The organism is Bacillus cereus group sp. BfR-BA-01382 (assembly GCF_022663475.1).
In the GTDB taxonomy this organism is placed as follows: Bacteria; Bacillota; Bacilli; order Bacillales; family Bacillaceae_G; genus Bacillus_A; species Bacillus_A thuringiensis_S.
In genome coordinates this window covers 1-48265 of the sequence record NZ_JAKUFQ010000036.1, presented here as the reverse complement: position 1 = coordinate 48265, position 48265 = coordinate 1, and the positions used below count along the sequence as shown (strand labels likewise).

Here is a 48265-nt window from a genome sequence, read left to right as displayed (position 1 = left end):
ATGATGGCAGAGAGGTCACACCCGTTCCCATACCGAACACGGAAGTTAAGCTCTCTAGCGCCGATGGTAGTTGGGACCTTGTCCCTGTGAGAGTAGGACGTCGCCAAGCAACTAAAACACGAGTCATTTGACTCGTGTTTTTTTGTATTGTTAAAAAGAATGGGAAAGAAGTAATGGTAATACAAACACGTTGCCCAAGAGTTAATCATATTATATAAGAGATGGGTGTATATTTTTCTGGAAATTGTTAAGGATTAGAAGTATAAAATAGGTTCACTTAAATAGGGAGGGAAGGTTATGAAATTACAAAGTGAAGTTTGTATTGTTTGTGAGACAAAAAGAAAAGAAGGTATATATGTTTATAATAATTTAATATGTTATGAATGTGAAAAGGATATGGTGAACACAGAGATAGATGATCCAAAATCATATGCCTTTATATGAGGCGTTAATAGAGTTTAAAGAAAGAGGGTCGTTATCTTTTCATGTTCCAGGTCATAAGAATGGTTTAAACTTCCCTCAGAAGGCAATAAGAGAGTTTAAAGATATTCTATCTATTGATGTAACTGAGTTAGCAGGACTGGATGATTTGCATAGTCCGTTTGAATGTATAGATGAGGCACAACAATTATTGACTGAAGTGTATGATACAAAGAGAAGTTATTTTTTAATTAATGGTTCAACAGTCGGGAACTTAGCAATGATTTTGTCTTGTTGCAGGGAACATGATATTGTTCTTGTACAAAGAAATTGTCATAAATCAATTATTAATGGTTTAAAACTAGCGGGAGCAAATCCCATTTTTTTAGATCCATGGATTGATGAAGCTTATAACGTACCAGTGGGAGTTCGTAATGAAATTATTAAGAAAGCAATTGGAAAATATCCAAATGCGAAAGCACTCATTTTAACGCATCCTAATTATTATGGTATGGGGATGGATTTAGAGGTAAGCATCGCTTTTGCACATGCACATAAAATCCCTGTTTTGGTAGATGAGGCACATGGGGCACATCTTTGTTTGGGAGAACCATTCCCAAAATCAGCGTTAACATATGGTGCAGATATTGTAGTTCATTCTGCACATAAAACATTACCCGCAATGACAATGGGTTCCTATTTACATATAAATAGTCACTTAGTAGACGAAGAGAAGGTTACTACTTATTTAAGTATGCTACAATCTAGTAGTCCATCGTATCCAATTATGGCTTCCTTGGATATAGCACGCTTTACAATGGCGCGTATAAAAGAAGAAGGACATGGTGAAATTGTTGAGTTTTTACGGAGATTTAAGGAACAGTTACGTTCTATTCCACAAATCGCCATTTTAGAATATCCGTTGCAAGACGAGCTAAAGGTTACCGTACAAACTCGTTGTCAGTTATCAGGGTACGAATTACAGTCCGTATTTGAAAATGTCGGTATATATACAGAGATGGCTGATCCGTACAATGTCCTATTTATTTTACCCCTGCAAGTAAATGAGGAGTATATGAAGGTTATAGAGATGATCCGAGTAGCATTGCAACATTATGACGTGAAAGACAAGAGGGAATCTATTCGTTATACTTATAAAGGTGAATTCTCTCCTTTGCCGTATACGTATAAACAACTAGAAGGATATGGAACAAAGATAGTATCTATAGAAGAGGCTGTTGGAATGATAGCGGCGGAAATGGTAATTCCGTATCCACCTGGAATTCCATTGGTTATGTATGGAGAGAGAATTACTTCAGAGCATAAAGAGCAAATTATGTATTTAGAGAGAGCAGGAGCTCGTTTTCAAGGTAATACGAAATATATGAAAGTGTATGATATAGAAAGTAGGTTTTAGGATGAAGGGATTATTTGTAACAATTGAGGGTCCAGAAGGTTCAGGTAAAACAACGTTAATTAAAAGCTTATTACCATATTTTGAACAAAAAGCACAAAAGGTAATGGCGACAAGGGAACCAGGTGGTATTGCAATTTCTGAGGACATTAGGACGATTTTACATAAACAAGAATATACGATGATGGAAGCACGTACAGAAGCGCTTCTTTATGCTGCTGCGCGCAGACAGCATTTAGTAGAAAAAGTTATGCCAGCACTTAATGAGAACTATCTCGTGCTATGTGATCGTTTTATAGATAGTTCTTTAGCATATCAAGGCTATGCAAGAGGGTTGGGTATGGATAAGGTATTTGAAATAAATCGTTTCGCAACAGAGGACTGTATGCCTAGTTTAACAATTTATCTAGACATTGAGCCTGAGGTTGGTTTGGCTCGAATTGAAAAAGATGCAGGACGTGAAGTAAATCGACTAGATATGGAAGATATCTCTTTCCATAAACGTGTGCGCGAAGGGTATTTACAAGTTGTAGAACGTTTCTCGGATCGTATTGTATTGGTAAATGCTGATCAGCCGATGGAAAAACTTATAGAAGAAGTTGTTCAGATTATAGAAGATAAATTGTTATAATAGAAGGAAAGAATGAAATAAGTGAGGTATGCATTATGATGAAGACGTGGGAGCAGCTTTCTGCTATACAACCCATCGGTGTAAAAATGTTGATGAATAGCATTGCAAAAGAGCGTATATCCCACGCTTACTTGTTAGAGGGAGGGAAAGGTACGGGAAAGTTTGCGACAGCAATTCAAATGGCAAAGAGTTTCCTCTGTTCTCAGCGGAATGGAGTAGAGCCCTGTCATGTATGCACAAATTGTAAGCGAATTGATTCAGGTAACCACCCTAACTTACATATTGTAAAACCAGACGGATTATCTATTAAGAAGCAGCAAATTCATGATTTACAAGAAGAGTTTTCAAAAACAGGATTAGAGGCAAATAAAAAATTATATATTATTGAGCACGCAGATCGTATGACGGCAAATGCGGCCAATACACTTTTGAAATTTTTAGAAGAACCAAGTAGTGATACAACCGCTATTTTACTTACTGAACAAAGTCATCAAATTTTAAATACGATTTTATCTCGTTGCCAAGTTGTTACGTTTAGACCGTTACCTACAGAATCTTTAATTAGAAGATTACAGGAAGAAGGTATTACAGCATCTTTATCGACACTTGCTGCTCAACTCACAAATAGTTTTGATGAAGCTTTAGCTTTATGTAGTGATGAATGGTTTGCACAAGCACGAGCTTTAGTGATAAAATTATGTGAAGCGCTCGAAAAAGATAAAACCTCTATTTTTTTTGTACAAGAAAAATGGGGAAAACACTTTGGAGAGAAAGAACAATTACAGCAAGGGTTAGATATGTTACTCCTTATTTATAAGGATTTACTATATGTTCAACTTGGAGAAGAAGATCGTCTTGTTTTTCATGAGCAGAAAGAGATGTTTGAATCGTTTTCCTATGCTCAGAAGCGCATTGTATCAGCTCTCTTTAATATATTAGAGGCAAAAAATAGAATCAACGCTAATGTAAATGCGCAGCTTGTGTTCGAACAGTTAGTGTTGCGGTTGCAGGAGGGATGACCGTTTTGTATGATGTAGTAGGTGTTCGCTTTAAGAAGGCCGGAAAGGTATATTACTTTGATCCAAATCAGTTCGATATCTCTGAAAATGAGTTTGTTATTGTAGAAACGGTAAGAGGTATTGAATACGGAAAAGTAGTTATTACCAAAAAGCAAGTTGATGAAAACGACGTTGTATTACCGCTAAAAAAGGTTATTCGTATTGCAAATGAAAATGATCGTACCATTGTTGAAGAGAACAAACATGCTGCAAAAGAAGCATATCAAGTCTGTCAGCAAAAGGTAGTAGAGCATAATCTTGATATGAAACTTGTAGATGTAGAGTATACATTCGATCGTAATAAGATTATTTTCTATTTTACTGCGGATGGTCGGATTGATTTCCGCGAACTAGTGAAGGACTTAGCGGCAATTTTTAGAACAAGAATTGAACTAAGACAAATTGGTGTTCGTGATGAAGCGAAGATGCTAGGTGGTATTGGTCCATGTGGTCGTATGCTTTGTTGTTCTACTTTTTTAGGAGATTTTGAACCTGTATCCATTAAAATGGCAAAGGATCAAAATTTATCATTAAATCCTGCAAAAATCTCTGGTTTATGTGGTCGCTTAATGTGTTGCTTAAAATATGAGAATGATGAATATGAGGCAGCAAAGGAACAACTTCCTGATTTAGATCAACGTATACAAACCCCGCATGGTACTGGCCGTGTGATCGGATTAAATATTTTAGAAAGATTAATTCAAGTGGAACTAGTAGACAAGGAACGGATAGTAGAATATACGTTAGATGAGTTAGTGAATAAAGGGGTCGTTTCGAGTCAAACCACAGATTAATGAGGTGGGTGCTTGTGGAGAAAAAAGATATTTTTGAATCGGTTTCTAGTATGGAAGAGCAAATTGGACATTTATACAAACAGTTGGGAGAGTTAAAACAGCATCTTGCAGAGTTGTTGGAAGAAAACCAGCATATAAAAATGGAAAATAACAATTTGCGACACCGTTTTGAAGAAGTGCAGAATAAAGAAAAACAAAAAACTCAAAAGCGTAAAGAAGTGAAGCCGAAGACAGATATTGGTGAAGGCTATGACAATTTAGCGAGACTGTATCAAGAAGGTTTTCATATTTGCAATCTACATTATGGAAGTGTACGTAAAGAGGGAGATTGTTTGTTCTGTCTGTCATTCTTAAATAAAAAGTGAAATTACCTTTCCAATTATAATTGGAAAGGTAATTTTTTATACATGAAATAGGGTAGGTTAAGGGTAAGAAAAGGAGCAGTATATGAATTTATATGAAGATGAACGTTTAGATTACTTATTAGCGCAAGACATGAAGATTATACAAAGCCCATCAGTATTTAATTTTTCTTTAGATGCTGTTTTACTGGCAGATTTTGCATGGGTACCAATTCAAAAGGGGAATTTACTTGATTTGTGTACAGGTAACGCAGTTGTCCCCCTTCTATTAAGTACAAGAACAAAAGGAAAGATTACTGGTGTGGAAATTCAAGAACGCTTATATGATATGGGAGTAAGAAGTGTTCAATATAATGGGCTGGAAGAAAGAATTCACCTCATACATGGAGATTTGAAAGATATGCCAGAGAAACTCGGACGTCATCAATATGATGTTGTTACATGTAATCCACCATATTTTCAAACACCTCAAACTTCAGAGAAAAATATGAATGAACATTTAGCGATAGCTCGTCATGAAATTATGTGTACATTAGAAGATGTTGTATCTGCAAGTAGTCAGTTAGTAAAACAAGGTGGGAAAGTGGCGTTTGTACATCGTCCAGGGCGATTACTCGACATTGTCACATTAATGCGTAAATATAAAATTGAACCAAAGCGTGTGCGATTTGTTTATCCTAAGGTTGGAAAAGAAGCAAATACATTGTTAATTGAAGGAATTAAGGATGGAAGTGCAGATTTAAAAATTTTACCACCTCTCGTTGTATATGAGAACAATAACGAATATACAAAGGAGATACGTTCAATTTTATATGGAGAAGAATAAGCATTTTTTTTATGTGGTAGAGTGCTCTGATGGAAGTTATTATGCTGGATATACAAACCATATAGAAAAACGAATTCAGACTCATAATAGCGGCAAAGGAGCTAAGTATACACGCGTCAGGCTTCCTGTCGTTTTAAAATATGTAGAGACCCATGATGATAAACGTACAGCTATGCAAGCGGAGTATTACTTTAAGCAATTAACGAGAAAACAAAAAGAGGCATATATGCAAAAAGGAGAACGCTATGTGGCAACAAAAAAGCTTTCAACAAAATGAAAAGGGAGTTTTATATTTAGTACCAACTCCTATTGGAAATTTAGAAGATATGACATTTCGTGCAATCCGAATTTTAAAAGAAGTTGATTTAATTGCTGCTGAAGATACGAGACAAACGAAAAAACTTTGTAATTATTTTGAAATTGAAACACCTGTCACGAGTTATCATGAGCACAATAAAGAAGTAAGTGGGAAGAAAATATTAGAGAAATTAGAGGATGGAAAGAATGTAGCACTTGTTAGTGACGCTGGTATGCCGTGTATTTCTGATCCAGGTTACGATATTGTTGTTGAGGCAGTAGCTGAGCAATATCATGTAATTCCGCTTCCTGGAGCAAATGCAGCCCTTACAGCATTAATTGCATCTGGTCTTGAAACAAAGCAGTTTTATTTCTATGGTTTCTTGCAGAGAAATAAAAAGGAACGAAAGATGGAGTTAGAAAAGCTTCGTTATGTACAAACTACAATGATGTTTTATGAAGCGCCTCATCGTTTAGATGATACTTTAATTTCGATGCAGGAAGTGTTGGGAAATAGAGAGATTGTATTATGTCGGGAGTTAACGAAAAAATTTGAGGAATTTATTCGAGGAACAGTCGAAGAAGCAATTGAGTGGACGAAGCAAAATGAGGTACGTGGTGAGTTTTGTATTTTAGTAGCTGGTTCGACAGAAGAACCTGCTCCAGAAGAACAATGGTGGGAATCTCTTTCAGTATATGATCATATTGAACACTATATAAATGAAAAAGGTATGAATTCAAAAGAAGCGATTAAAACAGTCGCTAAAGATCGAGATTTGTCGAAAAGAGATGTATATCAAATCTATCATGTCGATAAAAAATAAGCTTCTCATAATTGAGAAGCTTATTTTGCTGTTTCGATATAATCTTGAAGTTCGTTTAAGATTTGCTCAGCGCCTTCTTTGCTTAAGATGATTTTACCTTCAGCTAAAGAAAGGTTACCGTCAGATACTTCACCAGTTACTTGGCAAGTCATGTTTGGTTTATATTTTTTTAAGATGATTTTCTCGTCATCAACATAGATTTCAAGAGCATCCTTTTCTGCAATACCTAAAGTACGGCGTAATTCGATTGGAATTACTACACGACCTAATTCATCAACTTTACGAACAATACCAGTAGATTTCATAATTTTTTTCCTCCTAAATAAATAGTTTATAAGTTTCGAGTCTATTTTTAGATTCGTCATTTTTCGACAAAATACCCTATGGACATATGATACCAATCATTTACATTTCCGTCAATTCTTAAATTCTATATTTTTTAAAAAGATTTATAGATTTCTTATTTCTTATATATAATAGATTGAGAGGAAATTCCACAATTATTTACATTGTTTTCTGAAAAATTAACAAATTTTAAGTGGAGATTGTATATTTTTTTGGAATATGAGCAATAGATGATAAAGATATCGAGCATTAAGAACCCAAATTCAAAATTAGGTTGGGGTAAAGAAGATAAGTGAGATTCGGGCTGCTCGTAAAAGCCCGATTGATGTGGGCTAATAATCAGTGGGGATGAACAAAAACCCCGCTGATTAAAGTTTCACTTTATATATGAGTTTTTGATATACTGTTTATAAATACATATGAGGTTATTCGGGAGGTCCAAAACAATGACAGAGGAAAATAAGTCCTTTTATATTACTACCCCAATTTATTATCCAAGTGGAAAATTACACATTGGACATGCTTATACGACAGTAGCAGGAGATGCAATGGCACGATATAAGCGTATGCAAGGATACAATGTTCATTATTTAACAGGAACTGATGAGCATGGACAGAAAATCCAAAAAAAAGCAGAAGAATTAAATATTACACCACAAGCATATGTGGATAATATTGTTGCAGGAATTAAAGAACTTTGGGAGAAGATGGATATCTCTTATGATGATTTTATTCGTACAACTGAAGATCGTCATAAAGATGTTGTTGAAAAAATCTTTAAGCAACTAGTAGATCAAGGTGATATTTATCTTGATGAATATGAAGGTTGGTATTCTGTACAAGATGAGACATTCTATACGGAGCATCAATTAGTAGATCCAATTATGGAAGGTGACAAAGTAGTTGGAGGAAAAAGTCCAGATAGTGGTCATGATGTAGAACTTGTTCGTGAAGAATCATATTTCTTTAGAATGGGTAAATATGTCGACAGACTATTAAAATTCTATGAAGATAATCCACATTTCATTCAGCCAGAGTCTCGTAAGAATGAAATGATTAATAACTTCATTAAACCAGGCTTAGAAGATTTAGCAGTTTCTCGTACTTCATTTGACTGGGGAGTTCGTGTTCCAGGTAATCCGAAACACGTTATTTACGTATGGGTTGACGCATTATCTAACTACATTACAGCATTAGGTTATGGAACAGAAAATGAAGAGATGTATAAGAAATTCTGGCCGGCAGATGTGCATTTAGTTGGAAAAGAAATCGTTCGTTTCCATACAATTTATTGGCCAATCATTTTAATGGCATTAGATTTACCTCTTCCGAAAAAAGTCTTTGCTCATGGCTGGATTTTAATGAAGGATGGAAAGATGAGTAAGTCAAAAGGAAACGTAGTAGATCCAGTTACATTGATCGATCGTTACGGATTAGATGCATTACGTTATTACTTACTTCGTGAAGTTCCATTCGGATCTGACGGTGTATTCACACCAGAAGGATTTGTGGAGCGTATTAATTTCGATCTAGCAAATGACTTAGGTAACTTATTAAATCGTACAGTAGCTATGATTGATAAGTACTTTAACGGAGAAATCCCTGCATTTAAAGCGAATGTAACGGAATTTGATGAAACGTTAGTAACGTTTGCAAAAGATACATTGAAAAAAGTAGAAGAGGCAATGGAGAATATGGAGTTCTCTGTAGCGTTAGGATCTATTTGGCAATTGGTTAGTCGTACGAACAAATATATTGATGAAACACAACCATGGGTATTAGCGAAAGATGAGAATGATCGTGAAAAGTTAGCTTCTGTAATGGCTCATTTAGCAGAAGTACTTCGTCAAACAGGTATTATGCTTATGCCATTCTTAACAGTAGCACCAAGCAAGATGTTCGCTCAGCTTGGCCTTACTGATGAGGCTCATAAATCTTGGGAAAGTCTATCTACAATTGGCTGTATTCCAGCTGGAACAAAAGTAGAAAAAGGAAACCCAATTTTCCCTCGCTTAGAAATGGAAGTGGAAGTAGAGTACATTAAGGAACAAATGAAAAGCTCTGCTCCTAAAGTAGAAGAGAAAAAAGAAGAAGAACCGAAGGCGGAAGAAATTACAATTGATGATTTCTTTAAAGTAGAATTACGCGTAGCTGAAGTACTATCTGCTGAACCTGTGAAAAAAGCAGACAAGTTGTTAAAAATTCAACTAGACTTAGGCACAGAAAAGCGTCAAGTTGTTTCTGGAATTGCGAAATTCTATTCGCCAGAGGACCTAAAAGGTAAAAAGGTTATTTGTGTAACAAACTTAAAACCTGTAAAATTACGCGGTGAATTATCGCAAGGTATGATTTTAGCGGGTGAAGAGAATGGCGTATTGTCATTAGCATCAATTGATCAAAATCTACCAAATGGTACAAAAATCAAGTAATTAAGACAAGAAAAGAGATGTTTCACGTGTAACATGTGTGAAGCGTCTTTTTTCTTTTTACACTCTCTATTTTTGCATTAAGATTGTAGTATTGTTATCGTTAAGTTATTAAAGAACTTATTTTTGTAGAATAAACTTGATTTCAATATAAAAGGAGTTATGTATTATGTTGTTTGATACACATTCACATTTGAATGCAGAGCAATTCGAAGAAGATTTGCAAGAAGTTATTGCCCGAATGAAAGAAGCGGGAGTTACTTATACAGTTGTTGTTGGTTTTGATGAAGTAACGATAAAAAAGGCGATGGAATTAGCTGAAGCCTATGATTTTATTTACGCTGCGGTTGGATGGCATCCAGTTGATGCAATTGACATGACAGAAGAACATTTAGCTTGGTTAGAAGAACTTGCTTCTCATCCTAAAGTCGTTGCACTTGGAGAAATGGGTTTAGATTATCACTGGGATAAGTCTCCAAAAGAAATACAGAAAGAAGTATTCCGTAAACAAATTACATTAGCTAAAAAAGTGAAATTGCCGATTATTATACATAACCGCGATGCAACTCAAGATATTGTTGATATTCTAGAAGAAGAGAATGCAGCTGAAGTAGGAGGCATTATGCATTGCTTTAGCGGCAGCGTAGAAGTAGCAGAGCGATGTGTTGATATGAACTTTTTAATTTCGTTAGGCGGACCAGTTACATTTAAAAATGCTAAGAAGCCGAAAGAGGTTGCTACGGAGATTCCATTAGAGAAATTGTTAATAGAGACGGATTGTCCGTATCTAACGCCGCATCCATTTCGAGGGAAACGAAATGAACCGAGTTATGTAAAACTCGTAGCAGAAGAAATTGCGAATTTAAAAGGAATTTCTTATGAGGAAGTAGCAGAAATGACAACCAAAAATGCAAAATTTTTATTTGATGTTGAATAAAAAAGAATGGGGAAACCTGTTCTTTTTTATTTTGAAAAAACACTAGTAGAAGTGATGAAGAAAATAAATGTGAATGATGAAGTGTTACAATAAGGACAGAGAACAAAGATTTTTCTATTCTATTTTTTAAAATATAAGAATGGGGAAAATAATAATGGAAAAGTCGTCATTTTTTTGTTTTACTAAGTAGAGACGAAACGAGTGTGGAGGCAAGCATGAAAATAAAAGAGATTATCGTTGTAGAAGGTAAAGATGATACAGTTGCGATTAAGCGTGCTGTTGATGCGGATACAATTGAAACGAACGGTTCAGCAATCGGTGATCATGTTATTGAGCAAGTTAAATTAGCGCAACAAAAAAGGGGCGTTATTATTTTCACAGATCCGGATTATCCTGGAGAGCGTATTCGAAAAATTATTTCTGACAAGGTTCCCGGCTGTAAGCATGCCTTTTTACCGAAGGAAGAAGCGCTTGCTAAAAGGAAAAAGGGAGTTGGGATCGAACATGCTTCTAATGAGTCGATCCGCCGTGCTCTAGAGAATATACATGAAGAAATGGAAGTTTATACAAGTGAAATTAGTTGGAGTGATTTAGTCGATGCAGGCTTAGTGGGCGGAGAAATGGCAAAGAGCCGCAGAGAAAGAATGGGTAAGCTATTAAAGATTGGTTATACAAATGCAAAACAGTTACATAAACGATTACAGATGTTTCAAGTTTCAAAGGAATCATTTGGAGAAGCTTATAAGCAAGTAATACAGGAGGAAAAAAAATGAAGGATATCGCAACGCCAAATCGTACAAAAGACATTGTTGAAAAGTATGGATTTTCATTCAAAAAAAGTTTAGGACAAAACTTTTTAATTGATACAAATGTATTAAATCGTATTGTCGATCATGCTGAAATTGGTTCAGAAAGTGGTGCAATTGAAATTGGACCAGGTATCGGTGCATTAACAGAGCAATTAGCGAAGCGTGCTAAAAAAGTAGTGGCTTTTGAAATTGATCAAAGACTATTACCAATTTTAGATGAGACGTTAGCACCATATGGTAACGTTACAGTTATTAATAAAGACGTACTAAAAGCGGATGTACATGAAGTATTTAATGAGCAATTTGAAGAAGGGCAAGATGTAATGGTAGTAGCTAACTTGCCATACTATATTACAACGCCAATTTTATTTAAATTGCTTGAAGAAAAGTTACCAGTTCGTGGATTTGTTGTTATGATGCAAAAAGAAGTTGGAGATCGTTTAGCTGCTAAACCTGGAACGAAAGAGTATGGTTCTTTATCGATTGCCATTCAGTATTATACAGAAGTTGAAACAGTTATGACTGTACCGCGTACAGTGTTTGTACCACAGCCAAATGTTGATTCTGCAATTATTCGCCTTCTAAAGCGTCCGAAACCGGTTGTAGAGGTGACAGATGAAACATTCTTCTTTGAAGTAGTACGAGCAAGTTTCGCACAGCGCCGTAAAACTTTAATGAATAATTTATCAAATAATTTAAATGGTTTCCCGAAAGATAAGGAATTATTGGATCGAATTTTAACAGAAGTAGGAATTGATCCAAAGCGAAGAGGCGAAACGCTATCTATTGAAGAGTTTGCAACATTAAGTAATGCATTGGTTCTTCATAAATTATCATAAGAATATGAAAGGGACAGTTCAACTTGAACTGTCCCTTTTGTCACCTTTCTCCCTCTAAATTCATATTTTAAAAACAGGTAAGATGGCCTAATGAGTTTGGAGGTAGGAGAATGGCTTTACATGTTGGAGAATTAGTGGAACGATATTCTCATAAGAGGGATATTCTTTTTCGTATTATAGAAATAAAAGGCGAGATAGCTATATTGTTTGGAGAGGAAATTAGACTGGTGGCGGATGCGCCACTTGAAGATTTAATTAGTATAGATCAACGAGAACATAAAAAAAGGGTGAAGCGTGAGAAAGAAACAATGGAGCGCACGTATCGTTTGTTTCAACAAGATTATGTGTTAATGAAACAAAGGCATGAACATACTTCAACTGGTGGATACACAAGTGAGGTGAATTATTTTCAAATGCCGGGACGTGTATTGCATATAGATGGAGACCCTTTATATTTGCGCAAGTGCTTAGACTTATATAACAAAATTGGCGTTCCTGTACAAGGTATTCATTGTAAAGAAACGGAGATGCATGAAAAAGTAGTAGACTTAATAGATCACTTTCGCCCAGACATTCTCGTTATTACGGGGCATGATGCATATACAAAATCGAAAGGAGTGAAGGGAGATTTAGCGGCATATAGGCATTCAAGGCATTTTGTACAGGCTGTTCGAGAAGTGCGAAAAAAATATCCATCATTGGATCAACTTGTTATTTTTGCTGGGGCATGTCAATCGCACTTTGAGGCACTAATTCGTGCAGGGGCCAATTTCGCTAGTTCACCATCTAGAATTAATATTCATGCACTAGATCCCGTATATGTAGTTGGTAAAATTAGTTTTACTTCATTTATGGAGAGAGTCAATGTATGGGATGTCGTACGTAATACAATTACTGGTGAAAAGGGACTAGGTGGAATTGAAACGAGAGGGATTTTACGAACGGGATTACCTTTTCAACATTACGAAGAGTAAGCAGGGTACATATGTATCTTGCTTTTTTGTATGGAAGGATTTAAATGAATTTGGATAAAAAGAGGCAAGAACGTACAGACTACGTAATGATACTTTTACAATATAGTATTTCTTCTATCTATTCAAACGCAAGATGATATTAGCTGTGAATCGCGGTTAATAATTAGGATAGATATATAGTGCTTTAAGTGTTCAATCTAAATTACAGCGAGGTGTAGCGAAGTATATGTCAAAACGTTTAGATGAAATTAAAAGCGAATTAGATCACCATCTTGGACAGCGACTTATGTTAAAAGCAAATAGTGGAAGAAGAAAAACTGTGGAGCAATCAGGTGTACTAGCAGAAACATACCGTTCTGTTTTTGTTGTACAATTGGATCAACAAGAAGATGCGTTGCAACGTGTATCTTATAGTTATGCAGATGTTTTAACAGAGACAGTAGAGTTAACATTTTATGGAGACCCTCATAATGAGGTCATTTTATAATCCATATATCATTACATATATTCCCATAAATGAAAAGCTATATTATTTTGCATACTAACTATACCGTAGCAAAATAAGGAGGGACTCTGCATTGAGTAGACGAAGAGGTGTCATGTCAAACCAATTTAAAGAAGAGCTAGCAAAAGAGCTTGGCTTTTATGATGTTGTTCAGAAAGAAGGATGGGGCGGAATTCGTGCGAAAGATGCTGGTAACATGGTGAAACGTGCTATAGAAATTGCAGAACAGCAATTAATGAAACGAAACCAGTAGTTGTAAGATACTTTCTATGCTACGGTAGCCGAGGAGACATTCCTCGGCTTTTTGTACTCTAAAAGGTGCCATCATTTTACATAAGTAGTTTCATTCTGAATGCTTTTCGTTATAATTAGGGAAGTGTCATCGTCTTACTATAAATTTATGGTAAAATAAACGATAAAAGATTGAGTACATAGAGTGGGTGAATAGATTGAAGCTACTAGTGAAAGCACCAGCAAAGATTAATCTGTCGTTAGATGTACTGGGAAAAAGACAAGACGGATATCATGAAGTGAAAATGATTATGACAACCATTGATTTAGCAGATCGTCTAGAACTAACGGAATTAGCAGAAGACCGTATTGAAATTTTATCCCATAATCGGTATGTCCCAGACGACCAACGAAATTTAGCTTATCAGGCAGCGAAATTATTAAAAGAGAAGTTTAATGTAAAAAAAGGTGTATCTATTACTATTGAAAAAACGATTCCAGTAGCAGCTGGATTAGCAGGTGGAAGTAGTGATGCAGCAGCGACATTACGTGGTCTTAATAAATTATGGAATTTAGGGCTTACAATTGATGAGTTAGCAGAGCTTGGCGCAGAAATTGGATCAGATGTATCGTTCTGTGTATACGGCGGCACAGCAATTGCCACTGGAAGAGGAGAGAAAATTGAGCATATAAAGACTCCGCCTTCTTGTTGGGTTATTTTAGCGAAACCACATATAGGTGTATCTACTGCTGATGTGTATGGAAATTTAAAGTTAAATCGAGTTACACATCCAAATGTAGATAAAATGGTTGATGTCATAAATTCTGGAGATTATAAAGGGATTTGTGATACTGTTGGTAACGTTTTAGAAGATGTAACATTTGGAATGCATCCTGAAGTTGCACGTATTAAATCACAGATGAAGCGATTCGGAGCGGATGCTGTATTGATGAGTGGAAGTGGTCCAACTGTATTTGGACTTGTACACCATGATTCTCGAATGCATCGCATTTATAACGGGTTAAAAGGATTTTGTGAACAGGTCTATGCGGTACGTTTATTAGGAGAGCGAGAAACGCTTGAATAAAGACGTATAATACGTTATGATTTGTTTAGAATATTCGTGATTTGAGGTGAGAGTATGAAAATTAGAAGAAGTACAAGATTAGTCGATATGACTTATTACTTGCTACAAAACCCTCGTCAGCTAGTATCTCTCACTTTTTTTGCTGAAAGGTATCAATCGGCTAAGTCTTCCATTAGTGAAGATTTAGTTATTATTAAGCAAACGTTTGAACAACAAGGGGTCGGCACATTGCAAACGATACCAGGAGCAGCAGGAGGAGTGAAATATATACCGTATATAAGTGAAGAAGAGGCAGATCTAATTATTGATGAGCTTTGTGGCTTATTTGAAAATCCAGATCGTATTTTGCCTGGCGGTTACTTATACATGACAGATTTATTGAGTAATCCTCGCCATATTAATGGCGCAGGTCGTTTGTTTGCTTCTGTTTTTGCTAGGCAATCAATTGATGCGGTTATGACGGTGGCAACGAAAGGGATTCCACTTGCTTATGCAGTGGCAAATTACTTAGATGTACCAGTTGTAATTGCAAGGAAAGATAATAAGGTAACAGAAGGTCCGACTGTTAGTATTAACTATGTGTCGGGTTCTTCTAAACGAATTCAAACAATGACATTAGCAAAACGCAGCCTTCCAGAAGGATCGAATGTTTTAATTATTGATGACTTCATGAAAGCTGGTGGAACGATTCAAGGTATGATGAGTATGTTAGAAGAGTTCAAGGCTAATGTTGTTGGTATTGGTGTATTAGTAGAATCCACAGATATTGAAGAACGACTAATTAATAATTTTGTATCATTAATTCGTCTATCGGAAGTTGATGTGAAAGAAAAAACGATTCAAGTGGAAAAAGGGAATTATTCTCTTGCACCATTTGATGAAGGGCTTGTAGAGGCTGAATAAAAGGTAGAGCAGATAGCTCTATCTTTTTTTATTTTATTTATAGATTATAAAATAGATGGACAAACTGCCTTTCGTACACTATTTTTAAAGAGTAAAATAAATAATAAAAGGGTGAAAAGTATGAAAGTTGTTCAAACAAGCAAGGCACCACAAGCGATTGGACCTTACTCACAAGGGATTATTGTAAATAATATGTTTTATAGCTCAGGACAAATTCCATTAACGGAAAATGGGGAGCTTGTAACAGGAGATGTAACAGTACAAACAGAACAAGTATTTCAAAATTTACAAGCGGTATTAGAGGAAGCAGGTGCTTCATTTGATACAGTCGTAAAAACAACAGTATTTTTAAAGGACATGGATGATTTTAATGCAGTGAATGAAGTATATAGCTCTTATTTCTCTACTCATAAACCAGCTCGATCTTGTGTGCAAGTAGCAAAATTACCGAAAGATGTTTCCGTTGAAATTGAAGTAATCGCCCTAGTTAAGTAACCTTTTGTAAGCGATAACCTCCACTAATCTCTATATTCAACTACATTAAAAATTTTTATCTTAAAAATTTTTAAAAAATTAAAGGGAAAATAGAAAATTTGTGGAATTTATACAAATATATCGCTTATTTAGAAAAGGGTGGTGAACACAAGATGGAAGTGACTGACGTAAGATTACGCCGCGTAAACACAGAAGGCCGCATGAGAGCAATTGCCTCTATTACTTTGGACCATGAATTTGTTGTTCATGATATTCGTGTAATTGATGGTAATAATGGATTATTTGTAGCAATGCCAAGTAAACGTACTCCAGATGGAGAGTTCCGTGACATTGCACATCCGATTAATTCTGGTACACGCTCTAAAATTCAAGATGCGGTTTTAACAGAGTATCATCGTTTAGGCGAGTTAGAAGAGGTTGAGTTTGAAGAAGCAGGTGCTTCGTAAAATTCGAATGAAAAGGGCTTTGACGAAAAGCCTTATAATTTTGTAGCAAACTCCTGTAAGCATTTACAGGAGTTTGTTTTTTTTACTTTATATTTGTAAATTTCATAATTCATTAATATAAAAAGAAGAAACTACTAATTTTTTCAAAATCATTTTAAATAGTATAGCTTATTTCTTAAAAAAGATACTAAAGAGTAAAACATCTTATAAGAATTATGGTAAAATTTAATAGTTAAAATGTGTTTCTTGAAATATATGATGATTTAGGATAATATCTTTAATGGATAAATAGGTTGCGATGGAGGGTCTATATGTCAAACAGATTTGCAGTGATTCTAGCTGCAGGTAAAGGCACACGTATGAAGTCTAAGCTATACAAAGTGCTGCATCCTGTATGTGGAAAACCCATGGTACAACACGTAGTCGATCAAGTATCTCAATTAGGATTGCAGAAACTTGTAACGGTTGTTGGACATGGTGCTGAAATGGTACAAGAACAGCTAGGAAACGTAAGTGAGTTTGCATTACAAGCAGAACAACTTGGTACAGCACATGCTGTAGATCAAGCTGCAAGTGTACTTGCAAATGAAGAAGGAACAACTTTAGTTATTTGTGGTGATACGCCGCTAATAACTGCTGAAACGATGGAAGCATTACTTCAGCAACATAAAGAAGCAGGAGCAATGGCGACGGTGCTAACAGCGTACATAGAAGAACCTGCTGGATATGGCCGTATTGTTCGTAATGAGAATGGTCATGTTGAAAAGATTGTTGAGCATAAAGATGCAAATGAGAAAGAATTAGCTATTAAAGAAATCAATACAGGTACGTATTGTTTTGATAATAAGGCTTTATTTGCTTCACTTTCTAAAGTTTCAAATGATAACGTACAAGGTGAATATTACCTTCCAGATGTTATTGAGATTTTAAAAAATGAAGGTCATATCGTATCAGCTTATCAAACAGAGCAGTTCGATGAAACGTTAGGTGTTAACGACAGAGTCGCTCTATCGCAAGCGGAAATTATTATGAAAAACCGTATCAACCGAAAGAACATGGTAAATGGTGTTACAATTATTGATCCAAGTAACACTTATATTTCTGCTGATGCAATTATCGGTAGTGATACAGTTCTTCATCCAGGAACAATTATTGAGGGGAACACTGTAATTGGTTCTGATTGTGAAATTGGACCGCATACAGTAATTCGTGATAGTGAAATTGGAGATCGTACGACAATTCGTCAATCTACTGTACATGATAGTAAACTTGGTACAGAAGTATCGGTTGGTCCATTTGCACATATTCGCCCAGATTCAGTTATTGGAGACGAAGTACGCGTTGGAAACTTCGTGGAAATCAAAAAAACTGTCTTTGGTAATAGAAGTAAAGCTTCACACTTGAGTTATATCGGGGATGCACAAGTTGGAGAAGACGTGAATCTTGGTTGTGGTTCAATTACGGTGAACTATGACGGTAAGAATAAATTCAAAACTGTGATTGGTAATGGGGTATTTATTGGATGTAATTCAAACCTTGTTGCTCCAGTAACAGTTGAAGATGGTGCTTATGTGGCAGCAGGCTCTACAATTACAGAGAATGTTCCATCAAAAGCATTATCGGTAGCACGTGCACGTCAAGTTAACAAAGAAGACTATGTTGATCAATTGCTGAATAAGAAAAAATCATAATGTGGAGGGTTAATCTAGATGTCGACTCAATATCTAAATTCTAATTTGAAAGTATTCTCTTTAAACTCTAATAAGGAACTTGCTGAGCAGATTGCAAAGCATATTGGAGTAGGACTAGGAAAATGTTCTGTTGATCGTTTTAGTGATGGAGAAGTTCAAATTAACATTGAAGAAAGTATCCGTGGTTGCGATGTATTCATTATTCAATCTACAAGCTTCCCAGTAAACGAACATATCATGGAATTACTTATTATGATCGATGCATTAAAACGTGCATCTGCGAAAACAATTAATATTGTTATTCCTTATTATGGTTATGCGCGTCAAGACCGTAAAGCGCGTTCTCGTGAACCAATTACATCGAAACTTGTAGCAAACTTGCTTGAAACAGCAGGTGCAACTCGTGTAATCACTCTAGATTTACATGCTCCACAAATTCAAGGGTTCTTTGATATCCCAATCGACCACTTAATGGGTGTACCGATTCTTTCTGATTACTTTGAAACAAAAGGTCTTAAAGATATCGTAATCGTGTCTCCTGATCATGGTGGTGTAACTCGTGCAAGAAAAATGGCAGATCGTCTAAAAGCGCCAATCGCTATTATTGATAAGCGTCGCCCTCGCCCGAACGTATCAGAGGTAATGAACATTATCGGTAATATTGAAGGCAAAACAGCGATTTTAATTGATGACATCATTGATACAGCTGGTACAATTACATTAGCAGCAAACGCTCTTGTTGAGAACGGTGCTTCTGAAGTATATGCTTGCTGTACACACCCAGTATTATCTGGTCCAGCAATTGAACGTATTCAAAATTCAAATATTAAAGAGTTAGTTGTAACGAACTCTATCGTATTACCGGAAGAGAAGAAAATCGACAAAGTACATGAACTTTCAGTTGCTCCATTAATCGGAGAAGCAATCATTCGTGTATACGAAGAAGAATCTGTGAGTGTATTATTCAATTAATTGGATAGAATGAGACGTAACCAAAATTGGTTACGTCTTTTCGTATCGAAAAAAGAAAGTAGTGGTACAAGAATGAAATTGATAGTAGGACTTGGGAACCCAGGTAGAGAATATGAATTAACAAGGCATAATATTGGATTTATGGCCATTGATGAACTTGCGAAGCGTTGGAACATTTCTTTGAATGAACAAAAATTTAAAGGTGTATTTGGTGCAGGTTTTGTTAATGGAGAAAAGGTAATCTTATTAAAGCCGCTAACATATATGAATTTATCTGGAGAAAGTATTCGTCCACTCATGGATTATTATAAAATTGATGTTGAGGACTTCGTTGTTATGTACGACGATTTAGACATTCCTGTAGGTAAATTGCGTCTTCGCATGAAAGGTAGTGCTGGTGGACATAATGGTGTAAAGTCAATGATTTCACACCTAGGAACACAAGAATTTCAACGTATCCGTATGGGAATTGATCGCCCGAAAAATGGAATGAAGGTAGTCGATTATGTATTAGGACGCTTTACATCTGAAGAGATTCCGGATGTTAACCATTCTATTGAAAAAGCAGCGGATGCATGTGAAGAGTGGCTAAATAAGCCTTTTCTCCAAATCATGAATACTTTCAATAGTTAAAAATGAGATTAGGAATATTTCTTTTTTGTTTTACCCATACTAGTAGTAATTTAATTTTTAGGAGGCTAGTATGGAAGGGTATTATTATTGCAGACACTGCGGAGGTAATGTAGGCTCCATTAACGCAGAAAAAGTATATAGCGACGTTTTATTTCAACTAACAGAGCAAGAAGTAGTAGAGATGATTCATTTTCATGAGAATGGAAATATATATATAAAAACGATTTGTGAATCGTGTCAAGAAACGCTCGCATCTTATCCTGAGTATTATGAATATGAAAAATTTCTGCAATAAAATGTTGTCGCTTTGGCATGTCCAAAGCATTTTTCTGTTTTCCTTTTCCGAAATATTTGCATAAAATAGAATGGCTTGCTCTTTATGTTGAGAGGAGTTTTAAAAATGATAGGTTTATTAGAGCAATTTTATAAAAATAAAGAGATACAATCAGTTATTAATGGATTAGAAGATGGGTTAAAGGAACAACTTATATCAGGGATGGCAACGTCTTCTCGTTCATTATTAATGGCGGCTTTATATAAAAAAACAAAAAAATCACAATTAATCGTGACACATAACTTATACCAAGCGCAAAAAGTACATGAAGATTTAGTGGCGTTACTTGGTGAAAAAGATGTGTGGCTATATCCAGTGAATGAACTTATAGCATCGGAAATTGGGGTTGCAAGTCCAGAATTGAAGGCGCAACGTATAGAAGTGTTAAATCGCTTGGCTGCTGGAGAGAATGGAATCATTGTAGCTCCAGTGGCAGGATTGCGTAGATTTTTACCAATAAAAGAATTGTGGAAGCAAAAGCAAGTTGAAATCAATCTAGGGCAAGAGATTGATTTAGATGCGCTCTTGCATACTTTACATCATATTGGCTATGAACGTAAGTCGATGGTAGAAGCTCCAGGGGAGTTCAGTTTGCGCGGGGGAATATTAGATATTTATCCTTTAACTGAAGAACTACCATTTCGTATTGAATTCTTCGATACAGAAGTCGATTCTATTCGATTATTTGATGTGGATGAACAGCGTTCTCAAGGAAAAAAAGAAAGCGTTAAGTTTGGTCCGGCAACAGAGTTTTTATTTTCACAGGAAGAATTAAAATCAGGAATTCAGCATCTTGAAGAAGGTTTGACTAAGACGATGCAAAAACTTTCTGATGATAAACTAAAGACTACAGTACTTGAGACGGTAAGTCATGAAATTGAGATGTTGAAAAACGGGCAAAGTATAGAACAGATGTTTAAATACTTATCTATTTTCTATAAAGAACCTGCTAGTCTGATAGATTATTTACCAGAAGACGGTGTTGTAATTTTAGATGAGATTTCCCGTATTCAAGAAACAGCATCACATCTGGAAACAGAAGAGGCGGAATGGTATATATCACTTCTTGGTGAAGGAACAATTATTCAAGATTTATCTTTCTCTCACGCATTCGAGGGATTTCTTCATCATAAAAAAAGAAATTTTGTATATTTAACGTTATTCTTGCGTCATATTGCACACACACATCCGCAAAATATTGTGAATGTAACATGTAAAACAATGCAAGATTTCCATGGACAGATGAATTTGTTAAAAACAGAAATTGATAGATGGAATGAAGGGCATTTTACGACTGTTGTACTTGGAACAGATGATGAACGTGTGAAAAAATTACAACATATTTTAAGTGATTATGATATTGAGGCAGATATTGTGGAAGGTACAGATATCTTATTGTCTGGAAGGTTACAAATTGCTGTAGGTGATTTACATGCAGGATTTGAAATGCCGATGCAAAAGCTTGTTGTCATTACTGAAAAGGAGCTTTTTCATAAGAAAGTTAAAAAATCACAACGTAAACAAAAGTTATCGAATGCTGAACGTATTAAAAGTTATTCGGAATTAAAAGTTGGAGATTATGTAGTTCATGTAAATCATGGTATAGGTAAATTTTTAGGTATTGAGACATTAGAGATTAATGGTGTTCATAAAGATTATTTAAATATTAAATATCAAGGTAATGATAAGTTATACGTTCCAATTGAACAAATTGATCAAGTCCAAAAATATGTAGGGTCTGAAGGTAAGGATCCAAAAGTTTACAAATTAGGTGGTAATGATTGGAAGAAGGTTAAAACGAAAGTTGAAAAATCTGTACAAGACATTGCGGATGACCTAATTAAACTATATGCTGAACGCGAAGCTTCAAAAGGCTATGCATATACGCCAGATACAGCAGAACAACAAGAGTTCGAATCATCTTTCCCATATCAAGAGACAGAGGATCAGTTACGTTCTATTGACGAGATTAAAAAAGATATGGAACGCGGACGCCCGATGGATAGGCTCCTTTGTGGTGATGTAGGGTATGGAAAGACTGAAGTGGCTATTCGTGCGGCATTTAAAGCAATTATGGATGAAAAACAAGTTGCAATTTTAGTACCGACAACGATTCTTGCGCAGCAACACTATGAAACAATTCGAGAGCGTTTTCAAGATTATCCAATTAATATAGGATTATTAAGTAGATTCCGTACGAGAAAACAACAAAATGAAACGATTAAGGGTTTAAAGGATGGCACAATAGATATTGTAATCGGAACACATCGTATTTTATCTAAAGATGTTACTTATAAAGATTTAGGGCTTCTTATTATTGATGAAGAACAAAGATTTGGTGTGACGCATAAAGAGAAAATTAAACAATTGAAGGCGAATGTTGACGTATTAACATTAACGGCAACTCCGATTCCACGGACGCTTCATATGTCTATGCTTGGTGTGCGCGACTTATCTGTTATTGAGACACCGCCAGAAAATCGTTTCCCAGTCCAAACGTATGTAGTAGAGTATAATCCAGCATTAATGCGAGAGGCGATAGAGCGAGAGCTTGCAAGAGGCGGTCAAATTTACTTCCTATATAACCGTGTAGAGGATATTGAAAGAAAAGCAGATGAAATTTCGATGTTAGTTCCAGATGCCCGTGTAACATACGCACATGGGAAAATGAACGAAAGTGAATTAGAGTCTGTTATGCTATCATTTTTAGAAGGACAGCATGATGTTCTTGTAAGTACAACAATTATTGAGACGGGTGTAGATATTCCGAATGTAAATACGTTAATTGTATTTGATGCAGATCGTATGGGATTATCACAGTTGTATCAGCTTCGTGGGCGTGTTGGACGTTCTAATCGTGTTGCATATGCATACTTTGCCTATAAACGTGACAAAGTGCTGTCAGAGGTTGCAGAGAAGCGTCTGCAAGCAATTAAAGAGTTCACGGAACTTGGATCTGGTTTCAAAATTGCGATGAGAGATTTATCTATTCGTGGAGCAGGTAATTTGTTAGGGGCAGAGCAGCATGGATTTATTGATTCTGTCGGATTTGATCTATATTCTCAAATGTTAAAAGATGCAATTGAACAGCGTAGAGGAACAGATGGGGCTGAAAATACAGTTAATGTTGAAATTGACTTAGAGGTAGATGCATACTTACCAGATGCTTATATTTCAGATAGTAAGCAAAAAATTATGATGTATAAACAATTTAGAGGTGTTTCTGCAATTGAGGATATTGAAGAATTGCAGGAAGAAATGATCGATAGATTCGGTGATTATCCACAAGAAGTCGGTTATTTATTACAAATTGCAAATATTAAAGTGTTGGCAATGAAAGAACAAATTGAGTTAATTAAACAGAATAAATTTGAAGTAACATTCCTGTTTTCTGAAAAAGCAAGTCAAAATATTGATGGTGGAAAATTATTCATGCTTGGAAATAGTTTTGGACGTATGATCGGTTTAGGAATGGAAGGATCACAATTGAAAATTGTTATGAAAACAAATGGTTTAGAGACATCGAAGTGGTTAACAATTGCTGAAAATTTATTAAAAGGCTTACCAGATGTAAAAAAAGAAGTAATAAATGCCTAAAATAAGATAAAAAAATACAATTCGACGTGCATAGAAGAACTAATGTGTAAAATACTATGTCTAACAGTTGGTGATTTTTACATGAACAGGTAAATTCACCACTTTGATCATCAGTAGAAAGTGAGGCAGCATTAGAATGAAAGCAACTGGAATCGTACGTCGAATTGATGATTTAGGCAGGGTAGTAATCCCGAAGGAAATTCGTAGAACTTTACGTATTCGAGAAGGAGACCCACTAGAAATATTTGTTGATCGCGATGGAGAGGTAATTTTAAAGAAGTATTCTCCAATTAGTGAACTAGGTGATTTTGCAAAAGAATATGCTGAGGCTTTATATGACAGCTTAGGACATAATGTGCTTGTCTGTGATCGAGATTCTATCATCGCAGTATCAGGCGTATCGAAAAAAGAATACTTAAATAAAAGTGTTGGCGATTTAATCGAAAAAACGATGGAAGAACGAAAGTCTGTTATTATGACGGACGAAAGTGATATTTCCATTATCGATGGTGTAACAGAAAAGGTTCATTCTTATACAGTTGGACCGATTGTTGCAAACGGAGACCCGATTGGAGCTGTCATTATTTTTTCGAAAGAAGCTATTATAAGCGAAATCGAGCATAAAGCGGTTAATACTGCTGCCAGTTTCTTAGCGAAACAAATGGAACAGTAAGGGTGTATAATTTTAGAAGTAGCAATTTTTCCTAATTATGATCTTTCTTTTTGAGAAATCAATTATTTGGAGATATATGTATATTGAATGAAGGTAGCGCTTTGCTACCTTTTTTCGTTGAGTATTTTTAACGGTGCAGGAACCTATTATTACCCGTGGTGGTAAGGCAGCTTGTTCATTTCTTTATGATATAATACGAGAGGTGAGAATAGAAAAAGGAGTTTTCTTGTATGGAAGCGAAGAAGTATCAAGCCTTTTGGCGTGGGGCTATTATATTAACGATTGCAAGTTTTGTTACAAAAGTATTAAGCGCTTTTTACCGTATTCCATATCAAAATATAGCGGGTGATATTGGTTTTTATATTTATCAACAAATTTACCCGTTTTATGGATTTTGTTTAATTTTAGCTACTTATGGGTTTCCTATTATCATTTCGAAAATGGTTGCAGAACGACTAGAGCGGGGAAAACAAAAAGAAGCAGAAGAAATTATTTGTGTATCTTTTTGGTTTTTATTGGGAATTGGTTTTATAGGCTTCTTTACATTGTTTTTTGGGGCCAAAACAATTGCGATAGCTATGGGCGATATATACTTAGATAAGTTACTACGTGTTATTTCATTTTCATTCTTATTGATGCCGTTTTTGTCTGTAGCAAGAGGGTATTTTCAAGGCTTCAATAATATGATGCCAACAGCTGTTTCGCAAGTAATAGAACAAACAATTCGAGTTTCTATTATTGTATTTTTATCGCTATTCCTAATTGCTCACGGATTTGATTTATATACAGTTGGTGCAGGGGCTATGTTAGGCTCAATTGCGGGTGGACTTATTGGGATTATTGTACTTATGTTGTATATGCGTCGAGATTTTCGTTCTATATTTTTCAAAAGTGTAGCGAGAATTAAGGGCAAAAGGAGGATAATTAAAATCCTTTTTTGGCAGGGGTTAGCGATTTGTGTTAGTAATTTAGTGCTTATTTTTATACAGATGGCAGATTCAATATCCTTGTACACCTTACTTATTGGTGCGGGAGAACAGATTGAAAGTGCAAAGGTATTAAAGGGTGTTTATGATAGAAGTATTCCGCTAATGCAATTAGGTACTGTTGTGACGACTTCTTTCTCGTTGTCACTTATTCCAATTATTACAGCGGCGAAGGAAAGAGGAGATCTTTCCTTTATTCAAGAAAAGGTAAAGTTAGCAATGAAAATAACACTTGTTATTGGACTTGCAGCAGCTATTGGACTAACTTGTATTATTCAACCTACGAATATTATGTTGTTTGAAAATAGTGATGGATCAGATGTTTTATCTATTTTATCTTTATCTATTTTATTTAGCTCGTTGTCAATTACGACGGCTTCTATTTTACAAGGGTTGGGACAAACATTTAAGCCAGCATTATTTGTTGTATTTGGAGGTTGCTTAAAGTTAGCGTTAAATTATATATTTATGCCTTATTTTGGTGTGAAAGGGGCAGCCTTTGCGACTTTGTGTGCGTTAATTATAATTTCTGGGCTAAATAGTTTGTTGCTTATGAGAGCTGTATCAGGATCGCTTATCAATAAGCGAAATATGTTAGGTGTAGTGATTAGTGGTATCTGTATGGGATTTGTATTAATGATGTTCACACGTGTGTTGCAGGTGTCTGGATTAGTAATTGATACGGAACATAGAGGAATCGCGACGCTTGAAGCGTTGCTAGGTGTAGTTGTCGGCGGATTGACATATATGTTTTTAATTTTGAAATTACGTGTATTTACAAAAAAAGAATTAGGAACCGTTATGAAACAAGAGAAAAAAGAAGGTTCATTGAAGAAGAGTGGATAGAGGTGACAGATTGTGAGTGGAATCATTACTATTTTAGGTTTAGGTGCTGGTGAATTAGATCAGCTAACGATGGGTGTATATCGAAAGATAAAAGAAGCAGATCATCTGTTTGTTAGGACGAAGGAACATCCAGTTATAGAAGAATTGGAGAAAGAAGGCGTACAATATACGGCTTTTGATGATGTATATGAAGCGCATGATACGTTTGAAATTGTATATGAAACAATTGCGAATAAATTGCTAGAACAAGCTGAAGGTACAGAAATTATCTATGCTGTTCCAGGGCATCCGCTTGTAGCAGAAAGAACAGTTCAGCTACTGTTGGAAAAAGGTGAAGATTCAAATGTTGAATTGCGAATTGAGGGTGGACAAAGTTTCCTTGATCCTATGTTTGCAAGCCTAAAGATTGATCCAATTGAAGGATTTCAATTACTTGACGCTACATCATTTAAAAGAGGACAATTAGAATTACGTCAACATCTAATCTTTTGCCAAGTATATGATGCATTCGTTGCATCTGATGTGAAATTAACATTAATGGAGATGTTGCCGGATGATTATGAAGTGTATATCGTAACAGCTGCAGGAACTTCATTTGAACAAGTAAAGAAGGTACCGTTGTATATGTTAGATCATGAAACGGAATTGAATAATTTAACGAGTGTGTATGTGCCGCCAGTTCAGGAGCGTGCATCCTTGTATCAACAGTTCGATGTACTTAGAGAAATTATTGCAGAACTTCGAGGCCCAAATGGTTGTCCGTGGGATAAAAAGCAAACACATCAATCATTAAAGAAATATTTAATTGAGGAAGCTTATGAAGTATTGGAAGCAATTGATGAAGAGGATGATGATCACTTAGTAGAAGAATTAGGTGATATATTATTACAAGTTATGCTTCATGCTCAAATTGGAGAAGATGAAGGTTGGTTTTCTATAGATGATATCATTCGAACTCTATCTGAGAAAATGGTTCGTCGCCATCCACATGTATTTGGAAATACGGATGTAAACAATGCTGATGAAGTGATTGCCAATTGGGAAGAAATTAAAAAACAAGAAAAAGGATTCGTGAAAGAATCTGTTTTAAATGGCGTTCCAAAAAGTTTGCCGCAGTTACTACGCGCCTATGAAATTCAGAAGAAAGCCGGTAAGGTTGGATTTGATTGGGTTGATGTGCAGCCTATGATAGAGAAAGCTTTGGAAGAATGGCAAGAGTTCCAACAAGAAGTTACAAACATGGATGAGGAAAAGATGCTAGGTGAGTTTGGTGATTTACTATTTGCATTTGTTAATATAGCTCGTCATTATAAAATAGATCCAGAAGAGGCGTTACGTTCAACTAATGAGAAATTTACTGGTCGTTTTTTATACATGGAGGCAAAAGTAGCTGAAATGAATAAAGAGATGGAAGATTTATCATTAGAACAGTTAGATGTTTTATGGGAAGAAGCGAAACAAACAGAGCGTTAATAGGGGGATTTGAGATGCGTCTAGATAAGTTTTTAAAAGTGTCACGTTTAATTAAAAGAAGAACATTAGCGAAAGAAGTAGCTGATCAAGGAAGAATATCTATTAATGGTCAAGTGGCAAAAGCAAGTTCGGATGTGAAAGTAGCTGATGAATTAACAATTCGTTTTGGTCAAAAAATAGTGACTGTAAAAATAAATGAATTGAAAGAAACAACTAAAAAAGAAGATGCAGCAAATATGTATAGCTTAGTTCGCGAAGAAAAAGTAAAAGCGGAAGAAGGCTTGTTCTAAAATCATTTATCCCCTCATACATTACTATTAGCTAGTAAAAACCTATGGGGGGATTTACGTGAATAATGGTTACTCACCTACGTCTTCTAATCAACAAAATGTTTCTGTGGAGCATGATATTATTATGCGTGGAAGGCGTGTAATTGATATTACTGGTGTGAAGCAGGTAGAGAGTTTTGATAGCGAAGAGTTTTTACTCGAAACCGTAATGGGTTTTTTAACGATTCGTGGTCAAAATTTACAAATGAAAAATTTAGATGTAGAAAAAGGTATTGTGTCGATTAAAGGGAAAGTTCATGAGATGCTGTATATTGATGAAAATCAAGGAGAAAAAACTAAAGGTTTCTTTAGTAAGTTGTTTAAATGAGCTTAACAATTCAGTTGTATACAATGCTTTCAATGATTGGAATGGGTGCTTGGATTGGAGCATCTTTAGATACATATCAACGTTTTTTAAAGCGTCAAGAACGTAAACGTTGGCTTGTATTTATACATGATATACTATTTTGGATTGTCCAAGCATTATTTGTCTTTTATGTATTGCTTCTCGTAAATGAAGCTGAGTTACGTATATATGTGTTTTTGGCATTATTATGTGGTTTTGCGGCATATCAAAGCTTACTGAAAGCACTATACATGAAGCTGTTAAATTTTCTCATCTATATTTTTATGCAAACAACATATTTTTTTGTTCGAATTATACAGCTACTCATGATAAAACCTGTTATTATTATAGCGCAGCTATTTATTGCATTTATATTATTCTTATTTCGTATACTGCTTTCAATTGGACATGTGTTATGGAAAATGGTGATTTGGATATTACTTTTCATATGGAAAGTTTTTTTCTGGCCTGTTCGATTTATTGCTTCGCTCATATGGAAACTTCTCCCTAATCGTGTTAAACTTTTTATAGTGAAACATATAGGGTTCCTGCAATATATAGCAAAATTGAAGGGACATATCTTCCAAATATGGGAGCGTATAAAAAAGAAGTTAGGGGGACCTCGGAAATGAGGGAACTGAGACAAAGAACAATCGAAAAACAGAGTCCAAATCCTGTTAAAGAGCATATAATACAAACGGATGAGAACAGGAAGCGACTTTATCGCCGTTTAGCGGTTTTTCTTGTCTTTACTTTTACAATTATTGCGAGTATTAGTGTAACGTTTTATCAACAAAACAGTTCCATTAAAGCAAAAGAAGCAAAAGTTAAGGACATGAAAAAAGAACTGGATTCATTAACGAATAAAGAAAAAAGTCTAAAAGACGAAGTTCAAAAGTTAAATGATGAAGAGTACGTATTAAAGATTGCTAGAAGGGATTATTTCTTCTCTGGTAAAGGGGAGATAATTTTTCCTGTTTCGAAGTAGAGTATGTCTTATTGACACTATATTTTAGGATTATATATAATAAAGTAAAATTTGACTTTTTAACCACTAAGGAGGAGCATTTTTTTTATGTCAATCGAGGTAGGCAGCAAGTTACAGGGTAAAGTAACAGGTATTACAAATTTTGGGGCTTTTGTGGAGCTGCCAGAAGGCTTAACTGGTCTTGTTCATATTAGTGAAGTTGCTGATAACTATGTAAAAGATATTAACGATCACTTAAAAGTGGGCGACCAAGTAGAAGTAAAAGTTATTAATGTTGAAAAAGATGGAAAGATTGGTTTATCTATCAAAAAAGCGAAAGAACGTGAAAAAACAGAAGGAGATCGTCCACGCGGTGAATACCAACGCGGTGGTGATCAACAACGTTCTGGACGTCCACAACGTAATAATCGCTCTTTCAACAGAGATAATCGCGGTGGCGGTAACGACCGAGCTCCAAAAGAAACATTTGAGCAAAAGATGGCACGCTTCTTAAAGGATAGCGAAGATCGTTTAACTTCTTTAAAGCGTAACACAGAGTCTAAACGTGGTGGCCGTGGCGCACGTCGCGGATAATAAGACCGTTTAGTTTTTAACATATAGAGAGGTACCCAGAGTGATGGCTCAGGGTACTTTTTTATATGTGAAAATATATTTTAAAAAAGTTTTCAAGATATGTTGACTTTAAATAATATCTGATGTAAGATACTAATTGTCCGTTAAATACGACGACATGGCGGTGTAGCTCAGCTGGCTAGAGCGTACGGTTCATACCCGTGAGGTCGGGGGTTCGATCCCCTCCGCCGCTATATTTAATTTAACGGCCCGTTGGTCAAGTGGTTAAGACACCGCCCTTTCACGGCGGTAACACGGGTTCGAATCCCGTACGGGTCATCTAAAAAGATCATGCAAATTTGCATGATCTTTTTTTGTTAAATGGATTAAGATATACAACACTTCTACAAAATCACCCTATATTTTCTGAATATTTAATTAAAAAATCGAAATAACTTACATACCGTGTATATCTGTAGAGTTATTTCGAATAAAAAGTCGAACGATTATAAAAGTGAAAACTGTTGTTTTGACAAAAATCCCAACAATCATCTTTTATAATGACAGTAATTAAACTATGCAGGTGGTGTTAAAAGTATGCCTAAAGCAGGAAGGAATACTATGAATACAAGTGTATTGGCAATGAATGAGAGTCAGCTTGGAGGAATAAAGTGGACGAGTAAGTTGCGAATGAAATTTGAACAAGTTTTCTTTAGATGGGGATTTATTATTGTTGTTATTGGTTTTCTTTTGGGAAGAGCATATATATTAACAAATATCTTACCGTTTGCACTACCATTTTTTGCTGCTGTTTATGTTATGAAGCGGGATAAGATGCCGCTAGCATTTTTAGCTCTAATGGGAGGAGCTCTTTCAGTCTCGATAGATAATTTGTTTTTTACTTTTGCATCTATCTTTACTTTCTTCATTTATAATATCTTCTTTAGTAGATTCACACGTAAAACCGTTGGACTTGTTCCATTTCAAGTATTTATCTCCGCATTAACCGCACACTTAGTTGTTGTATATTTTGCACAACAAACTGTCACCATGTACGATTTACTCGTTAGTACCATTGAGGCTGGGCTTAGTTTTGTATTAACTATGATATTTTTACAAAGTGTTCCGCTTTTAGTAGAAAGGAAAGGAAAACAACAGGCGTTAGAGACGGAAGAAATTGTTTGTTTGATTATATTACTAGCATCTGTTTTAACGGGTACAACAGATTGGTTTGTATATGATGCTTCTATTCAACATATTTTTACACGGTATTTAGTACTAGTATTTGCATTTATTGCGGGTGCTGCTACAGGATCTACAGTGGGGGTCGTAACAGGTTTGATATTAAGTTTAGCAAATGTATCTAGCTTGTCCCAGCTTAGCCTTCTTGCTTTTTCTGGATTGCTTGGTGGGTTGTTAAAAGAAGGGAAGCGTTTAGGTGTTAGTTTAGGTTTATTAATTGGGACAAGCTTAATTACATTATATGTAGACAAACAGACAAATATTGTAACGACTTTAATTGAGTCAGGCGTAGCGATTGCTATCTTCTTATTAACGCCAAAGCTTGTTTTAGATCGTATTGCTAAATTTATGCCAGGTACACAAGAGCATTCGCAAGATCAACAACAATATTTAAGAAGGATGCGCGATGTTACAGCGAACAAAATCAACCAATTTGCAAATGTATTTGCTGCTTTATCTAATAGCTTTTCTGTATATGGGTATGTAGAGGAAGAAGATAAAGAGACAGAAGCAGATTTGTTTTTGAGTACAATTACTGCGAAAACATGTCAAACATGCTTTAAAAAGGATCAATGCTGGGTAGTGAATTTCGATAAAACGTACGATTATATGAAACAAATAATGAGTGAAACGGAAGAAGGAACCCTGCAACATAATCGTAAATTAGTTCGTGAGTGGGACAAGCATTGTGTGAGAGGGAAAAAAGTGACGGATTTAGTAGCGGGTGAATTAGATCATTTCTATGAGGGACAAAAATTACGAAAACAAATGAAGGAAAATCGTAGAATAGTTGCGGAGCAACTATTAGGTGTATCAAAGGTTATGGAGGATTTTGCTAAGGAGATACAACGAGAGCGTGAAAATCATCAGGTGCAGGAAGAACAGATTATGCAAGCGTTCCGTGATTTTGGTGTCGAAGTAGAGCATGTTGATATTTATTGTTTAGATAGAGGAAGTATTGATATTGAAATGTTGATTCCCGTTGCATCTAATGAACATGGTGAATGTGAAAAGTTAGTTGCACCGATGCTTTCGGATATCCTTAAAGAAAATATTGTCGTTAAACATGAAGAAAAGTCTTCTTATCCGAATGGCCACAGTTTAATATCATTCGGTTCGGCGAAGACGTATTCTCTTGATACGGGATTGGCCACAGCCGCAAAGGGCGGTGGATTTGTTTCGGGTGACTCTTATGCGATGATGGATTTAAGTGTTGGCAAATATGCACTTGCGATTAGTGATGGTATGGGGAATGGGCAAAGAGCTCATATGGAAAGTAAGGAAACGGTGAAATTATTACAAAAAATACTCCAATCCGGTATTGACGAAGAAATAGCGATTAAGTCTATTAATTCAATTCTTTCTTTGAGAACGACGGAAGAGATGTTTACGACATTAGACTTAGCTATGGTAGATTTGCGAGATGCGAGTGCAAGGTTTTTAAAGATCGGATCAACGCCGAGTTTTGTTAAACGCGCGAATAATATTTTGAAAATTGAAGCAAGTAATTTGCCGATGGGAATCATCGAAGATGTTGAAGTTGATGTGGTGGGTGAACAATTAAAAACGGGCGATATCCTTATTATGATGAGCGATGGGATTTTTGAGGGAGCGCAGCATGTAGAGAATCATGAATTGTGGATGAAACGAAAAATTAAAGAATTGCAAACCGAAGACCCGCAAGAAATTGCTGATATCATTATGGAAGAAGTGATTCGCTCTTGTGATGGTTATATAAATGATGATATGACTATTGTAGTGGCAAAAGTGAAGAAAAATATGCCGAAGTGGGCTACGATTCCGATTGTAGGCATGCAGGCGCAGTAAAATGTAAGTGGAATGTTTATCTAAAATTTGATTTTAAAAACCTAGGCGAATACCTAGGTTTTTTTGTGGGAAAAGGTAATGCTATTGATTTTGTGAATACAGACGGAGGATGTAAGATAAAAATGTAATTTTTGTATATCTTTTTTTTGCACAATGTTTGTAAAAGTTGTACCATTATAGACAAGGCGACTAATGTTGCTGTTCTTGTTTAATGAAAGGTGATTGCGAAGTTGAAAGATACATTTGTTGAAAAAGTAGATGACTTTGTAAAGCAGCATGATGTATTAAAGAATGATTCAACAATTGTTGTGGGAGTTTCTGGTGGTCCTGACTCGTTAGCCCTTTTATATTATTTATTAGAAAAAAGAGCGGAAAAACAGTTGGAAATTGTAGTAGCTCATGTGGATCATATGTTTAGAGGTGATGAATCTCATGAGGATTTACAGTTTGTGCAGGACCTTTGTGAAGAACTGGGAATTATTTGTGAAACGATAAGAATTAATGTATCACAATATCAACAGCAATACGGGATGAATGCACAGGTTGCTGCTAGGGAATGCAGATATGCATTTTTGGAAAGAATAATGAAGAAATATGATGCAAGATATGTTGCTCTTGGACATCATGGAGATGATCAAGTAGAGACGATTTTAATGCGTCTTGTAAGAGGGAGTACTCCGAAAGGATATGCAGGAATTGCAGTGAAGCGTCCTTTTCATAATGGATATTTAATTAGGCCGTTACTTGGGGTAACGAAGGAAGAAATTGTTGATTACTGTAATAAGCTAAATTTAATTCCACGTATAGATCCGAGTAATAAAAAGGAAGTATATACAAGGAATCGATTACGTAAATATGTCCTTCCTCACTTAAAAGAAGAAAATCCACAAATGCATGAGAAATTCCAAAAATTTAGCGTGCAGATGCAAGAGGATGAGGCTTATTTGCAGGAATTAGCTTTTGAGAAAATGAATAAAGTAATTACAAAAAAAAGTGATAAACAAATTAGCTTATCAATTCCTGCCTTTGAATCCATGTCTATGCCTTTACAAAGAAGAGGGATTCAACTAATATTAAACTATCTTTATGAATATAAGATTCCATCTTCTCTTTCTTCTATACATATTGACAAGGTGATTGAGTTTTTTAAGCGGACACAACCTTCAGGTTCACTTGATTTTCCAGGTGATTTGAAAATTGTTCGTACATACGAGGAGTGTAGCTTTAGATTTAAACAAGAAATTGTCTCTCCTTTTTTGCAAGATTTATCAGTACCCGGGATCATTACGCTATTGAACGGGGATGAATTTGTAACAGAGGTGAGCGAAGATATACCAAGTAACATGAATGAAACAGTATTTGTTGCTAAGTATAATGATATATCATATCCACTTCGTATTCGTTCTAGGGAAAATGGAGATCGCATGTCAATACAAGGTATGGATGGCACGAAAAAGATAAAAGCTATTTTTATCGAAGCGAAAGTACCAAAAGAAAAAAGGGAAGAATGGCCGGTCGTTTGTGATGCAAGTGGGAACATTATTTGGGTACCCTTGTTGAAGCGATCTGCATTTGCAATTTCGAAAGAGATGGCAAAGAAGGGTAAATATATGATTATTCACTACAAAAGCAAGGAGTCTTCCGGGAGGATAATGAAATGATGAATCAAGATATCGAAAAAGTATTAATTTCTGAAGAACAAATACAAGAAAAGGTGCGCGAACTAGGTGCAGTTATTGCAGAGGATTATAAAAACACAGTACCCCTTGCAATTGGTGTATTAAAAGGCGCAATGCCATTTATGGCAGATTTATTAAAGAGAACAGATACATATCTTGAAATGGATTTTATGGCTGTATCTAGTTATGGTCACTCTACAGTTTCAACAGGCGAAGTGAAAATTTTAAAAGATCTTGATACTTCTGTAGAAGGTCGTGATATTTTAATCGTCGAAGATATTATTGATAGTGGTCTTACACTAAGCTACTTAGTAGACTTATTCAAATATCGTAAAGCGAAGTCTGTAAAAATTGTTACATTATTAGATAAGCCAACAGGCCGTAAGGTTGATCTGAAAGCGGATTATGTTGGATTTACTGTTCCACATGAATTTGTAGTAGGATATGGATTAGATTATAAAGAGCAGTACCGTAATCTTCCTTATGTAGGCGTATTAAAACCAAGCGTTTACTCAAATTAATTAAATACAGGCTTTACAATTGTATAGGAAAGTTTTTCTATGTTACGATTTACTATAGTGTTTATGCCGTGAGAGGAGGTTAGGAATGAATCGTATCTTCCGTAATACCATCTTTTATTTACTGATATTCTTAGTAGTAATTGGAATCGTGAGCTATTTTAATGGTTCGACACAAAAAACGACATCAGTTAGCTACGACAAATTCATTACTAAACTAGAAAGCGGTGAAGTGCGTAATGTGCAACTTCAACCGAAAAATGGTGTATTTGAGGTAAAAGGACAATTCAATAACTCTAGCCAAGGAGAACAATTTGTTACTTATGCACCAAATACTGAGGAATTACAAAAGAAAATCAATGATAAAGCGAAAGGTGCCGAAGTTAAGTATCAACCAGCAGAAGAAACAAGTGCTTGGGTAACATTCTTTACTTCAATCATTCCGTTTGTCATCATCTTCATTTTATTCTTCTTCTTATTAAACCAAGCTCAAGGCGGCGGTAGCCGTGTTATGAACTTCGGGAAAAGTAAGGCGAAGTTATATAATGATGAAAAGAAAAAAGTTCGTTTCAGAGATGTTGCTGGGGCGGATGAAGAGAAACAAGAACTTGTTGAGGTAGTTGAATTCTTAAAAGACCCTCGTAAGTTTTCTGAAGTTGGTGCCCGTATTCCAAAGGGTGTCCTATTAGTTGGACCTCCAGGTACAGGTAAAACTTTATTAGCACGTGCTGTTGCAGGTGAGGCTGGCGTTCCATTCTTCTCTATCAGTGGTTCTGACTTTGTAGAGATGTTTGTCGGTGTCGGTGCATCACGTGTACGTGATTTATTTGAAAATGCAAAGAAAAATGCTCCTTGTATCATTTTCATTGATGAAATTGATGCAGTAGGTCGTCAACGTGGCGCAGGTCTTGGTGGTGGTCATGATGAGCGTGAGCAAACATTGAATCAGTTACTTGTTGAAATGGATGGATTCGGTGCAAACGAAGGTATTATTATCATTGCTGCGACAAACCGTCCAGACATTCTTGACCCAGCGTTATTACGTCCAGGTCGTTTTGACCGTCAAATTACAGTAGATCGTCCAGATGTAAATGGCCGTGAAGCTGTACTGAAAGTACATGCGCGTAATAAACCGCTTGATGAGCATATTAATTTAAGAGCAATTGCGACTCGTACACCAGGATTCTCTGGTGCGGATCTTGAAAACTTATTAAACGAAGCTGCTTTAGTAGCTGCACGTCGAGATAAGAAGAAAATTGATATGAGTGATATCGATGAAGCAACGGATCGTGTTATTGCAGGTCCAGCTAAGAAAAGTCGTGTTATCTCTGAAAAAGAACGTAATATCGTTGCTTTCCATGAAGCAGGCCACACTGTAATTGGTGTTGTTCTTGATGAGGCTGATGTCGTTCATAAAGTAACAATTGTCCCTCGTGGTCAAGCTGGTGGATATGCGGTAATGCTTCCGAAGGAAGATCGTTACTTCATGACAAAGCCAGAGTTACTTGATAAAATCACTGGTTTACTTGGTGGTCGAGTAGCTGAGGAGATTGTATTTGGTGAAGCAAGTACAGGTGCTCACAACGACTTCCAACGTGCGACTGGTATTGCAAGACGTATGGTTACGGAATTCGGTATGAGTGATAAGCTTGGACCGATGCAATTTGGTAGCTCACAAGGTGGTCAGGTATTCTTAGGAAGAGACTTCCATTCAGAACAAAACTACAGTGATGCAATTGCGCATGAAATTGATGTGGAAATGCAAACGATTATTAAAGACTGTTATGCTCGTGCGAAACAAATTCTTACTGAAAAACGAGATAAGCTTGATATTATCGCAAAAACGTTACTTGAAGTAGAAACATTAGATGCAGAGCAAATTAATCATTTATATGATTATGGCAGATTACCTGAGCGTCCAACATCTTCAGATGATGTGAAAGTAAACATCAATATGAAGAAAGACGATGAAGATAAAGAAGATAAGTAAGAAATGAAGGAGTGACTATCGTCACTCCTTTTTTATTTGTTAAGATTTTTGCTAATTACTATTGAGGGCTTAGTGGATAAAGTAATTTAAGTAAAACTAGTATTAAAAATTGAAATAGAGAGCAATCTTTTTGTAAAATGATGAGGATAGGAAAGCTGATTATATAAGTATGTGTGATATGATGTTTTTATAAGTTTTATACATACTACACAAATATAGATTAAATAAGATAAGTGGTGAGAATATGATTTTTGTATTGGATGTAGGGAACACAAATGCTGTACTAGGCGTGTTTGAAGAGGGGGAACTTCGTCAGCATTGGCGCATGGAAACAGATCGTCATAAGACAGAAGATGAATATGGAATGCTTGTAAAACAGTTACTTGATCATGAGGGTCTCTCGTTTGAAGATGTGAAAGGTATTATTGTGTCTTCAGTCGTACCACCAATTATGTTCGCTTTAGAACGTATGTGTGAAAAGTATTTTAAAATTAAACCGCTTGTAGTAGGACCTGGAATAAAAACGGGGCTAAATATTAAATATGAAAATCCACGTGAAGTAGGCGCAGATCGAATTGTAAATGCAGTAGCAGGAATCCAATTGTATGGAAGTCCACTTATTATTGTTGATTTTGGTACGGCTACTACATATTGTTATATTAATGAAGAAAAGCATTATATGGGTGGAGTTATTACGCCAGGAATTATGATTTCAGCAGAGGCTTTATATAGTAGGGCGGCAAAACTTCCTCGTATTGAAATTACAAAACCGAGTAGTGTTGTTGGGAAGAATACAGTAAGTGCGATGCAATCAGGTATTCTTTATGGTTATGTAGGACAAGTGGAAGGTATTGTTAAGCGTATGAAAGAGGAAGCTAAACAAGAACCGAAAGTTATTGCAACAGGTGGATTGGCGAAATTAATTTCAGAGGAATCGAATGTAATTGATATTGTAGATCCATTTTTAACGTTAAAAGGCTTGTATATGTTATATGAGCGTAATGCAAATTTACAGCAGGAGAAAGGTGAATAAATAAGTATGAAAGATTATTTAGTAAAAGCGTTAGCGTTTGATGGAGAAGTACGTGCGTATAGTGTACGTACAACAAATACAGTAAGTGAGGCACAAAGACGTCATGATACATGGAGGACAGCTTCGGCGGCACTTGGTCGTTCTTTAACTGCAGGTACAATGATGGGTGCGATGTTAAAAGGTGATCAAAAGTTAACGATTAAGGTAGAAGGTAATGGTCCGATTGGCCCTATCTTAGTGGATGCTCATGCAAATGGAGATGTACGTGGCTACGTAACGAATCCACATGTTGATTTTGAAGGAACGGAACAAGGGAAATTACGTGTATATCAAGCGGTAGGTACAGAAGGTTTTGTAACAGTAATTAAAGATATTGGTATGCGTGAGCCGTTTATCGGTCAATCCCCAATCGTTTCGGGAGAACTAGGGGAAGATTTCACGTATTATTTCGCAGTTTCTGAGCAGACGCCTTCTTCTGTTGGTGTCGGTGTCCTTGTAAATGGAGATGACAGCGTATTAGCGGCGGGTGGATTTATCCTTCAAATTATGCCGGGCGCACAGGAAGAAACAATTTCATTCATTGAAGATCGTTTGCAAAAAATCCCGCCTGTATCAACATTGATTGAACGAGGCCTTTCTCCAGAAGAGCTACTATATGCAGTCCTTGGAGAAGATAAAGTAAAAGTATTAGAAACAATGGATGTTCAATTTAATTGTACGTGTTCACGTGAGCGTATTGAGAGTGTGTTAATTAGTTTAGGTAAAACAGAGTTAGAGCAAATTCGTGAAGAAGAAGAAGAGACAGAAGTTCATTGCCATTTCTGTAATGAACGTTACAAGTTCTCTAAAGAAGATATTACAAATTTAATTGAGAATTTGTAATAAGGGGATTAACCCTCCGAATAGATTGACAAACAGGGAATTTTCTGACAAAATCTAAATATAGATAAAACCAATAAAAATACTCGGTGTTAGGAGTGACAGGAATGCGAGTGGCACAATCAGTTTCAGAATTAATCGGGAAAACGCCGATCGTTAAGTTGAACCGCATCGTAGAATCAGACAGCGCAGATATATACTTAAAACTAGAATTTATGAATCCGGGGAGTAGCGTTAAAGATCGTATTGCACTAGCTATGATTGAAGATGCTGAAAAAAAGGGATTGTTAAAAGAGGGCGATACAATCATTGAACCAACAAGTGGTAACACAGGTATTGGTTTAGCGATGGTAGCGGCTGCTAAAGGATATAATGCAATTTTAGTAATGCCAGAAACAATGAGTATTGAGCGTCGTAATTTATTACGTGCTTACGGTGCTGAATTAGTATTGACTCCAGGTCCTGAAGGGATGGGTGGAGCAATTCGTAAAGCAACTGAATTAGCAAAAGAGCATGGTTACTTTATACCGCAACAGTTCCAAAATCAATCGAATCCACAAATTCACCGTTTAACAACAGGTCCAGAAATTGTTGAACAAATGGGTGATCAATTAGATGCGTTTATTGCAGGTATTGGTACAGGTGGAACAATTACTGGTGCTGGTGAAGTGCTGAAGGAAGCATATGAAGGTATTAAAATTTATGCAGTAGAACCTGCGGATTCACCAGTGTTATCTGGTGGGAAACCAGGTCCACATAAAATCCAAGGAATTGGGGCGGGATTTGTCCCAGAGACATTGGATGTAGAAGTATATGATGAAATTATTCAAGTGAAAACAGAGCAAGCATTTGAATATGCGAGAAGAGTGGCTAAAGAAGAAGGTATTTTAGTTGGTATCTCTTCAGGAGCAGTTATTTATGCAGCAACAGAAGTTGCGAAAAAGTTAGGTAAAGGGAAAAAGGTACTCGTTATTATTCCAAGTAACGGTGAACGTTATTTAAGTACACCACTTTATCAATTTGAATCATAATTAAATGCGATTGAAAAAGCATCCTTGAAAAAGGATGCTTTTTCTTTTTGGATTGGAAATAGGAAAAGAGTGAATGACTAGAAAACTTCATGTAAAATAAGAGGTAGTATAATTAAATTATTTTCACTAGCCTTCGAGTATAATCAATCTCTATATAAATAACTTATGTAGTTTGAGGTGGTTCATCTAAGAGGGTGGGATAAAAGAAGACGGGGTGTTGATATGCAACGAAGAAAATCTTTAGCGCTTTCTATTCCATATCAGTTAGATTTCTTTAAGCAATATAAATTTCTTTCTCAGGATAAGCCGCAACATATTTTGCTGGAAAGTGGACGTGGCGGTCGTTATAACATAGTGGGTTTAAACCCGGTAGCGGTAATCCAAGGAAAGGGTGTAAAGTTACATATAAGTGAAAGTGGTAAGGAAACAATAAAAAAAGGGAATCCATTAGATTTAATGCAAGAATATATGGAGAAATGGAAAACAGACTACAATCCAGAGTACCCACCTTTTCAAGGTGGTGCAATGGGCTACTTTAGTTATGATTGTATCCGTTATATTGAAAAACTCCCTTCTCTTGCAGAGGATGATCTGAATATACCCGATATATACTTTTTATTATTTGATGATGTGTTTGTCTATGATCAAAAAGAAAAGGTATTGTGGATTATTACACATTATGTAGATAAGCATGCAGAAGCGGAAGAACGTTTAAATGAATGGAAGGATCTTTGGACGGCAGAAGTGCCTGAAGTGACTATGCCGTTTGAACGTCCTAAAAAGAAAAATGAAGCGGTTGCCTTTACAGAAGCAGGCTTTATGAAGGCTGTTGAATGTATTCAAGAGTATATTAGAAATGGTGATGTGTTTCAAGTAAACTTGTCGACAAGACAGGAAAGAACTTTACAAACGCATCCACTAGAAATTTATACAAGTCTTCGTAAAATTAATCCATCTCCATATATGGGTTACTTAGAGCTTGGGGATTTTCAAATTGTTAGTGCTTCGCCTGAATTGCTGATTAAAAAACAAGGGCAAGAAGTAAGTACACGACCAATTGCAGGTACAAGATCCCGAGGTGCAAATGAACAAGAGGATCAAGACTTAGCAAGGGAATTAATTGAGAACGAAAAGGAACGAGCAGAGCATGTGATGCTTGTAGATTTAGAGCGAAATGATTTAGGACGTGTTTGTAAATATGGTACTGTAGAAGTCGATGAATTTATGGTAATTGAAAAGTACTCACATGTTATGCATATCGTTTCCAATGTGCGTGGTGAGGTGGAAGAAGATAAGGATGCTTTCGATTTAGTGAAAGCTGTATTTCCTGGTGGAACAATTACTGGTGCACCGAAAATACGTACGATGGAGATTATAGAAGAATTAGAGCCTGTTCGTCGAGGGATTTATACAGGTTCAATTGGTTGGATTGGTTATTCTGGAGATACGGAATTAAATATTGTCATTAGAACGCTTCTTGCGAAAGATGGGCAAGCACATGTGCAAGCTGGAGCGGGAATTGTAATTGATTCAAATCCGAAAAATGAATATAAAGAGTCGTTAAAAAAGGCAATTGCTTTATGGCGTGCAAAAGAAAGTAGCGAAGAAACGGTTAGGTGAGAGAAATGATATTAATGATTGATAATTATGATTCTTTTACATTTAATTTAGTACAGTTTCTTGGAGAACTTGGACAAGAGCTTGTTGTTAAGCGTAATGATGAAGTGAGTATTGCAGATATTGAGAATATGAAACCAGATTTCTTAATGATTTCGCCAGGTCCATGTAGTCCTAATGAAGCGGGGATTAGTATGGAAGTTATTAAATACTTTGCTGGGAAGATTCCGATTTTTGGAGTTTGTCTTGGGCATCAATCGATTGCACAAGTATTTGGTGGAGAAGTTGTTCGTGCAGAGCGATTAATGCATGGAAAAACGTCACTTATGCATCATGATGGGAAAACGATTTTCTTAGATATTCCTAATCCATTTACTGCAACGCGTTATCATTCCCTGATTGTTAAGAAAGAGTCATTGCCAGATTGTTTAGAGGTAACATCTTGGACAGAGGAAGGGGAAATTATGGCGATTCGTCATAAGACACTGCCGATAGAGGGTGTGCAATTCCACCCAGAATCTATTATGACTTCTCATGGGAAAGAGTTACTACAGAACTTCATTCGTAAATATAGTCCAAGTGTGACATCATGTTAATTTACGTAAATGGCGAGTATGTAGAAGCGAATGAAGCGAAAATCTCCCCTTATGACCATGGTTATTTATATGGGCTGGGAGTTTTTGAGACATTTCGTATTTATAATGGTCATCCTTTTTTGTTAGATGATCATTATAACCGTTTAATAGGTGCGCTAGATGCATTGCAAATTAAATGGACAATGACAAAAGATGACGTGATGCTTATTTTGAAAAATCTACTCGCTAAGAATGAATTGGAACATGCGTATGTACGTTTTAATGTATCAGCAGGTGTAGATGAAATAGGATTACAAACGGAAATGTATGAAGACCCTTCGGTTATTGTTTTTATAAAACCTTTAACAGCTCCAGGAGATGTAGTAGAAAAAGAAGGGGTTATTTTAAAACAAGTGCGAAATACACCAGAAGGAGCATTTCGTCTGAAGTCTCATCATTATCTAAATAATATTTTAGGGAAGCGTGAAATTGGAAATGTAGTGAGCAAGGAAGGTATTTTCCTTACTGAAGCAGGTTATGTTGCAGAGGGGATTGTTTCGAATCTCTTTTTTGTGAAAGGTGATGTTTTATATACACCTTCGTTAAAAACAGGGATTTTAAATGGTATCACTCGTGCGTTTATTATAAAAAGTGCTGAAGAATTGAATATAGAAGTAAAGGAAGGTTTCTTTACAAAAGATGAATTACTTTCAGCAGATGAAGTCTTTGTAACAAACTCAATTCAAGAAATTGTTCCGCTTTATCGTATAGAAGCGCAGGATTTCCCGGGTAAAGTAGGAGTAGTTACAAAAAGTTTAATGTACCTTTATGGAATGCAGAGAGAGAAATTATGGAGCAGAAATGAATTACGAAGAGGAGATGTGTAGTTTGAAGTGGGATTATGATTTACGCTGCGGCGAATATACATTGAATTTAAATGAAAAGACATTAATTATGGGGATTTTAAATGTAACACCAGATTCGTTTTCTGATGGTGGGAGTTACAACGAGGTAGATGCTGCGGTACGTCATGCAAAAGAAATGCAAGGTGAAGGTGCTCATATTATTGATATTGGTGGCGAATCTACTCGCCCGGGTTTTGCTAAAGTATCAGTAGAAGAAGAAATAAAGCGAGTTGTCCCGATGATTCAAGCGGTTTCAAAAGAAGTGAAATTGCCTATATCTATCGATACATATAAAGCTGAAGTTGCAAAGCAAGCAATTGAGGCTGGTGCTCATATTATTAATGATATTTGGGGAGCGAAGGCGGAGCCAATAATTGCTGAAGTCGCAGCTCATTATGATGTACCTATCATTTTAATGCATAACCGCGATAATATGAATTATCGTAATTTAATGGCGGATATGATTGCTGATTTGTATGATAGTATCAAAATTGCTAAAAATGCTGGTGTGCGAGATGAGAATATTATTTTAGATCCAGGTATCGGTTTTGCTAAAACACCTAAGCAAAACTTAGAGGTGATGCGTAATTTAGAACAGTTAAATGTGCTAGGTTATCCGGTTCTCTTAGGTACATCGAGAAAGTCCTTTATTGGGCACGTATTAGATTTGCCAGTAGAGGAACGCCTTGAGGGAACGGGAGCTACTGTTTGTCTTGGTATTGAAAAGGGTTGTGAGTTTGTTCGTGTCCATGATGTGAAAGAAATGGCGCGTATGGCTAAAATGATGGATGCAATGATTGGTAAGGGGGTAAAGTAATTGGATAAAATTTATATCCATGATATGGAGTTTTACGGTTATCATGGTGTGTTCCCGGAGGAAAATAAATTAGGTCAGAGATTTAAAGTTGACTTAACGGTGGAGTTGGATTTAAAGCGTGCAGGGGAAAGTGATGAATTAGAGCATTCGGTCAATTATGGAGAGCTTTTCGAATTATGTAGAAAAGTTGTTGAAGATAGAAAGTATAAGCTTGTGGAGAGTATCGCTGAAAATATTGCTGCAGATATATTAAAACAATATGAAAGTATTTCACGATGTACAATTAAGGTAATTAAGCCGGATCCACCGATACCAGGTCATTATCGTGCTGTAGCAGTAGAAATTACGAGAGAACGTCCATGAATAATATAGCATACATTGCATTAGGGTCAAATATTGGAGAGCGTTATACGTATCTAACCGAAGCGATTCAGTTCTTAAATAAAAATCCTTATATTCAGGTTGATGATATTTCATCTGTATATGAAACTGAGCCAGTTGGCTATACTGACCAAAGTTGCTTTTTAAATTTAGTTATAAAAATTTCTACCAATTTATCACCACAAGAATTATTGAAAGTAACACAAAAAGTAGAAAATGACCTAGGAAGAAAAAGGGAAATTAGGTGGGGGCCGAGGACTATCGACCTTGACATTTTACTTTATAATCAAGAGAATATTGAAGCAGAGAATCTTATTGTTCCGCATCCGCGGATGTTTGAAAGAGCTTTTGTTATCGTTCCGTTGTTAGAGATTAATCAAGACATAAAACAAAACATTTCACGTTCACAAGTAGAAGAAATGAAAAGGCGAGAGGGAGTAACGGTATGGAAGCAGAAAAATGGGGAAGACGCATTCGTGCTTTTCGAAAGCTAAAAGGCTACACGCAAGAAGGTTTTGCTAAAGAATTAGGGGTATCTGTATCTGTTTTAGGTGAAGTTGAGAGAGGGAATCGATCACCTTCTCAAGATTTTGTAGTAGAAGTTGCTAAGGCATTAAATGTTTCGATAGATGAATTAATGCCAAAGTGACTGTGCAGGAAGGAGTAGGTTGATTGTTAAAGATTGCAAATATTGAGATGAAAAATCCGGTTGTATTAGCACCGATGGCGGGAGTGTGTAATTCTGCATTCCGTTTAACAGTGAAAGAATTTGGTGCAGGTCTAGTTTGTGCTGAAATGGTAAGTGATAAGGCAATATTACTGAATAACAAAAGAACATTAGATATGTTATATATCGATGAGAGAGAAAAACCATTAAGTTTACAAATTTTTGGTGGAGAGAAAGAAACTCTTGTAGATGCTGCGAAATACGTAGATAAATATACGACAGCAGATATTATTGATATCAATATGGGTTGCCCAGTACCGAAAATCGTAAAATGTGATGCGGGGGCAAGGTGGCTTTTAGATCCCAATAAAATATATGAAATGGTAGCAGCGGTTGTAGATGCTGTTGAAAAGCCGGTTACAGTTAAAATGCGTATCGGTTGGGATGAAGAACATATTTTCGCAATAGAAAATGCTAGAGCTATTGAGCGTGCTGGTGGACAAGCTGTGGCGGTTCACGGACGTACGCGAGTGCAAATGTATGAAGGTAAAGCGGATTGGGATATCATTAAACAAGTAAAGCAAGCTGTGAATATCCCGGTTATCGGAAATGGTGATGTCGAAACACCGCAAGATGCGAAGCGAATGCTTGATGAGATTGGTGTAGATGGTGTTATGATTGGCCGTGCGGCTCTTGGGGATCCATGGATGATTTATCGTACAGTAAAGTATTTAGAGACAGGTGAATTAATGCCGGAACCAACAGTGCGCGAGAAAATTGATGTATGTATGTTGCATCTAGATCGTCTTATCGACTTAAAGAACGAAAGTGTCGCTGTAAGAGAGATGAGAAAACATGCAGCTTGGTATTTAAAAGGTGTTCGTGGTAATGCGAGTGTACGTAATGGTATTAATGCTTGTAACACACGTGAAGACCTTGCGAATGTGTTAGGTGCATTTGTAGAAGAAGTAGAAGCGAAACAACAAACAATTTACGTTGGTTAATAAGGAACATAGGAGATTGACATTCTTCTATACACTTCCTATAATTACGTGAAAGAAAGAAGAACTGCCAGTTAGTTGCTGGCAGTTTTTCTAGTTGAGTAGAAAATGCTATACTGTATATATTGTAAAAATTAATAGAGCTGGAGTGATATCAATATCATGGATAACATGAACCACGAAGAATTAAACGACCAATTGCTTGTTCGTCGTGAAAAGCTACATAATTTACGTGAGCAAGGAATCGATCCGTTCGGTAAACGATTTGAACGCACAAATTCAACGACCGACTTAGTAAGTTTATATGGAGAATTCTCTAAAGAAGAATTAGAAGAGAAAGAAATCACTGTTTCTATCGCTGGTCGTATTATGACAAAACGCGGTAAAGGAAAAGCTGGATTCGCGCACATTCAAGATTTACACGGACAAGTTCAAATTTACGTTCGTAAAGATACTGTTGGAGATGAAGAGTACGAGTTATTTACGACAGCAGATTTAGGTGACTTAGTAGGTATTGAAGGTAAAGTGTTCAAAACAAACGTTGGAGAACTTTCAGTAAAAGCAACGGGATTTACGCTTTTAACGAAATCTCTCCGTCCGTTACCGGATAAATATCATGGATTAAAAGATGTTGAACAACGATACCGTCAACGTTACTTAGACTTAATTACAAGTATGGAAAGTCGTGAAACATTTGTTACTCGCAGTAAAATTATTCGTGAAATGAGAAGATATTTAGATGACAACGGTTATCTTGAAGTAGAAACGCCTATGATGCACGCGATTGCAGGTGGAGCATCTGCTCGTCCTTTCACTACGCATCATAATGCGTTAGATATGGAATTATATATGCGCATCGCAATTGAACTTCATTTAAAACGTCTTATTGTGGGCGGATTAGAAAAAGTTTATGAGATTGGCCGTGTATTCCGTAATGAGGGTGTATCAACTCGTCATAACCCTGAGTTTACGATGATTGAATTATATGAAGCGTACGCTGATTATAATGATATTATGAAACTAACAGAAAATATGGTTGCTCATATTGCGAAAAAAGTATTGGGTACAACAACAATCCAATATGGTGATTATGAAATTAATCTAGAACCAGAATGGACACGTCTTCATATGGTAGATGCAATTAAGCAACACTCTGGAGCGGATTTCTGGAATCCGATGAGTGTAGAAGAAGCGCGTGAGCTTGCGAAAGAACATAATGTAGAAATTAAGGATACAATGGAAGTTGGTCATATTATTAATGAGTTCTTCGAGCAAAAAGTAGAAGATCAATTAATCCAACCAACATTTATTTACGGTCATCCGGTAGAAATTTCGCCACTTGCGAAAAAGAATGATGAAGATCCACGATTCACAGATCGTTTCGAATTATTTATCGTTGCACGTGAACATGCAAATGCATTTACTGAGTTAAATGATCCGATCGATCAAAAAGAACGTTTTGAAGCGCAATTAAAAGAGCGTGAACAAGGTAATGACGAAGCACATATGATGGATGACGATTATATTGAAGCTCTTGAGTACGGTATGCCTCCTACGGGTGGATTAGGAATTGGTATTGATCGTCTAGTTATGTTATTAACAAATGCACCATCTATTCGTGATGTATTATTATTCCCTGCTATGCGCCATAAACAAGACTAAGCTTTGGAGATTTCTCCAAAGCTTTTTTTATTTGAGTATGAGTTGCGTGGGTATAATAGATCTTGATGGTGCGAGAAATTATACTTATATAGAAGAAATGTGCTGTTTTTATACTTTTTTACTAAGTTAAAAATTTTATTAGAAAAACTATTGCATTTTAATAATCAAACTGGTATATTTATATTCGTTGCCACGAAAGGTAACAAGCAAAACAAACGAAAAACAACTTATTGAAAAAAGTTGTTGACGAGAATGTAACGAAATGTTATATTGATAAAGTCGCTTCTGAGCGACCAAGTAGTTCTTTGAAAACTGAACGAAACAAACAACGTGAAACGTCAATTTTTATTTTTAGATGCTAGACAAACTAACTTTATTGGAGAGTTTGATCCTGGCT

At 36.0% G+C, this 48265-nt stretch carries 49 protein-coding genes, 2 tRNA genes, 1 rRNA gene and 1 pseudogene; 52 read left to right on the top strand and 1 reads right to left on the bottom strand.

Features of this window, described 5'->3' with window-relative positions:
* The 10 genes and pseudogenes from rrf to rsmI form a co-directional block, all read left to right on the top strand.
* Window positions 1-109: ribosomal RNA gene (gene rrf, locus MR160_RS16305) — 5S ribosomal RNA — on the top strand; the annotation flags it as partial.
* A gap of 188 nt (window positions 110-297) precedes the next feature.
* Window positions 298-426, top strand: a pseudogene (locus MR160_RS16300) (sigma factor G inhibitor Gin); the annotation flags it as partial.
* Window positions 416-1837 (top strand): aminotransferase class I/II-fold pyridoxal phosphate-dependent enzyme, encoded by a 1422-nt coding sequence (locus MR160_RS16295; RefSeq protein WP_242297722.1) that lies wholly within the window; start codon window positions 416-418, stop codon window positions 1835-1837. The pseudogene MR160_RS16300 and the gene MR160_RS16295, both read left to right, overlap by 11 nt.
* Window position 1838: 1 nt before the next feature.
* A complete protein-coding gene (gene tmk / locus MR160_RS16290) occupies window positions 1839-2465 on the top strand; it encodes a dTMP kinase (protein WP_000677218.1) in 627 nt (208 codons plus the stop codon).
* Window positions 2466-2500: 35 nt separating this feature from the next.
* The gene (gene holB / locus MR160_RS16285) at window positions 2501-3484 is read left to right on the top strand and encodes a DNA polymerase III subunit delta' (protein ID WP_000978578.1); all 984 of its coding nucleotides are present in this window, start codon (window positions 2501-2503) and stop codon (window positions 3482-3484) included.
* Between the two features lie 5 nt (window positions 3485-3489).
* Complete coding sequence (locus MR160_RS16280; RefSeq protein ID WP_000272429.1) at window positions 3490-4317, top strand: PSP1 domain-containing protein; 828 nt, start codon at window positions 3490-3492, stop codon at window positions 4315-4317.
* 14 nt (window positions 4318-4331) lie between these two features.
* Window positions 4332-4682, top strand: coding sequence for a DNA replication initiation control protein YabA (gene yabA / locus MR160_RS16275; RefSeq protein ID WP_000412063.1), 351 nt, complete (start codon window positions 4332-4334; stop codon window positions 4680-4682).
* An 82-nt stretch (window positions 4683-4764) separates the two neighbouring features.
* Complete coding sequence (locus tag MR160_RS16270; protein ID WP_242297719.1) at window positions 4765-5505, top strand: tRNA1(Val) (adenine(37)-N6)-methyltransferase; 741 nt, start codon at window positions 4765-4767, stop codon at window positions 5503-5505.
* Complete coding sequence (locus MR160_RS16265; protein WP_000414350.1) at window positions 5492-5782, top strand: GIY-YIG nuclease family protein; 291 nt, start codon at window positions 5492-5494, stop codon at window positions 5780-5782. The genes MR160_RS16270 and MR160_RS16265 overlap by 14 nt, the downstream gene beginning before the upstream one ends.
* Window positions 5751-6626 carry a 16S rRNA (cytidine(1402)-2'-O)-methyltransferase gene (gene rsmI / locus MR160_RS16260; RefSeq protein WP_000267816.1) on the top strand — a complete coding sequence of 292 codons (876 nt, stop codon included), beginning with the start codon at window positions 5751-5753 and terminating at the stop codon, window positions 6624-6626. Before MR160_RS16265 ends, rsmI begins: the two co-directional genes overlap by 32 nt.
* 20 nt (window positions 6627-6646) lie before the next feature.
* On the opposite strand, the gene MR160_RS16255 is transcribed toward rsmI, so the two are convergent.
* Entirely contained in the window at window positions 6647-6931 is a 285-nt protein-coding gene (locus MR160_RS16255) for an AbrB/MazE/SpoVT family DNA-binding domain-containing protein (RefSeq protein WP_000843036.1), read from the bottom strand.
* A gap of 486 nt (window positions 6932-7417) precedes the next feature.
* Between MR160_RS16255 and metG the strand changes: the two genes are divergently transcribed.
* From metG to lysS, 42 genes are all read left to right on the top strand, one after another.
* A complete protein-coding gene (gene metG / locus MR160_RS16250) occupies window positions 7418-9400 on the top strand; it encodes a methionine--tRNA ligase (protein WP_000134138.1) in 1983 nt (660 codons plus the stop codon).
* 166 nt (window positions 9401-9566) lie between these two features.
* Window positions 9567-10334: a TatD family hydrolase gene (locus tag MR160_RS16245; RefSeq protein WP_242297717.1), complete on the top strand. Its 768-nt coding sequence runs from the start codon at window positions 9567-9569 to the stop codon at window positions 10332-10334.
* 215 nt (window positions 10335-10549) lie between these two features.
* Window positions 10550-11107, top strand: a complete 558-nt coding sequence (rnmV, locus tag MR160_RS16240) for a ribonuclease M5 (RefSeq protein ID WP_000692842.1) — start codon at window positions 10550-10552, stop codon at window positions 11105-11107.
* Window positions 11104-11982 (top strand): 16S rRNA (adenine(1518)-N(6)/adenine(1519)-N(6))-dimethyltransferase RsmA, encoded by an 879-nt coding sequence (gene rsmA / locus MR160_RS16235; RefSeq protein ID WP_000651548.1) that lies wholly within the window; start codon window positions 11104-11106, stop codon window positions 11980-11982. Before rnmV ends, rsmA begins: the two co-directional genes overlap by 4 nt.
* Window positions 11983-12092: 110 nt before the next feature.
* Window positions 12093-12956 (top strand): sporulation peptidase YabG, encoded by an 864-nt coding sequence (gene yabG, locus MR160_RS16230; protein ID WP_001173734.1) that lies wholly within the window; start codon window positions 12093-12095, stop codon window positions 12954-12956.
* A gap of 226 nt (window positions 12957-13182) precedes the next feature.
* Window positions 13183-13443 (top strand): biofilm formation stimulator Veg, encoded by a 261-nt coding sequence (veg, locus tag MR160_RS16225; RefSeq protein WP_000044347.1) that lies wholly within the window; start codon window positions 13183-13185, stop codon window positions 13441-13443.
* 91 nt (window positions 13444-13534) lie between these two features.
* On the top strand, window positions 13535-13714 hold the full coding sequence (sspF, locus tag MR160_RS16220; RefSeq protein ID WP_002094215.1) for an acid-soluble spore protein SspF: 180 nt from the start codon (window positions 13535-13537) through the stop codon (window positions 13712-13714).
* Between the two features lie 196 nt (window positions 13715-13910).
* On the top strand, window positions 13911-14780 hold the full coding sequence (ispE, locus tag MR160_RS16215; protein ID WP_000772104.1) for a 4-(cytidine 5'-diphospho)-2-C-methyl-D-erythritol kinase: 870 nt from the start codon (window positions 13911-13913) through the stop codon (window positions 14778-14780).
* Window positions 14781-14834: 54 nt separating this feature from the next.
* A complete protein-coding gene (gene purR, locus MR160_RS16210) occupies window positions 14835-15683 on the top strand; it encodes a pur operon repressor (RefSeq protein WP_000702467.1) in 849 nt (282 codons plus the stop codon).
* 120 nt (window positions 15684-15803) lie between these two features.
* Window positions 15804-16178 (top strand): RidA family protein, encoded by a 375-nt coding sequence (locus MR160_RS16205; protein WP_000869823.1) that lies wholly within the window; start codon window positions 15804-15806, stop codon window positions 16176-16178.
* Window positions 16179-16330: 152 nt separating this feature from the next.
* Window positions 16331-16624 (top strand): septation regulator SpoVG, encoded by a 294-nt coding sequence (gene spoVG / locus MR160_RS16200; RefSeq protein ID WP_000454041.1) that lies wholly within the window; start codon window positions 16331-16333, stop codon window positions 16622-16624.
* 311 nt (window positions 16625-16935) lie between these two features.
* Window positions 16936-18315, top strand: a complete 1380-nt coding sequence (glmU, locus tag MR160_RS16195) for a bifunctional UDP-N-acetylglucosamine diphosphorylase/glucosamine-1-phosphate N-acetyltransferase GlmU (protein ID WP_000071039.1) — start codon at window positions 16936-16938, stop codon at window positions 18313-18315.
* A gap of 18 nt (window positions 18316-18333) precedes the next feature.
* Window positions 18334-19287, top strand: coding sequence for a ribose-phosphate diphosphokinase (locus MR160_RS16190; RefSeq protein WP_000107420.1), 954 nt, complete (start codon window positions 18334-18336; stop codon window positions 19285-19287).
* A gap of 72 nt (window positions 19288-19359) precedes the next feature.
* Window positions 19360-19920, top strand: coding sequence for an aminoacyl-tRNA hydrolase (pth, locus tag MR160_RS16185; RefSeq protein WP_014894852.1), 561 nt, complete (start codon window positions 19360-19362; stop codon window positions 19918-19920).
* Between the two features lie 70 nt (window positions 19921-19990).
* The gene (locus MR160_RS16180; protein ID WP_000399438.1) at window positions 19991-20215 is read left to right on the top strand and encodes an anti-sigma-F factor Fin family protein; all 225 of its coding nucleotides are present in this window, start codon (window positions 19991-19993) and stop codon (window positions 20213-20215) included.
* A 105-nt stretch (window positions 20216-20320) separates the two neighbouring features.
* Complete coding sequence (mfd, locus tag MR160_RS16175) at window positions 20321-23851, top strand: transcription-repair coupling factor (RefSeq protein ID WP_097825960.1); 3531 nt, start codon at window positions 20321-20323, stop codon at window positions 23849-23851.
* 136 nt (window positions 23852-23987) lie between these two features.
* Complete coding sequence (gene spoVT, locus MR160_RS16170; protein ID WP_000648306.1) at window positions 23988-24524, top strand: stage V sporulation protein T; 537 nt, start codon at window positions 23988-23990, stop codon at window positions 24522-24524.
* 230 nt (window positions 24525-24754) lie between these two features.
* Complete coding sequence (locus tag MR160_RS16165) at window positions 24755-26356, top strand: putative polysaccharide biosynthesis protein (RefSeq protein WP_017762708.1); 1602 nt, start codon at window positions 24755-24757, stop codon at window positions 26354-26356.
* Window positions 26357-26368: 12 nt separating this feature from the next.
* Window positions 26369-27829, top strand: coding sequence for a bifunctional methyltransferase/pyrophosphohydrolase YabN (gene yabN / locus MR160_RS16160; protein WP_000014231.1), 1461 nt, complete (start codon window positions 26369-26371; stop codon window positions 27827-27829).
* A 14-nt stretch (window positions 27830-27843) separates the two neighbouring features.
* Complete coding sequence (locus MR160_RS16155; protein WP_001234876.1) at window positions 27844-28119, top strand: RNA-binding S4 domain-containing protein; 276 nt, start codon at window positions 27844-27846, stop codon at window positions 28117-28119.
* Window positions 28120-28177: 58 nt separating this feature from the next.
* Window positions 28178-28486: a sporulation protein YabP gene (yabP, locus tag MR160_RS16150; RefSeq protein WP_001059105.1), complete on the top strand. Its 309-nt coding sequence runs from the start codon at window positions 28178-28180 to the stop codon at window positions 28484-28486.
* Window positions 28483-29136 carry a spore cortex biosynthesis protein YabQ gene (gene yabQ, locus MR160_RS16145; protein ID WP_000059770.1) on the top strand — a complete coding sequence of 218 codons (654 nt, stop codon included), beginning with the start codon at window positions 28483-28485 and terminating at the stop codon, window positions 29134-29136. The genes yabP and yabQ overlap by 4 nt, the downstream gene beginning before the upstream one ends.
* Entirely contained in the window at window positions 29133-29492 is a 360-nt protein-coding gene (gene divIC / locus MR160_RS16140; RefSeq protein ID WP_001208739.1) for a cell division protein DivIC, read from the top strand. The genes yabQ and divIC overlap by 4 nt, the downstream gene beginning before the upstream one ends.
* Before the next feature lie 87 nt (window positions 29493-29579).
* Entirely contained in the window at window positions 29580-30065 is a 486-nt protein-coding gene (locus tag MR160_RS16135; RefSeq protein ID WP_000021451.1) for a S1 domain-containing RNA-binding protein, read from the top strand.
* Window positions 30066-30224: 159 nt separating this feature from the next.
* A tRNA-Met gene (locus MR160_RS16130) sits at window positions 30225-30298 on the top strand.
* Between the two features lie 13 nt (window positions 30299-30311).
* Window positions 30312-30383, top strand: a tRNA-Glu gene (locus tag MR160_RS16125).
* A 258-nt stretch (window positions 30384-30641) separates the two neighbouring features.
* Window positions 30642-33113, top strand: a complete 2472-nt coding sequence (gene spoIIE / locus MR160_RS16120; RefSeq protein ID WP_001123558.1) for a stage II sporulation protein E — start codon at window positions 30642-30644, stop codon at window positions 33111-33113.
* 230 nt (window positions 33114-33343) lie between these two features.
* Window positions 33344-34774, top strand: a complete 1431-nt coding sequence (tilS, locus tag MR160_RS16115; RefSeq protein WP_000655456.1) for a tRNA lysidine(34) synthetase TilS — start codon at window positions 33344-33346, stop codon at window positions 34772-34774.
* Window positions 34771-35313 carry a hypoxanthine phosphoribosyltransferase gene (gene hpt, locus MR160_RS16110; RefSeq protein ID WP_000981846.1) on the top strand — a complete coding sequence of 181 codons (543 nt, stop codon included), beginning with the start codon at window positions 34771-34773 and terminating at the stop codon, window positions 35311-35313. The genes tilS and hpt overlap by 4 nt, the downstream gene beginning before the upstream one ends.
* Window positions 35314-35398: 85 nt before the next feature.
* Window positions 35399-37300 carry an ATP-dependent zinc metalloprotease FtsH gene (gene ftsH, locus MR160_RS16105; RefSeq protein ID WP_001079668.1) on the top strand — a complete coding sequence of 634 codons (1902 nt, stop codon included), beginning with the start codon at window positions 35399-35401 and terminating at the stop codon, window positions 37298-37300.
* A 244-nt stretch (window positions 37301-37544) separates the two neighbouring features.
* On the top strand, window positions 37545-38333 hold the full coding sequence (locus MR160_RS16100) for a type III pantothenate kinase (protein WP_000578366.1): 789 nt from the start codon (window positions 37545-37547) through the stop codon (window positions 38331-38333).
* Between the two features lie 6 nt (window positions 38334-38339).
* Complete coding sequence (hslO, locus tag MR160_RS16095) at window positions 38340-39215, top strand: redox-regulated molecular chaperone HslO (protein ID WP_000656369.1); 876 nt, start codon at window positions 38340-38342, stop codon at window positions 39213-39215.
* Between the two features lie 104 nt (window positions 39216-39319).
* The gene (gene cysK, locus MR160_RS16090; RefSeq protein WP_001261716.1) at window positions 39320-40243 is read left to right on the top strand and encodes a cysteine synthase A; all 924 of its coding nucleotides are present in this window, start codon (window positions 39320-39322) and stop codon (window positions 40241-40243) included.
* Window positions 40244-40465: 222 nt separating this feature from the next.
* Window positions 40466-41863 carry an anthranilate synthase component I gene (trpE, locus tag MR160_RS16085; RefSeq protein ID WP_242297715.1) on the top strand — a complete coding sequence of 466 codons (1398 nt, stop codon included), beginning with the start codon at window positions 40466-40468 and terminating at the stop codon, window positions 41861-41863.
* A 5-nt stretch (window positions 41864-41868) separates the two neighbouring features.
* On the top strand, window positions 41869-42456 hold the full coding sequence (pabA, locus tag MR160_RS16080; RefSeq protein ID WP_000602284.1) for an aminodeoxychorismate/anthranilate synthase component II: 588 nt from the start codon (window positions 41869-41871) through the stop codon (window positions 42454-42456).
* Window positions 42450-43322: an aminodeoxychorismate lyase gene (gene pabC / locus MR160_RS16075; RefSeq protein ID WP_000909860.1), complete on the top strand. Its 873-nt coding sequence runs from the start codon at window positions 42450-42452 to the stop codon at window positions 43320-43322. Before pabA ends, pabC begins: the two co-directional genes overlap by 7 nt.
* The gene (gene folP, locus MR160_RS16070; RefSeq protein ID WP_002084136.1) at window positions 43297-44157 is read left to right on the top strand and encodes a dihydropteroate synthase; all 861 of its coding nucleotides are present in this window, start codon (window positions 43297-43299) and stop codon (window positions 44155-44157) included. Before pabC ends, folP begins: the two co-directional genes overlap by 26 nt.
* The gene (gene folB / locus MR160_RS16065; RefSeq protein WP_000358066.1) at window positions 44158-44520 is read left to right on the top strand and encodes a dihydroneopterin aldolase; all 363 of its coding nucleotides are present in this window, start codon (window positions 44158-44160) and stop codon (window positions 44518-44520) included.
* Window positions 44517-45032, top strand: a complete 516-nt coding sequence (folK, locus tag MR160_RS16060) for a 2-amino-4-hydroxy-6-hydroxymethyldihydropteridine diphosphokinase (RefSeq protein WP_001059450.1) — start codon at window positions 44517-44519, stop codon at window positions 45030-45032. The genes folB and folK overlap by 4 nt, the downstream gene beginning before the upstream one ends.
* On the top strand, window positions 44984-45187 hold the full coding sequence (locus MR160_RS16055) for a helix-turn-helix domain-containing protein (protein ID WP_000387030.1): 204 nt from the start codon (window positions 44984-44986) through the stop codon (window positions 45185-45187). The genes folK and MR160_RS16055 overlap by 49 nt, the downstream gene beginning before the upstream one ends.
* A 23-nt stretch (window positions 45188-45210) precedes the next feature.
* Window positions 45211-46209 (top strand): tRNA dihydrouridine synthase DusB, encoded by a 999-nt coding sequence (gene dusB / locus MR160_RS16050; protein WP_000912244.1) that lies wholly within the window; start codon window positions 45211-45213, stop codon window positions 46207-46209.
* A gap of 159 nt (window positions 46210-46368) precedes the next feature.
* The gene (lysS, locus tag MR160_RS16045; protein ID WP_242297713.1) at window positions 46369-47868 is read left to right on the top strand and encodes a lysine--tRNA ligase; all 1500 of its coding nucleotides are present in this window, start codon (window positions 46369-46371) and stop codon (window positions 47866-47868) included.
* The last annotated feature ends 397 nt before the right edge of the window (window positions 47869-48265 follow it).

Coding starts and splice junctions, on each gene's coding strand:
- pth (WP_014894852.1), top strand. CDS start 19,360: ATGAAATTGATAGTAGGACTTGGGAACCCAGGTAGAGAATATGAATTA.
- trpE (WP_242297715.1), top strand. CDS start 40,466: ATGCAACGAAGAAAATCTTTAGCGCTTTCTATTCCATATCAGTTAGAT.
- MR160_RS16180 (WP_000399438.1), top strand. CDS start 19,991: ATGGAAGGGTATTATTATTGCAGACACTGCGGAGGTAATGTAGGCTCC.
- ftsH (WP_001079668.1), top strand. CDS start 35,399: ATGAATCGTATCTTCCGTAATACCATCTTTTATTTACTGATATTCTTA.
- MR160_RS16270 (WP_242297719.1), top strand. CDS start 4,765: ATGAATTTATATGAAGATGAACGTTTAGATTACTTATTAGCGCAAGAC.
- metG (WP_000134138.1), top strand. CDS start 7,418: ATGACAGAGGAAAATAAGTCCTTTTATATTACTACCCCAATTTATTAT.
- folK (WP_001059450.1), top strand. CDS start 44,517: ATGAATAATATAGCATACATTGCATTAGGGTCAAATATTGGAGAGCGT.
- rsmA (WP_000651548.1), top strand. CDS start 11,104: ATGAAGGATATCGCAACGCCAAATCGTACAAAAGACATTGTTGAAAAG.
- lysS (WP_242297713.1), top strand. CDS start 46,369: ATGGATAACATGAACCACGAAGAATTAAACGACCAATTGCTTGTTCGT.
- spoVT (WP_000648306.1), top strand. CDS start 23,988: ATGAAAGCAACTGGAATCGTACGTCGAATTGATGATTTAGGCAGGGTA.
- spoIIE (WP_001123558.1), top strand. CDS start 30,642: ATGCCTAAAGCAGGAAGGAATACTATGAATACAAGTGTATTGGCAATG.
- hslO (WP_000656369.1), top strand. CDS start 38,340: ATGAAAGATTATTTAGTAAAAGCGTTAGCGTTTGATGGAGAAGTACGT.
- veg (WP_000044347.1), top strand. CDS start 13,183: ATGTCAAAACGTTTAGATGAAATTAAAAGCGAATTAGATCACCATCTT.
- rsmI (WP_000267816.1), top strand. CDS start 5,751: ATGTGGCAACAAAAAAGCTTTCAACAAAATGAAAAGGGAGTTTTATAT.
- mfd (WP_097825960.1), top strand. CDS start 20,321: ATGATAGGTTTATTAGAGCAATTTTATAAAAATAAAGAGATACAATCA.
- MR160_RS16190 (WP_000107420.1), top strand. CDS start 18,334: ATGTCGACTCAATATCTAAATTCTAATTTGAAAGTATTCTCTTTAAAC.
- MR160_RS16055 (WP_000387030.1), top strand. CDS start 44,984: ATGGAAGCAGAAAAATGGGGAAGACGCATTCGTGCTTTTCGAAAGCTA.
- MR160_RS16255 (WP_000843036.1), bottom strand. CDS start 6,931: ATGAAATCTACTGGTATTGTTCGTAAAGTTGATGAATTAGGTCGTGTA.
- holB (WP_000978578.1), top strand. CDS start 2,501: ATGATGAAGACGTGGGAGCAGCTTTCTGCTATACAACCCATCGGTGTA.
- divIC (WP_001208739.1), top strand. CDS start 29,133: ATGAGGGAACTGAGACAAAGAACAATCGAAAAACAGAGTCCAAATCCT.
- spoVG (WP_000454041.1), top strand. CDS start 16,331: ATGGAAGTGACTGACGTAAGATTACGCCGCGTAAACACAGAAGGCCGC.
- pabC (WP_000909860.1), top strand. CDS start 42,450: ATGTTAATTTACGTAAATGGCGAGTATGTAGAAGCGAATGAAGCGAAA.
- yabG (WP_001173734.1), top strand. CDS start 12,093: ATGGCTTTACATGTTGGAGAATTAGTGGAACGATATTCTCATAAGAGG.
- cysK (WP_001261716.1), top strand. CDS start 39,320: ATGCGAGTGGCACAATCAGTTTCAGAATTAATCGGGAAAACGCCGATC.
- hpt (WP_000981846.1), top strand. CDS start 34,771: ATGATGAATCAAGATATCGAAAAAGTATTAATTTCTGAAGAACAAATA.
- purR (WP_000702467.1), top strand. CDS start 14,835: ATGAAAATTAGAAGAAGTACAAGATTAGTCGATATGACTTATTACTTG.
- yabQ (WP_000059770.1), top strand. CDS start 28,483: ATGAGCTTAACAATTCAGTTGTATACAATGCTTTCAATGATTGGAATG.
- glmU (WP_000071039.1), top strand. CDS start 16,936: ATGTCAAACAGATTTGCAGTGATTCTAGCTGCAGGTAAAGGCACACGT.
- tmk (WP_000677218.1), top strand. CDS start 1,839: ATGAAGGGATTATTTGTAACAATTGAGGGTCCAGAAGGTTCAGGTAAA.
- MR160_RS16205 (WP_000869823.1), top strand. CDS start 15,804: ATGAAAGTTGTTCAAACAAGCAAGGCACCACAAGCGATTGGACCTTAC.
- MR160_RS16265 (WP_000414350.1), top strand. CDS start 5,492: ATGGAGAAGAATAAGCATTTTTTTTATGTGGTAGAGTGCTCTGATGGA.
- MR160_RS16165 (WP_017762708.1), top strand. CDS start 24,755: ATGGAAGCGAAGAAGTATCAAGCCTTTTGGCGTGGGGCTATTATATTA.
- folP (WP_002084136.1), top strand. CDS start 43,297: ATGAATTACGAAGAGGAGATGTGTAGTTTGAAGTGGGATTATGATTTA.
- MR160_RS16295 (WP_242297722.1), top strand. CDS start 416: ATGATCCAAAATCATATGCCTTTATATGAGGCGTTAATAGAGTTTAAA.
- pabA (WP_000602284.1), top strand. CDS start 41,869: ATGATATTAATGATTGATAATTATGATTCTTTTACATTTAATTTAGTA.
- MR160_RS16100 (WP_000578366.1), top strand. CDS start 37,545: ATGATTTTTGTATTGGATGTAGGGAACACAAATGCTGTACTAGGCGTG.
- rnmV (WP_000692842.1), top strand. CDS start 10,550: ATGAAAATAAAAGAGATTATCGTTGTAGAAGGTAAAGATGATACAGTT.
- MR160_RS16135 (WP_000021451.1), top strand. CDS start 29,580: ATGTCAATCGAGGTAGGCAGCAAGTTACAGGGTAAAGTAACAGGTATT.
- MR160_RS16245 (WP_242297717.1), top strand. CDS start 9,567: ATGTTGTTTGATACACATTCACATTTGAATGCAGAGCAATTCGAAGAA.
- MR160_RS16155 (WP_001234876.1), top strand. CDS start 27,844: ATGCGTCTAGATAAGTTTTTAAAAGTGTCACGTTTAATTAAAAGAAGA.